At 63.3% G+C, this 55,125-nt stretch carries 52 protein-coding genes, 2 tRNA genes and 2 pseudogenes (1 of these 56 only partly in view); 19 read left to right on the top strand and 37 right to left on the bottom strand.

Annotation, left to right across the window (positions count from 1 at the left end):
- Positions 1-471 carry the 3' end of a potassium transporter Kup gene (locus tag ACQKQA_RS14025; RefSeq protein ID WP_427558240.1) on the top strand. 1,431 nt of this gene lie to the left of the window's left edge, so the window shows 471 of its 1,902 coding nt (coding positions 1,432-1,902); its start codon lies off the left edge, out of view; it ends in the stop codon at positions 469-471.
- A gap of 209 nt (positions 472-680) precedes the next feature.
- Here the strand turns inward: ACQKQA_RS14025 and ACQKQA_RS14020 are convergent, their stop codons facing one another.
- The 4 genes from ACQKQA_RS14020 to ACQKQA_RS14005 all read right to left on the bottom strand — a co-directional run bounded on the left by ACQKQA_RS14020 (position 681) and on the right by ACQKQA_RS14005 (position 5,263).
- Positions 681-1,976 carry a virulence factor family protein gene (locus ACQKQA_RS14020; RefSeq protein ID WP_427558237.1) on the bottom strand — a complete coding sequence of 432 codons (1,296 nt, stop codon included), beginning with the start codon at positions 1,974-1,976 and terminating at the stop codon, positions 681-683.
- Positions 1,976-4,624, bottom strand: a complete 2,649-nt coding sequence (gene mprF, locus ACQKQA_RS14015) for a bifunctional lysylphosphatidylglycerol flippase/synthetase MprF (protein WP_427558234.1) — start codon at positions 4,622-4,624, stop codon at positions 1,976-1,978. The genes ACQKQA_RS14020 and mprF overlap by 1 nt, the downstream gene beginning before the upstream one ends.
- A gap of 277 nt (positions 4,625-4,901) precedes the next feature.
- Positions 4,902-4,978, bottom strand: a tRNA-Met gene (locus ACQKQA_RS14010).
- Between the two features lie 208 nt (positions 4,979-5,186).
- Positions 5,187-5,263, bottom strand: a tRNA-Met gene (locus tag ACQKQA_RS14005).
- Between the two features lie 300 nt (positions 5,264-5,563).
- On the opposite strand from ACQKQA_RS14005, the gene dinB reads away from it, so the two are divergent.
- Complete coding sequence (gene dinB, locus ACQKQA_RS14000) at positions 5,564-6,628, top strand: DNA polymerase IV (protein ID WP_427558230.1); 1,065 nt, start codon at positions 5,564-5,566, stop codon at positions 6,626-6,628.
- Between the two features lie 72 nt (positions 6,629-6,700).
- Here the strand turns inward: dinB and ACQKQA_RS13995 are convergent, their stop codons facing one another.
- The 4 genes from ACQKQA_RS13995 to ACQKQA_RS13980 all read right to left on the bottom strand — a co-directional run bounded on the left by ACQKQA_RS13995 (position 6,701) and on the right by ACQKQA_RS13980 (position 11,490).
- A complete protein-coding gene (locus ACQKQA_RS13995; RefSeq protein ID WP_427558227.1) occupies positions 6,701-7,654 on the bottom strand; it encodes a hypothetical protein in 954 nt (317 codons plus the stop codon).
- A gap of 17 nt (positions 7,655-7,671) precedes the next feature.
- Entirely contained in the window at positions 7,672-9,387 is a 1,716-nt protein-coding gene (locus ACQKQA_RS13990) for a proline--tRNA ligase (protein WP_427558224.1), read from the bottom strand.
- Positions 9,388-9,517: 130 nt separating this feature from the next.
- Positions 9,518-11,092: an AmpG family muropeptide MFS transporter gene (locus ACQKQA_RS13985; protein WP_427558221.1), complete on the bottom strand. Its 1,575-nt coding sequence runs from the start codon at positions 11,090-11,092 to the stop codon at positions 9,518-9,520.
- A 44-nt stretch (positions 11,093-11,136) separates the two neighbouring features.
- Positions 11,137-11,490 carry an MGMT family protein gene (locus tag ACQKQA_RS13980; RefSeq protein ID WP_427558218.1) on the bottom strand — a complete coding sequence of 118 codons (354 nt, stop codon included), beginning with the start codon at positions 11,488-11,490 and terminating at the stop codon, positions 11,137-11,139.
- Between the two features lie 164 nt (positions 11,491-11,654).
- On the opposite strand from ACQKQA_RS13980, the gene ACQKQA_RS13975 reads away from it, so the two are divergent.
- On the top strand, positions 11,655-12,662 hold the full coding sequence (locus ACQKQA_RS13975; protein ID WP_427558215.1) for a DUF481 domain-containing protein: 1,008 nt from the start codon (positions 11,655-11,657) through the stop codon (positions 12,660-12,662).
- 94 nt (positions 12,663-12,756) lie between these two features.
- Here the strand turns inward: ACQKQA_RS13975 and ACQKQA_RS13970 are convergent, their stop codons facing one another.
- Together ACQKQA_RS13970 and ACQKQA_RS13965 are read right to left on the bottom strand one after the other, a co-directional pair.
- Positions 12,757-14,175, bottom strand: a complete 1,419-nt coding sequence (locus ACQKQA_RS13970; RefSeq protein ID WP_427558212.1) for a toxin-antitoxin system YwqK family antitoxin — start codon at positions 14,173-14,175, stop codon at positions 12,757-12,759.
- Between the two features lie 122 nt (positions 14,176-14,297).
- The gene (locus tag ACQKQA_RS13965; RefSeq protein WP_017902777.1) at positions 14,298-14,507 is read right to left on the bottom strand and encodes a cold-shock protein; all 210 of its coding nucleotides are present in this window, start codon (positions 14,505-14,507) and stop codon (positions 14,298-14,300) included.
- Positions 14,508-14,857: 350 nt separating this feature from the next.
- On the opposite strand from ACQKQA_RS13965, the gene dcd reads away from it, so the two are divergent.
- Complete coding sequence (gene dcd / locus ACQKQA_RS13960) at positions 14,858-15,424, top strand: dCTP deaminase (protein ID WP_427558209.1); 567 nt, start codon at positions 14,858-14,860, stop codon at positions 15,422-15,424.
- Between the two features lie 107 nt (positions 15,425-15,531).
- Positions 15,532-15,738, top strand: a complete 207-nt coding sequence (locus ACQKQA_RS13955; RefSeq protein ID WP_427558207.1) for a hypothetical protein — start codon at positions 15,532-15,534, stop codon at positions 15,736-15,738.
- 86 nt (positions 15,739-15,824) lie between these two features.
- Here ACQKQA_RS13955 and ACQKQA_RS13950 read toward each other — a convergent pair whose 3' ends face one another.
- From ACQKQA_RS13950 to ACQKQA_RS13920, 7 genes are all read right to left on the bottom strand, one after another.
- A complete protein-coding gene (locus ACQKQA_RS13950) occupies positions 15,825-16,589 on the bottom strand; it encodes an ABC transporter ATP-binding protein (protein WP_427558204.1) in 765 nt (254 codons plus the stop codon).
- Between the two features lie 11 nt (positions 16,590-16,600).
- A complete protein-coding gene (locus ACQKQA_RS13945; protein ID WP_427558200.1) occupies positions 16,601-17,719 on the bottom strand; it encodes a succinylglutamate desuccinylase/aspartoacylase family protein in 1,119 nt (372 codons plus the stop codon).
- Between the two features lie 20 nt (positions 17,720-17,739).
- Positions 17,740-18,450: an ABC transporter permease gene (locus ACQKQA_RS13940; RefSeq protein WP_427558197.1), complete on the bottom strand. Its 711-nt coding sequence runs from the start codon at positions 18,448-18,450 to the stop codon at positions 17,740-17,742.
- Positions 18,447-19,175 carry an ABC transporter permease gene (locus tag ACQKQA_RS13935; protein WP_427558195.1) on the bottom strand — a complete coding sequence of 243 codons (729 nt, stop codon included), beginning with the start codon at positions 19,173-19,175 and terminating at the stop codon, positions 18,447-18,449. The genes ACQKQA_RS13940 and ACQKQA_RS13935 overlap by 4 nt, the downstream gene beginning before the upstream one ends.
- Before the next feature lie 56 nt (positions 19,176-19,231).
- Complete coding sequence (locus tag ACQKQA_RS13930; protein ID WP_427558193.1) at positions 19,232-20,014, bottom strand: transporter substrate-binding domain-containing protein; 783 nt, start codon at positions 20,012-20,014, stop codon at positions 19,232-19,234.
- A 304-nt stretch (positions 20,015-20,318) separates the two neighbouring features.
- Complete coding sequence (locus ACQKQA_RS13925; protein WP_427558191.1) at positions 20,319-22,742, bottom strand: penicillin acylase family protein; 2,424 nt, start codon at positions 22,740-22,742, stop codon at positions 20,319-20,321.
- A gap of 173 nt (positions 22,743-22,915) precedes the next feature.
- A complete protein-coding gene (locus ACQKQA_RS13920; RefSeq protein ID WP_427558189.1) occupies positions 22,916-23,560 on the bottom strand; it encodes a glutathione binding-like protein in 645 nt (214 codons plus the stop codon).
- Positions 23,561-23,708: 148 nt separating this feature from the next.
- Here ACQKQA_RS13920 and ACQKQA_RS13915 point away from each other — a divergent pair, with 148 nt between their 5' ends.
- A complete protein-coding gene (locus tag ACQKQA_RS13915; RefSeq protein ID WP_427558186.1) occupies positions 23,709-24,269 on the top strand; it encodes a cysteine hydrolase family protein in 561 nt (186 codons plus the stop codon).
- A 105-nt stretch (positions 24,270-24,374) separates the two neighbouring features.
- On the opposite strand, the gene ACQKQA_RS13910 is transcribed toward ACQKQA_RS13915, so the two are convergent.
- The 4 genes from ACQKQA_RS13910 to ACQKQA_RS13895 form a co-directional block, all read right to left on the bottom strand.
- Positions 24,375-24,575 (bottom strand): SEC-C metal-binding domain-containing protein, encoded by a 201-nt coding sequence (locus ACQKQA_RS13910; RefSeq protein WP_301841300.1) that lies wholly within the window; start codon positions 24,573-24,575, stop codon positions 24,375-24,377.
- Positions 24,572-25,066 (bottom strand): LEA type 2 family protein, encoded by a 495-nt coding sequence (locus tag ACQKQA_RS13905; protein ID WP_427558184.1) that lies wholly within the window; start codon positions 25,064-25,066, stop codon positions 24,572-24,574. The genes ACQKQA_RS13910 and ACQKQA_RS13905 overlap by 4 nt, the downstream gene beginning before the upstream one ends.
- 202 nt (positions 25,067-25,268) lie before the next feature.
- On the bottom strand, positions 25,269-25,745 hold the full coding sequence (locus ACQKQA_RS13900; RefSeq protein ID WP_427558181.1) for a YchJ family protein: 477 nt from the start codon (positions 25,743-25,745) through the stop codon (positions 25,269-25,271).
- Between the two features lie 4 nt (positions 25,746-25,749).
- The gene (locus ACQKQA_RS13895; RefSeq protein ID WP_427558178.1) at positions 25,750-26,247 is read right to left on the bottom strand and encodes a DUF6231 family protein; all 498 of its coding nucleotides are present in this window, start codon (positions 26,245-26,247) and stop codon (positions 25,750-25,752) included.
- Positions 26,248-26,442: 195 nt separating this feature from the next.
- On the opposite strand from ACQKQA_RS13895, the gene ACQKQA_RS13890 reads away from it, so the two are divergent.
- From ACQKQA_RS13890 to ACQKQA_RS13880, 3 genes are all read left to right on the top strand, one after another.
- The gene (locus ACQKQA_RS13890; protein WP_427558175.1) at positions 26,443-27,135 is read left to right on the top strand and encodes an OmpA family protein; all 693 of its coding nucleotides are present in this window, start codon (positions 26,443-26,445) and stop codon (positions 27,133-27,135) included.
- 172 nt (positions 27,136-27,307) lie between these two features.
- Entirely contained in the window at positions 27,308-27,586 is a 279-nt protein-coding gene (locus ACQKQA_RS13885) for a DUF1145 domain-containing protein (RefSeq protein WP_427558172.1), read from the top strand.
- On the top strand, positions 27,579-28,337 hold the full coding sequence (locus tag ACQKQA_RS13880) for a collagen-like protein (protein WP_427558169.1): 759 nt from the start codon (positions 27,579-27,581) through the stop codon (positions 28,335-28,337). The genes ACQKQA_RS13885 and ACQKQA_RS13880 overlap by 8 nt, the downstream gene beginning before the upstream one ends.
- 86 nt (positions 28,338-28,423) lie before the next feature.
- On the opposite strand, the gene ACQKQA_RS13875 is transcribed toward ACQKQA_RS13880, so the two are convergent.
- Positions 28,424-28,888, bottom strand: coding sequence for a CopD family protein (locus tag ACQKQA_RS13875; protein ID WP_427558166.1), 465 nt, complete (start codon positions 28,886-28,888; stop codon positions 28,424-28,426).
- Between the two features lie 98 nt (positions 28,889-28,986).
- On the opposite strand from ACQKQA_RS13875, the gene dinG reads away from it, so the two are divergent.
- The 5 genes from dinG to pdxH all read left to right on the top strand — a co-directional run bounded on the left by dinG (position 28,987) and on the right by pdxH (position 36,965).
- On the top strand, positions 28,987-31,131 hold the full coding sequence (gene dinG, locus ACQKQA_RS13870; protein WP_427558163.1) for an ATP-dependent DNA helicase DinG: 2,145 nt from the start codon (positions 28,987-28,989) through the stop codon (positions 31,129-31,131).
- A gap of 93 nt (positions 31,132-31,224) precedes the next feature.
- Positions 31,225-33,636 (top strand): beta-agarase, encoded by a 2,412-nt coding sequence (locus ACQKQA_RS13865; RefSeq protein ID WP_427558161.1) that lies wholly within the window; start codon positions 31,225-31,227, stop codon positions 33,634-33,636.
- A gap of 186 nt (positions 33,637-33,822) precedes the next feature.
- Positions 33,823-34,968, top strand: a complete 1,146-nt coding sequence (locus ACQKQA_RS13860; protein ID WP_427558158.1) for a serine hydrolase domain-containing protein — start codon at positions 33,823-33,825, stop codon at positions 34,966-34,968.
- A 141-nt stretch (positions 34,969-35,109) separates the two neighbouring features.
- Positions 35,110-36,285: an OmpA family protein gene (locus ACQKQA_RS13855; protein WP_427558155.1), complete on the top strand. Its 1,176-nt coding sequence runs from the start codon at positions 35,110-35,112 to the stop codon at positions 36,283-36,285.
- A 32-nt stretch (positions 36,286-36,317) separates the two neighbouring features.
- Positions 36,318-36,965, top strand: a complete 648-nt coding sequence (gene pdxH / locus ACQKQA_RS13850; RefSeq protein WP_427558152.1) for a pyridoxamine 5'-phosphate oxidase — start codon at positions 36,318-36,320, stop codon at positions 36,963-36,965.
- 12 nt (positions 36,966-36,977) lie between these two features.
- On the opposite strand, the gene ACQKQA_RS13845 is transcribed toward pdxH, so the two are convergent.
- The gene (locus ACQKQA_RS13845; protein ID WP_427558149.1) at positions 36,978-37,214 is read right to left on the bottom strand and encodes a hypothetical protein; all 237 of its coding nucleotides are present in this window, start codon (positions 37,212-37,214) and stop codon (positions 36,978-36,980) included.
- A 174-nt stretch (positions 37,215-37,388) separates the two neighbouring features.
- Here ACQKQA_RS13845 and ACQKQA_RS13840 point away from each other — a divergent pair, with 174 nt between their 5' ends.
- Positions 37,389-37,853, top strand: a complete 465-nt coding sequence (locus ACQKQA_RS13840; RefSeq protein ID WP_427558146.1) for a glycine zipper 2TM domain-containing protein — start codon at positions 37,389-37,391, stop codon at positions 37,851-37,853.
- Positions 37,854-37,934: 81 nt separating this feature from the next.
- Here ACQKQA_RS13840 and nhaA read toward each other — a convergent pair whose 3' ends face one another.
- A complete protein-coding gene (gene nhaA, locus ACQKQA_RS13835; RefSeq protein ID WP_427558143.1) occupies positions 37,935-39,122 on the bottom strand; it encodes a Na+/H+ antiporter NhaA in 1,188 nt (395 codons plus the stop codon).
- Positions 39,123-39,447: 325 nt separating this feature from the next.
- Here nhaA and ACQKQA_RS13830 point away from each other — a divergent pair, with 325 nt between their 5' ends.
- The gene (locus ACQKQA_RS13830; protein WP_427558140.1) at positions 39,448-40,542 is read left to right on the top strand and encodes a PLP-dependent cysteine synthase family protein; all 1,095 of its coding nucleotides are present in this window, start codon (positions 39,448-39,450) and stop codon (positions 40,540-40,542) included.
- A gap of 69 nt (positions 40,543-40,611) precedes the next feature.
- Here the strand turns inward: ACQKQA_RS13830 and ACQKQA_RS13825 are convergent, their stop codons facing one another.
- From ACQKQA_RS13825 to ACQKQA_RS13815, 3 genes are all read right to left on the bottom strand, one after another.
- Positions 40,612-42,225 (bottom strand): NAD(P)/FAD-dependent oxidoreductase, encoded by a 1,614-nt coding sequence (locus ACQKQA_RS13825; RefSeq protein ID WP_427558137.1) that lies wholly within the window; start codon positions 42,223-42,225, stop codon positions 40,612-40,614.
- A 110-nt stretch (positions 42,226-42,335) separates the two neighbouring features.
- On the bottom strand, positions 42,336-43,019 hold the full coding sequence (locus ACQKQA_RS13820; RefSeq protein ID WP_427558134.1) for a COG3650 family protein: 684 nt from the start codon (positions 43,017-43,019) through the stop codon (positions 42,336-42,338).
- Between the two features lie 168 nt (positions 43,020-43,187).
- The gene (locus ACQKQA_RS13815; RefSeq protein ID WP_427558131.1) at positions 43,188-43,787 is read right to left on the bottom strand and encodes a short chain dehydrogenase; all 600 of its coding nucleotides are present in this window, start codon (positions 43,785-43,787) and stop codon (positions 43,188-43,190) included.
- Positions 43,788-43,893: 106 nt separating this feature from the next.
- Here ACQKQA_RS13815 and ACQKQA_RS13810 point away from each other — a divergent pair, with 106 nt between their 5' ends.
- Positions 43,894-44,802 carry a LysR family transcriptional regulator gene (locus tag ACQKQA_RS13810; protein WP_427558129.1) on the top strand — a complete coding sequence of 303 codons (909 nt, stop codon included), beginning with the start codon at positions 43,894-43,896 and terminating at the stop codon, positions 44,800-44,802.
- Positions 44,803-44,917: 115 nt separating this feature from the next.
- On the opposite strand, the gene ACQKQA_RS13805 is transcribed toward ACQKQA_RS13810, so the two are convergent.
- From ACQKQA_RS13805 to ACQKQA_RS13765, 9 genes are all read right to left on the bottom strand, one after another.
- Positions 44,918-45,421 (bottom strand): DoxX family protein, encoded by a 504-nt coding sequence (locus ACQKQA_RS13805; RefSeq protein WP_427558126.1) that lies wholly within the window; start codon positions 45,419-45,421, stop codon positions 44,918-44,920.
- 2 nt (positions 45,422-45,423) lie between these two features.
- Positions 45,424-46,194 carry a DNA-binding domain-containing protein gene (locus ACQKQA_RS13800; RefSeq protein WP_427558123.1) on the bottom strand — a complete coding sequence of 257 codons (771 nt, stop codon included), beginning with the start codon at positions 46,192-46,194 and terminating at the stop codon, positions 45,424-45,426.
- Positions 46,191-47,084 (bottom strand): DUF692 domain-containing protein, encoded by an 894-nt coding sequence (locus tag ACQKQA_RS13795; RefSeq protein ID WP_427558121.1) that lies wholly within the window; start codon positions 47,082-47,084, stop codon positions 46,191-46,193. Before ACQKQA_RS13795 ends, ACQKQA_RS13800 begins: the two co-directional genes overlap by 4 nt.
- Positions 47,085-47,106: 22 nt before the next feature.
- Positions 47,107-47,412, bottom strand: coding sequence for a DUF2282 domain-containing protein (locus tag ACQKQA_RS13790; RefSeq protein ID WP_427558118.1), 306 nt, complete (start codon positions 47,410-47,412; stop codon positions 47,107-47,109).
- Positions 47,413-47,694: 282 nt separating this feature from the next.
- Positions 47,695-48,396 (bottom strand): ABC transporter ATP-binding protein, encoded by a 702-nt coding sequence (locus ACQKQA_RS13785; protein ID WP_427558115.1) that lies wholly within the window; start codon positions 48,394-48,396, stop codon positions 47,695-47,697.
- Entirely contained in the window at positions 48,397-49,164 is a 768-nt protein-coding gene (gene livG, locus ACQKQA_RS13780; RefSeq protein WP_427558114.1) for a high-affinity branched-chain amino acid ABC transporter ATP-binding protein LivG, read from the bottom strand.
- On the bottom strand, positions 49,161-50,417 hold the full coding sequence (locus ACQKQA_RS13775; RefSeq protein ID WP_427558111.1) for a high-affinity branched-chain amino acid ABC transporter permease LivM: 1,257 nt from the start codon (positions 50,415-50,417) through the stop codon (positions 49,161-49,163). Before ACQKQA_RS13775 ends, livG begins: the two co-directional genes overlap by 4 nt.
- Positions 50,414-51,337, bottom strand: a complete 924-nt coding sequence (gene livH, locus ACQKQA_RS13770) for a high-affinity branched-chain amino acid ABC transporter permease LivH (protein WP_427558108.1) — start codon at positions 51,335-51,337, stop codon at positions 50,414-50,416. Before livH ends, ACQKQA_RS13775 begins: the two co-directional genes overlap by 4 nt.
- 227 nt (positions 51,338-51,564) lie before the next feature.
- Positions 51,565-52,692, bottom strand: coding sequence for a branched-chain amino acid ABC transporter substrate-binding protein (locus ACQKQA_RS13765; RefSeq protein ID WP_427558106.1), 1,128 nt, complete (start codon positions 52,690-52,692; stop codon positions 51,565-51,567).
- 338 nt (positions 52,693-53,030) lie between these two features.
- Between ACQKQA_RS13765 and ACQKQA_RS13760 the strand changes: the two genes are divergently transcribed.
- Positions 53,031-53,342: a DUF2288 domain-containing protein gene (locus tag ACQKQA_RS13760; protein WP_427558103.1), complete on the top strand. Its 312-nt coding sequence runs from the start codon at positions 53,031-53,033 to the stop codon at positions 53,340-53,342.
- Between the two features lie 302 nt (positions 53,343-53,644).
- On the opposite strand, the pseudogene ACQKQA_RS13755 reads toward ACQKQA_RS13760, so the two are convergent.
- Positions 53,645-55,027: pseudogene (locus tag ACQKQA_RS13755) on the bottom strand (hypothetical protein); the annotation flags it as partial.
- On the opposite strand from ACQKQA_RS13755, the pseudogene ACQKQA_RS13750 reads away from it, so the two are divergent.
- Positions 55,021-55,125 (top strand): annotated as a pseudogene (locus ACQKQA_RS13750) (hypothetical protein); the annotation flags it as partial. The pseudogenes ACQKQA_RS13755 and ACQKQA_RS13750 overlap by 7 nt on opposite strands.

Here is a 55,125-nt window from a genome sequence, read left to right as displayed (position 1 = left end):
GTGCAGCCACCGCATCGGGTGCAGGGCACCGCGGTGTTCCTCACTGCGCGCTCCGACGCCGTACCCCACGCGCTGTTGCACAACCTGCTGCATAACCAGGTGTTGCACGAGCAAGTGGTGCTGCTGACCGTGGTCTATGAAGACATCCCACGGGTACCGACCCAACGCCGCTTCGAGGTGGACTCCTATGGCGAAGGCTTCTTCCGGGTGATCCTGCACTTCGGTTTCACCGACGAGCCGGACGTGCCTGAGGCGCTGAAGCTGTGCCATCTGGACGAGCTGGACTTCAGCCCGATGCGCACTACCTACTTCCTCAGCCGCGAGACGGTCATCTCTTCCAAGATGGTCGGCATGGCCCGTTGGCGCGAGACGCTGTTCGCCTTCATGCTGAAGAACGCCAACGGCAACCTGCGCTTCTTCAAGCTGCCGGTGAACCGGGTGATCGAGTTGGGTACACAGATCGAGATGTAAGCCGCCGCGATAACAGAAGCCCCCGTCACCGACCTGGTGACGGGGGCTTTTTTGTAGTCCCTGTAGGAGCGAGCTTGCTCGCGATAAACGCCAGGGCAGCACGGGGGGGCAGGCAGGCTGCTATCGCGAGCAAGCTCGCTCCTACAAGGGGATATGAAAAAGCCCCCGGTGCCGGTGGGCAGCGGGGGCTTTTGTCTGGGCCATTCAGATCACTCTTCGGCGACCTTGTCCTTGCCCTGGCGTTTCTCGATGACGTTCACCAGGCGCTGGGCCAGGGCCGGGTAGTTCTCGTCGAAGTGGTGGCCGCCCGGCAGCTTCATGGCTTCGCCCACGGCGGTCTTGTCGGTGCAGCCGCTTTCGTCGACTTCTTCCTCGCCGTAGATGCACACCACCTTGGCCGCTGGCAACTTGGCCATTTCCGGGCCGGTGGCGGCTTCCTTGCCGGCGTTGCCCAGCCAGCCTTCGACTTCGATCTCGAAGCTGCCGGTGCGGGCGAAGGCCAGCAGGATAATGGCGTCGATCCGCTGCTGCTCGGCTTCCGGCAGGCGGTTGTAGATGGCGGGCAAGACGTCGGCGCCGAACGAGTAACCGGTGAGCACGAAGCGTTTGGTGCCCCATTTCTGCCGGTAGTGCTGCATCAGTTCGGTCAGGTCAGTGGCGCTCTGTTCCGGGGTCTTGTGCTGCCAGTAGTAGCGCAGGGTGTCGATGCCCACCACCGGGTAGCCGATCTTGGCCATCTCGCCGGCCACGTCGCGGTCCAGGTCGCGCCAGCCGCCGTCGCCGGAGAGGAACAGGGTCACGGTGTCCTTGGCCTGGCCGGCCGGTACTTCGACCACCGGGATGTTCAGGCCGCCGTTGTCCGAACCCACCAGCAGCTTGCGCAGCTCGTTGTTCAGCACTTGCGGCAGGTGAATGTCGTAGTCGCTGATGCTGGTGCTGGCATTCGGGGTGTCGCGCACGAAGCCGGCGCTTTCGTCATCCGGGTTGTCGTTCCAGGCCACCAGCCAGTGGCCGTGGGCCAGGGTCTTGGGCAGCGGGTCGGTGCAGCCCGGCGCCGGGTTGATGGTGAAGCCCACCGACACCGCCTGGGCCTTGTCGTCGTTCTGGGTGGCGATCCAGCGCCAGGCCAGGGCCGCGCCAGGGCCGATGCCGCTGACCAGGGTCGCCGGGCCCTTGAGTTGGCCCAGGGCGTTCTGCAGGGCTTGTTCCTGGGCCTTGCAGTCGTCCTTGGGCAGGATCACCTGAATGATCTGCGCCGCGCCGCCACGGCTCAGGGCCATGAGTTGGGTATCGGTCAGGGCTTCGTCGGCGAGGACGGCCACGGCCACCCGGGCCTTGGCCTGGGTGGCGGGGGTGACGCGGGTCAGGCTCGAACCATCGGCCTGGGCCAGGTGTTCCAGGATCGGCTGGGGCGCCGGACGATTCCAGTACCAGTAGCCGCCTCCCGCTATCAGGGCAACCACCGCCAGGGTGGCTAATACATACCGCCAGGAGCGTTGAATCATCAGCGTTTCACCAATCCAGTCAGGCCGCCCGCAATCAGGGCGGCGGTATCGGCCAGCGCCACTAGCGGATCCAGTCCGGCGGGCACGGCCATGTAACGAGGTTCCCAGTCAGGCTGGAATTTGTCTTTGAAACGGCGCAACCCTTGGAAGTTGTACAGCTGCTCACCCCGACGGAAAACCATCGATCCAAGGCGCTGAGTCAATGGCGCGCCACGCCGGGGTTGTAGACCCGACAACGGCACCATGCCCAGGCTGAAGCGTGCATATCCATGATTTTTATAATGCTGGATCAGGCCGACCATCATGAATTCCATGGTCAGCTTCGGAGCATCCGGGTGGGCGCGCATCAGGTCAAGGCTGGCCAGGTCATGGCTATAGGTCTCGAGCAGGTTGGCGAAGGCCACCGGACGCCCTTCAAAACGGATGATCGCGATACGGAAGTGCTTGAGGTAGTCCTCGCTGAAACGGCCGAGGGAGAAGCCTTTTTCGCGGACATTCTTGCCGGTCAACCAGGCGTCGGAAATGACTTTCAGCTCGTCCATCGGCGCATGCCCGGCCTCGTGGATGTCCAGGCTCAGGCCGTCCCGGGTACCACGGTTCCAGGTGTAGCGCAGGTCTTTCATCTCCTTGCCCTTGGCCTCGAGATCAAAGCGGTTCAGGTCGACCCGGGCTTCTTCGCCGAGCTTGATCGCGGTCAGGCCGATGTCCATGTAGTACGGCAGGTTTTCCGCACGCACCTGGTAGAACACCGGGCGGGCATGGTGCACGTCGCACAGGTCGCGGAACTGCCAGATCATCTCGGCCCGTTGCTGGGTCGGTCCGACCGGGTCGTACAGCGCCACCAGGCTGCGGCCGCGCCGGGCGTACATCAGGAAGGCGTCGTCGTTGGGGTGGAACAGCAGGGCCTTGTCGCCGGTCAGGGACAGGCCGCCGTCGGGCTGGGAAGAGGCCATGAGGATCTTCGCCGCGCGGTCCAGTTCCTCGCTGTTGGGCAGGTGAATCACCGGGCGCGCGGTGCGCAGCAGCCAGGTCAGGGACACCACCACCAGCAGCACCGCGGCCCCCAGCAGTGAGCGCAGGCCCCGCGGGGCGTCGGCGTCGAGGGTGAACTGCCACCACAGTTGATGGCTGTAGGGCACGTCCTGGTAGGCGAACAGCAGCAGCCAGATCGACGCGCCCAGCACGCATACGCTGGCCACCAGGTACAGCGGCGAGAACGGCAGTTCGGTAAGGCGGCTCGGCCGGTAGAAGGAGCGCCGGAAGATCGCCAGCAGGCTGGCGGTCAGGGTCATCAGGCTGGCTTCTTCCCAGTCGAAACCCTTGAGCAGCGAGAGCACGGCGCCGACCAGCAGCAGGATGGTGGTCAGGATCCAGGCCGCGGACAGGCGCCGGCGCAGGCCTTGGGCCAGCAGCAGGCACAGGACGCCGATCAGGCTGGCGCCGAAGTGCGAGGCATCCACCAGGCGATGGGGAATCAGGAAGCCGATGTGCTGCAGGCGGGTGTCGATTTCCGGGGTCGCACCGGAAAACAGCAACACCACGCCGGACAGGAACACCAGTACGGCGAGGATCGGCGCCGCCAGGCCTGAGGCCACCCGCAGCGACTGACGGGTCTGGAACAGGCGCTGAGCCTCGTTGATCAGCAGCAGTACGCAGGCCACCAGCATCGGCAGGATCACGTAGATCAGCCGGTACAGCAGCAACGCGGCGGCCAGTGGGGCGGCGCCGAGTTTGTCGGCGAAGGCCGCCAGCAGAATGGCTTCGAACACCCCGACGCCGCCGGGTACGTGGCTGAGTACACCGGCTGCCAGGGCCAGCAGGTAGACCAGCAGGAAGGCGCCGAAGGGCGGTGCTTCAGGCAGCAGCAGATACAGCACGGTGGCGGCTGCGGCGACGTCCAGGGCGGTGATGACCAGTTGCAGGAGGGTCAGGCTGCGGCCCGGCAGGCGCAGGGTGCGGCGGCCGGCCTTGACCAGCAGGTTGTCCGGCAGTGGCTGCTCGGGCAGGCGACGGCGGTAGATGCCGGTGACCAGTACCGCGCAGAGCAGCAGGACGGCACCGGCGATGCTCGCCAGCAGGCCTTCGGACAGACCTAGGGCGGTGGCGGCCGCGGGCAGGTTGCTCAGGGTTGCCAGGGCTGCGAGAGGGGGCAGGGCGCAACCCAGGGACAGGCTGGCGAACAGCGTCATGTGGGCGACATCGCCGGCTCCCACGCCATGCCGGGCGTAGAGTCGGTAGCGCACCGAGCCGCCGGAGAGCAGCGACAGGCCGATGGCGTTGCCGATGGCAAAAGCGGTGAAGCCCCCCAGGGCCAGGGTGCGCGGCGGCAGGTTCACCCCGGCATAACGACTGGCGGACCATTCGTAGCCGAGCAGGATGACGAAGCCGGCGACCGTTGCGGCCAGGGCGCCGAGCAGGGCTGGTTTCGGTACGTCGAGAATCGAGTCATGCAGGGCGTACAGATCCAGCTCGCTGAGCAGGTGACGACAGGCAATCAGGGCGATACCGAACAGCAGCAGGGTGACGACCATGCCGATGGGCTGGCGGTATTTGCTCAACAGCTCCAGCCAGTGCAGGCGGGTGGCCGCGACCGGTGGGTTCGCTGTAACGGTATCGGTGTCTTGTGAGTCAGACGAGTTGGCGCGCATCAATCACCTCGTGGATTGTGCGCGACAGGATGGGGGTATCCAGCCAAGTTACCAATCCCTGCAGAAAAAAAAGTTTCAAATATTAACGCGTCTCGCCATGGCCCTGCGAGCCCGGGCGCAGAGGGTTTCATGTAGCAGCCTGGGGATGAGCATAGCGGGTTGGAGAGAATGGGGAGACGGCTGACGGTTCGTGGCAGATTGCCAGGTCATTGTTGCGAAAAGATTTTTTCGACAGATACAAAAAAGGCCACTCTTTCGAGTAGCCTTTCTTGATGTTTGGTTGCGGGAGCCGGATTTGAACCGACGACCTTCGGGTTATGAGCCCGACGAGCTACCAGGCTGCTCCATCCCGCGTCTGTGGGGCGGCATTCTACAGGCGAATGCTCGGGTGTCAACTGTTAATGCTCAGATGAGTCAAATAAATGCTGCATAACCTGCAAAGCGGGTTAAGTCTCGGTGGTACAAGGGGTTTTGTTTTTCAGGCGGCCTCGGTTCGGAGGCTGGGGGTAAAACAGGCGCGCACAAAAAAGGCCACTTTTTTCAAGTGGCCTTTTTCGATGTTTGGTTGCGGGAGCCGGATTTGAACCGACGACCTTCGGGTTATGAGCCCGACGAGCTACCAGGCTGCTCCATCCCGCGTCTGATGTGGCGGCATTCTACAGAGAATCGGCGGCTTGTCAACCCCTGGGGTGAGAAAAACTGTTCCTGTTCAAGCGCTTAGCTTGCGAAAGCAGCAGGCGAATCGGCCTTGAGAGCATGCCACACAAGGCTTTCAGCTCTATTGAAGGGCTTTGGCCGATTGAGGAAGTAAATTCAAGGTGCGATTTTTCTGGCGGCCGACAGGAGAAATCAAACTACTGGTGCTATATACAGTTCCCGGTGAGATACTGTCGCCATGTTTCATGTTCGACCTCTTGCCTCCATGAACCCTGTCTTTATATGACGCAGCGCAAAATCATTCACATCGACTGCGATTGCTTCTATGCCGCCATCGAAATGCGCGACGACCCGCAATTGGCCGGCAGGCCCATGGCGGTGGGCGGTTCGGCGGAGCGCCGCGGAGTGATCGCCACCTGTAACTATGAGGCCCGCGCCTTTGGGGTACGCTCGGCCATGTCCTCGCGGCATGCGCTGACGCTGTGCCCCGACCTGCTGATCGTCAAGCCGCGCATGGAGGCCTACCGCGAGGCGTCGAAAGAGATTCATACGATCTTTCGCGACTACACCGACCTGATCGAGCCCTTGTCCCTGGACGAAGCCTACCTGGACGTTTCCGACAGCCCCAGTTTCGCCGGTAGCGCCACGCGCATCGCCCAGGACATTCGCCGGCGGGTGTCCAATCAGCTGCACATCACGGTGTCGGCCGGGGTGGCGCCGAACAAGTTCCTGGCCAAGATCGCCAGCGACTGGAAAAAGCCCAACGGCCTGTTCGTGATCACCCCGGACCAGGTCGAGGATTTCGTGTCGGCCTTGCCGGTCAACAAGCTGCATGGCGTGGGCAAGGTCACGGCCGACAAGTTGGGGCGTCTGGGCATCGTCAACTGCGAGGCACTGCGGGAATGGAGCAAGCTGGCGCTGGTGCGCGAGTTCGGCAGTTTTGGCGAGCGTTTGTGGAACCTGGCCCGGGGTATCGATGAGCGGCCGGTGCAGAACGACAGTCGTCGCCAATCCATCAGCGTGGAAAACACCTACGACGTCGACCTGCCCGATCTGCAGAGCTGCCTGGACAAGCTCCCGGAGCTGATGCAGACCCTGGCCGGCCGGATCGAGCGGATCGACAGCAGTTACCGTCCGGGCAAGCCCTTCGTCAAAGTGAAGTTTCACGATTTCACCCAGACCACCCTCGAGCAGGCGGGAGCCGGGCGGGATCTGGACAGTTACCGGCAGCTCTTGACCCAGGCGTTCAAGCGCGGGGACAGGCCGGTAAGGCTATTGGGGATTGGCGTGCGTCTGCAGGATCTGCGGGGCGGGCATGAACAGCTGGAGTTGTTCGGCCGTTCCTGAGAACAGCATGGCGAGCCAGCTCGCCCCTACAGGTTCTGTGCAGGGGCGAGCTGGCTTGCCATGGCTGCTAAATCAATTGGCGCCCGGATCGGCGACCAGGCGGCCGGCGTTCTTGGTCAGCGACTTGAGAAACTCGCTTTGCAACTCCGGATCGTTGCGGGTCAGCTCGATCAGGCTCTGCTCCAGTTCGCTGGCTTCTTCTTCCAGGCCCAGCTCGGAGAGACGCTTGACCCGGTGCACCCACTGGCTCACTTCGTCGTCTTCGAGGTCGTCGTAGATCAGGTTGTGTGCCTCGAGCAACTTGCTGCGCAGGGTGTTGCTGATTTCCAGCGACGAGTCGGAATGCACGTCGTCCTGAGCATCCGCGACGCTGATCTGCAGCTTGCCGACATGTTTCAGGTCCTGCTCGGAAAACGGGCTGTCCAACAGGTTCAGGCGCAGGATGCCGTTGCGGTCGGTGCTCAGCTCGAAGGTTTCCTTGCCGGCCTTGACTTGTACCGGACGCTCGCTCCAGGGCAGGCTCGAATACTCCACGCGCTTGTCGCGCTGGACTTCATCGATCCCCGCCAGGTTCTGTTGCGCCCGGCCATGGGACTGCACGTTCATGAACGGGTTGAGCCCGGCCACGCCGTAGTTGATCCAGTCCTTGGTGACGCTGTCCGGCAGGTTGCCCAGGGCGAACACGTTGACCACATTGGCGCCGACCCCGGCGACCACCGCTACCGCGCCCAAGGGAATCTCATAGAGCTCCCGCCAGGGTTGATAGGGGGTGTAGCGATCGTAGCGGCGGGTGACTTCGAATTCGGTGACTTCGAAGGTCTTCTGCTCGTGGATGCGTACCCGGCGTTGCGGCAGCTCAAGCACCTTAGGCTCACCGACATCGATCTGCAGGCTGTGGTCGAGCAATTTACGCTCGACACGCTCCTCGTGTTCGCTGCGTTGCGACATCTGGTTGGCGCAGCCGCTGACCAGCAGGGCGCCGCACAAGGCGGCGCCACCGAGGCCTAAGGTGTTTCGCTTGAACATGACTTCTCTATCTGGTTTCAGCGACGGATACGGGCTTGGAGGAAGGACACGACGTCAGCCACTGGCAGCGCTTGCGCCTCGGCTTCGGTACGGCTCTTGTATTCCAGGTTGCCTTCGGCAAGGCCGCGGTCGCTGACCACGATCCGGTGTGGAATGCCGATCAGCTCCATGTCCGCGAACTTGATGCCCGGGCTGGTCTTCTTGTCGCGATCGTCCAGCAGCACTTCGAAGCCGGCGGCGGTGAGTTCCGCGTACAGCTTGTCGGTGGCTTCGCGAACCTGCTCGGTTTCATAGCGCAGCGGCACCAGGGCGATCTGGAACGGCGCCAGGGTGTCGCTCCAGATGATGCCGTTCGCGTCGTTGTTCTGCTCGATGGCGGCTGCTACCACGCGGGACACGCCGATGCCGTAGCAACCCATTTCCAGGGTGACCGGCTTGCCGTTCTCGCCCAGCACTTCGCACTTCATCGCCTTGCTGTACTTGTTGCCCAGCTGGAAGATGTGCCCGACTTCGATGCCGCGCTTGATTTCCAGGGTGCCCTTGCCGTCCGGGCTCGGGTCGCCGCTGACAACGTTACGCAGGTCGGCCACGGTCGGGATCGCCATGTCGCGTTCCCAGTTGAAGCCGAAGTAGTGCTTGTCGTCGACGTTCGCGCCGATACCGAAGTCGCTCATCAGGGCCACCGAGCGGTCGATGATGATCGGCAGCGGCAGGTTCAGCGGGCCCAGGGAGCCAGCGCCGGCGCCGATGGCGTCCCGCAGTTCGGTTTCCGAGGCCATGACCAGCGGGCTGGCGACGCCTGGCTGGTTGGCGGCCTTGATTTCGTTCAGCTCGTGGTCGCCACGGATGATCAGGGCGATCAGCTTGCCGGCTTCTTCGGCGTGCACCACCAGGGTCTTGACGGTCTTTTCGATCGGCAGGTTGTAGCCTTCCACCAGCTGCGCGATGGTTTTTGCGTCAGGGGTGTCGACCAGCCGCAGGGCTTCGCTTGGCGCAGGGCGCGAGGTTTCCCGTGGCACGGCCTCGGCTTTCTCGATGTTCGCGGCGTAGTCGGAACCGTTGCTGAAGACGATGTCGTCTTCGCCGGACTCGGCCAGCACGTGGAACTCATGGGAGCCGGCGCCGCCGATGGAGCCGTTGTCTGCTTCCACCGGACGGAATTTCAGGCCCAGGCGGGTGAACACGTTGCAGTACGCCTGGTGCATGCGGTCGTAGGTGACCTGCAGCGACGCCTGGTCGGCGTGGAAGGAGTAGGCGTCCTTCATGATGAACTCGCGACCGCGCATCAGGCCGAAGCGTGGGCGGATTTCATCGCGGAATTTGGTCTGGATCTGGTACAGGTTGATCGGCAGCTGCTTATAGCTGCTCAGCTCGTTGCGGGCCAGATCGGTGATCACTTCTTCGTGGGTCGGGCCGGCACAGAAATCGCGGCCGTGACGATCCTTGAAGCGCAGCAGTTCAGGGCCGTACTCCTCCCAGCGACCGGATTCCTGCCACAGTTCAGCCGGCTGGGTGCTCGGCATCAACACTTCAAGCGAGCCGGCGGCGTTCATTTCTTCACGAACGATGGCTTCGACCTTGCGCATGACCCGCAGGCCCATCGGGAGCCAGGTGTACAGGCCCGAGGCCAGTTTGCGGATCATGCCGGCGCGCAGCATCAACTGATGGCTGATCACGACCGCATCGGAAGGCGTTTCTTTCTGTGTGGCGAGCAAAAATTGACTGGTACGCATGGTAGGCCGTTGTCGGTTGCTGAAGACTGGAAGTGACGGAGCATTGTACGGGCGAGATCCGCTGGCGTACAGGATTGCGGCCGGGGGGAGGCCGGGGCGCCGGACGAGTGCCGGCGCGCCCAGGGGATTCCTACGGCTCTTCGCCGATGACGGCGGCCGGCGGCGCGGCTTCGGGCGTGGCTTCGGGGGCTGGCGGCTCGGCGCGGCGGCTTTCCTGGAACCAGTGCAGGGCGATCAGGATCAGGGTCGGCACGCCGAGCAGGGCGGTGATCATGAAGAAGTCGTGATAGCCGAACTTCTCCACCATGACCCCCGAATAACCGCCGATCAGGCGCGGCAACAGCAGCATGATCGAGCTGAGCAGGGCGTACTGGGTCGCCGAGAACTTGAGGTTGGTCAGGCTCGACAGGTAGGCGACGAAGGCCGACGTGGCCATGCCCGAGCTGAAGTTGTCCAGGGAGATGGTCACCACCAGCATCTGCAGGTTGGGGCCCATGTCGGCGAGCATCAGGAACAGCAGGTTGGTCGCGGCGGAGGCGGCGCCGCCGATGAACAGGATCGGCAGGATGCCGAAGCGCACGATCAGCAGGCCGCCCATGCCGGCACCGACCAGGGTCATGATCAGGCCGAAAATCTTGCTGACGCTGGCGATCTGGTCCTTGGTGAAGCCCTGGTCGATATAGAACACGTTGGCCATCACCCCCATCACCGTGTCCGACATCCGATAGGTGGCGATCAGGCCCAGCAACAGCAAGGCTTGCCAGCGGTAGCGCAGGATGAAGTCGTTGACCGGCGTCAGCACCGGGGCCAGGCCGCGGCGGCCCATGGCCGACAGACACAGCGACGTGAGGATGATGTAGAGAATGGCGCGCAGGAACGCGCGGTCTTCCAGCAGCAGGTCCAGCAGGCTGACGCCGTTGAACAGCACACTGGCGAAATCGGTGTTGTACAGCTGGGTGAACATGGCCGGCACGGACACCAGCAGCACGATCAGGACGAATACCGACACCAACTGGTGCATGAAGCTGTAGCGCCCGGCCGACAGCTGGGTGCGCAGCGGCACCGGCGGTTCGCGCATGAACAGGGTGGTCAGCAGGGCCGGAACCATCAGTACGCCGAACAGTACGTAGGTGCCGGTCCAGGCCGCATGCTTGTAGCTGAAGCCGGTGGAGCCGAAGCCTTCGGCGAAGAACAGGGCGCCGGCGGTGGCCAACAGGGCGGCGACGCGATAGCCGGACATATAGCTGGCGGCCAGGGCCGCCTGGCGGTTGTCTTCGGCGATTTCCAGGCGGTAGGCGTCCACCGCGATGTCCTGGGTGGCCGAGGCGAAGGCGACGATAACGGCAATGGCGATCAGCCAGGACAGGTGTTTTTGCGGGTCGCAGAAACCCATGCCGATCAGCCCGAGAATCACCAGCGATTGCGACAGGACCAGCCAGGAGCGGCGGCGCCCGAGTTTGCCCAGCAGCGGCAGGCGCCATTGGTCGAGCAAGGGCGACCAGACCCATTTGAAGGCGTAGGCCAGGCCGATCAGGCTGGCGTAGCCGATGGTCTCGCGAGCCACGCCGGCTTCGCGCAACCAGACTGAGAGTGTCGAAAACACCAGCATGTAAGGCAGGCCGGCGGCGAAACCAAGCAGCAACAGCACGAGCGTCGAGGGGCTGGCATAGGCGGCGAGCGCGGCGCGCCAGGTTTTACGGGGCATGGGCTGGAGTCTGCCTCAAGAATTACGGAAACAAAGCGCGCACTCTAACCGCTGTGCTCTACCGGACGCCAGCCATGGCGCCGAATATCCACCCGATTGTTCAGGATCGATACACCTTCCATGCGCAATCGCGCACGCTGCTCGTCGCCCGAAGCACTGCCCGCGGGCAGGCTGATGCGCCCGCCCGCGCCCAGCACGCGGTGCCAGGGCAGGGTGGTGTCAGGGGGCAACTGGCTGAGGGTGCGTCCGACCCAGCGTGCGGCGCGACCCAGGCCGGCCATTTCCGCCAGTTGCCCATAACTGACCACCTTGCCTTCCGGGACTTGGGCGAGGGTCAGGTAGAGCGCCGTGCGTCGGATTTCGGCGGGACTCTGGGTGCTGTCGGGCGGTTCGATCACGTTCGGATTTCCTGCTGCGGGCCTGTAAAGCGTCTGTAGGACAAAGGGCGTATTAACCGGTGAAAAGTTGAACTCACTATAGATAGTCGAGTCAGTCCTACCTGACGCCTTATCTGAGAGGATAATGCCGGTTTTTTTCGCAAACTCGAGTCCTGTATCTGTTTATGTTGTCCAGAATCTTGCTGTGCCTTGTTGTTTTCAGTGCTTCCAGCCCTTTGCTCGCCGACACCGTGTGGTTGAAGAACGGTGACCGTCTGAGTGGCAAGATCAAAGTCTTCGATGGTGGCAAGTTACTGATCCAGACGGACTATGCCGGGGCCATCCCGATCGACTGGAAACAGGTCAAGACCCTGGAAAGCGACCAGGAGTTGCTGGTCAAGCAGGACGCCTACAGCGGCGAAAAGGCCAAATCCCTGCACGCGGCGGAGGACGGCAAGGTCACCCTGGCCAATGGCGAGGCGCCGAGGACCGTGGAGCTGGCGAGCATCCAGCAGATCATGAAGCCCAGGCCGGTGGTCGAGGACCTGGTGTGGAAGGGTAATGTCGACATGGCGCTGGATTATCAGCGGGCGGACAAGGACACCGACGACTATGACATCGACTTCAAGACCTCGGCCCGGCATGGCAAATGGCGACATACGGCGGAGGGCGAGTACAACCGCAAGTTCCAGAACGATGCCGTCACCACCGACAACTGGCGCACCGAGTACGCCCTGGATCGCTTCTTGACCGACCAATGGTTCTGGCAGGGCCGGTTGAACTACAAGCGTGACAAGATCGAGGAGCTGTCGCGCCAGCGGGTGATGGGTACCGGCCCGGGCTACCAGTTCTGGGATGACGAACTGGGCGCGTTTTCCCTGGGATCGCTGTTCAACCGCTCCGACTACGAATACCGGGACGGCGGGACGGACAACTTCTATTCCCTGGCCGTGAAGTGGGACTACAACCGCTACCTGATCGGCAAACGGGTCGAGTTGTTTACCAATGGCGAGGTGGGCAAGCCGCTGTCCGATGTGGCCAATTACGCCCTGGATGCCGAAGTCGGTCTGCGCTACAAGGTCACGGACTGGGCGTCGCTCAATCTCAAGGCCGAACGGGACATCATCAGCGGCACCAGGGACAGCGACCTCGACAAGACTCGCTATACCGCGGGTTTTGGCGTGACTTGGTGACGTTGCGAATCCTGAATGAGCCAGTCCCGTGGTTTGCACCGGCGGGACTGTCTTGGGGGGGGAGCGGTATCAGCAGAGCTGCGTTACGTCCGGCTCAGCTGCAGGCGCCTTGACGGGCGCCTGCCTGGTACTGGCATTCGCTTTGTGGGCTGCCGTCTTCGTTCCAGAAGCGCATCCAGCCGTGTTCCTGGCCATCGAGGTAATCCGTGGATGACTTCATCTGACCGTTTTCGTACCAGGTAACCGCAGAGCCTTGCAGTTTTGCGTCCTTGTAGATCTTGTGGTCCTTGAGTCGGCCATTGTCGTACCACTCCTTGAAATCGCCCTGCTCGCGGTGCTGCTCATCCCATTGCCACTGGAGGGTCTGCACGCCCTGTTCGTTCCACAGGGCATAACTGCGCTGGGTGCCGTGTTCGTCGTTGAATTGCTTCTGTTTTACCTTGCCATTGGGGTGGTACTCGACCTGCCAGCCCACGGGCTGGTTGTCGACGTAATCGACGGTGCCTTCCAGAGTGCCATCAGGGTAGTAGGACGGGCTGGGCCCGACTTTATTACCGGCAACGAACTGTCCGCTGTTTTTCAGTCGACCGTCCGGGTAGTAGCTGGTAATTGGACCGTCCAGCAGATTTGCCCGGTAGTTGATACGGCCGACCAGCTTGCCGTTCTCGTCGTACTCCAGGTATTCGCCGTCGACGCGTTTGTCCTGGTGCCAGTTATAGGATTCGGCGACTTTCCCATTGTCGTGGTAGGTGGTCTGCCAGCCCTCGAGGAGATCGTCCAGATAGTTCGAGCGTTCAACCACGACACCGCTCTCGGAGTAGGTCAGAACCTCTCCCTGACGCTTGCCGTCGACGTCATAGTCAATGCTCTGGCCGACCTGACCGTCCGGATAGTAGGTTTTCGAGGCGTGAACGGCCTTGCCTGAAACGAAGTCCTCGGCGTTGACGAAATAGTCCCGGCGCAGGGTGCCCGATTCGACGTAGAAGACTTTCGCGTGCCAGGCTTTTTGCCGCTTGTCGTAGCTCATCGGCATCGTCAGGTAGTACGAGGCCTGGCCTCGGCCCGTTGGTGCATACCGCTCGTCGAGGTAGAGCTTGCCGTCGACCAGGGATGCCGTCAGATCACTGCATTCCTGAGGGGTACAGGGCCGGACTTTTTCGAAAAAGGCGCGCTTTCCGTCGCACTCCGAAAGGGTCAGCAGCAGCGGGATCTGCTGATCGATCAGTTGCTGGATTTCTCCCAGGGCTCTGGAGAATGATTTTTCGGGGATGCCCGCGGATTCCGGCGTGAGATAGACCTCGTTGCTCCCACAACGATGGGCGTTGGAGAGCTCCAGCAGCACCGCGAGCCGCAGTTGGGGTTGTTGTTGCGAGTCCATGGCAATGTAGCTGGAGCCTCTATCCATGCTGACGATGATCGTCGGATGGTCGGGGCGGGGTGTGGCGTTGAGTGTGAGAGGGAGGGTGAATGTAAGCACCGCTGCGCTCAACAACTTCCAGTGTTTGAACGGCATCCTGCTGTTTCCGTGTAATGGTCCAGGGGGCGAATCATATAGCCAGGGCGCCGTTAGGCAAAAACACCCGGGCACAAAAAAGCCCCGCTTCGAGGGCGGGGCTTTTTACTGTTCAGTACAAGTTAGATAACTTGAACTTCTTCAGCTTGCATGCCTTTCTGACCGCGGGTAGCGATGAAAGAAACCTGCTGGCCTTCTTTCAGGGTTTTGAAACCGTCAGCCTGGATGGCTTTGAAGTGTACGAACAGGTCGTCACCGGATTGTGGAGTGATGAAGCCGAAGCCTTTCTCATCGTTGAACCACTTAACGGTACCGGTTTGGCGATTGGACATGGTGTATCTCCTTGGACAAAGTTAACTGCGACTCGGGAAAAGCCCTGGCCGAGACTGAGTGCAAAGAGCAGGAAAAATTCTGGAGATGGTTGGATCGAAATTCAACATCGTGTAGAGATTCTCAGTGACACAAGCAGCACAGTGGCGCCACCTTAACCCTTTTTCCAGAACCTGCCAATGTTCTTTGCGAAGGATTCGCGCTTTTAGTGACTGGCGGTGTGGCGGATGCTCTCCAGCCCGCCAGTATTGCGGCCTGCAGCGAGAAAAGCGGTCCAGACTTTGAACCCGCAGGCACACCCCGGTAAGATGCCGGACAGTTTTTTCCACCTCGCTATTTCAGGACACCCGCCATGAGCATCAAATCGGACAAGTGGATTCGCCGCATGGCGCAAGAGCACGGCATGATCGAGCCTTTCGTGGAGCGCCAGATGCGCGGCGAAGGCGCGGACCGCCTGATTTCCTTCGGCGTTTCGAGCTACGGCTACGATGTGCGCTGCGCCGATGAGTTCAAGGTGTTCACCAACATCAATTCGGCCACCGTCGATCCGAAAAACTTCGACGCCGGCAGCTTCGTCGACGTCAAGAGCGACGTGTGCATCATTCCGCCCAACTCCTTTGCCCTGGCCCGTACCGTCGAGTACTTCCGCATTCCGCGCAACGTGCTGACCATCTGCCTGGGCAAGAGCACCTATGCCCGTTGCGGCATCATCGTCAACGTCACCCCTCTCGAGCCTGAGTGGGAAGGCCACGTGACCCTGGAGTTCTCCAACACCACCACCTTGCCGGCGAAGATCTACGCCAATGAAGGCGTGGCGCAGATGCTGTTCCTGGAGTCCGACGAAGAGTGCGAAGTCTCCTATAAGGACCGTGGCGGCAAATACCAGGGCCAGCGTGGAGTGACCCTGCCGCGTACCTGAGTTCGCCGTCCGATCAAGTAGCGGGAATTCCTTGGCGGGCAGATACTCTATTCAGAGGACTGCCCCGGTTTGCGCACAGCGGATTGTGCATCGCTCAGGAGTGCCCCATGAAGATCGATCCGCTTGTAAGTGCCGCAATTGCCAGACTTGAGCCCAATCAGGTCGGCCTCCTGGCCTGGTCATTGCTGGCGCACCCTGGCATGGCCGGCGGCATTCCCGGTCAGCCCGACCCAGACTCCCCGCAACCCGCCGAGCCGAGCGAACCCGGCGAGCCGACCCTGCCGGACGAGCCGCCTCCCGGTCCTGTCGCCTGAGTGACGCCACCCGTTGAAAAAAGCCAGCCCGCTTGGGTTCCATCGCGATCCCGGCGGGCTGGCCTTTGTCTATCGTCGGGCAGGGCCTATTTCAGGTTGCCGCTGAGGAACTGCTTCAGGCGCTCGCTCTTCGGATTGCCCAGCACCTCTTCCGGCGCGCCTTCCTCTTCCACCAGGCCTTTGTGCAGGAACAGCACCTGGCTCGACACCTTGCGGGCAAAACTCATCTCGTGGGTGACCATGATCATGGTCCGGCCTTCCTCGGCCAGGCCCTGGATCACCTTGAGCACTTCGCCCACCAGCTCCGGGTCGAGGGCCGAGGTGGGTTCGTCGAACAGCATCACTTCCGGTTCCATGGCCAGGGCCCGGGCAATCGCCACCCGCTGCTGCTGGCCGCCGGAGAGAAAGGCCGGGTACTGGCCGGCCACCCGGGGGGGCAGACCGACCTTGTCCAGGTAGCGCCGGGCGCGCTCCTCGGCCTCGTGCTTGCTGACGCCCAGCACCCGGCGTGGCGCCATGGTGATGTTCTCCAGCACGGTCATGTGGCTCCACAGGTTGAAGTGCTGGAACACCATGGCCAGGCGGGTGCGGATGCGCTGCAGTTCATGGGCGTCGGCCACGTGCATGCCGTGGCGGTCGCTGACCATGCGGACCGGCTGGCCGTCCAGGCTCATGGCGCCGTCGTCCGGGGTTTCCAGGAAGTTGATGCAACGCAGGAAAGTACTTTTGCCCGAGCCGCTGGCGCCGATCAGGCTGATCACGTCGCCGGTTTTCGCCTTGAGCGAAACCCCTTTGAGCACCTCGTTGTCGCCGTAGCATTTATGCAGGCCTTCGATGGTCAGTTTGTACATGGCATGCATCCTCAAGGCGAAAGTAGGTAGCCGCTGCGGTAGGCCTCGTGGCCGGCGACATGGGCGATCACCATGCCGGCCGTGGCCATGCGGCGCAGCGAGCGGGCGTAGAGCAGGCCGGCGCTGCGACAGCGAATGGCGGTGACCCGGTCGTTGATCGGGTCGATGACTTCGGCGATCTGCTGCCCGGCCTCCAGGTATTCCCCCGGCAGGGCGGTGAACACCAGCAGGCCGCCCACGGGTGTGGCCACCGGCTCGACGCCGGCCAGCGGGGTGGCCGGGTAGGGCAGTTCGGGCAGGGCTGGCGCCTCGCCGGCAATGGCACCGAAATGGGTCAGGTAATCCAGCACCGCCTGGCAATCCAGGCTGGCCAGGCCATGGTTGACGTCACCCTGGCCGCGCAGCTCGACGGTGACCGAGAAGCTGCCCTGGGGAATGGCGAACCGTTCGCCGAACCGCTGCTGCAATTGCCACCAGAGCAGGGTGAAGCATTCGTCGAACGACTGGCCACCGGAGTCGGTGGCCAGCAGGCAGGCTTCCGAGCCAATATAGCGGGCCAGGGGCTCGACCTGCGGCCAGGCCTCGGGCGTGGTGTACAGGTGGGCCACGGCTTCGAAATCACAGTGCAGGTCCAGCACCATGTCTGCGTCGCACGCCAGGCGTTGCAAGGTCAGGCGCAGGGATTGCAACTGGGTGCTGGCGGTCTGCTGTGCGAGGGCGTTGCGCAGGCTGGCGCGGATGAGTTCGCGGTTGTGCCGCGGGTCGTCGCTCAGTTGGCCTTCGATAGCGTTGCCGACTTCTTCGGCCACGTCGACGAACCAGCGATTGAAGTTCTGCCCGCTTTCCAGTTCGTAGCGGCCTAGCGGCACGTCCATCAGCACCTGTTCCAGGCCGACCGGGTTGGCCACCGGTACCAGGACGATTTCGCTGTGCAGGCGGCCCTGGGCCTCCAGCTCCGCCAGGCGCGCCTTGAGGTGCCAGGCCACGAGCATGCCCGGCAGTTCGTCGGCGTGCAGCGACGATTGGATGTAGATCTTGCCTTCGGCCCGCTCGGGGCCGAAGTGGAAACTGTGGATCTGGCGCGCGGTTCCCGGCAGTGGGGCGAGCAGATCATGGGTCTGGTGGCGCATGGGTGAGGGTTTGCCTTGTTCTAGTGGGTTGGCCCGAGGAAGGCCAGCCAGCGGCGTTCGGCGAGACGGAACAGGCCGACCAGCGCGAAGGTCACGGTGAGGTAGATCAGTGCAGCGATGCCGAACGACTCGAAGGTCATGAAGGTCGCCGAGTTGGCGTCGCGGGCGACTTTCAGCACATCCGGGATGGTCGCGGTGAAGGCCACGGTGGTGGAGTGCAGCATCAGGATCACTTCGTTGCTGTAGTAAGGCAGCGAGCGGCGCAGGGCCGCGGGCATGATCACGTAGGCGTACAGCTTCCAGCCGCTGAGGCCGTAGGCCTTGGCCGCCTCGACCTCGCCGTGGGCCATGCTGCGGATCGCCCCGGCGAAAATCTCCGTGGTGTAGGCGCAAGTGTTCAGGGCGAAGGCGAGGATGGTGCAGTTCATGGCGTTGCGAAAGAACGCGTCGAGCATGGGCTGGGCGCGCACCGCGGCGATGCTGTAGATGCCGGTGTAGCAGATCAGCAGCTGGATATAGAGCGGCGTGCCGCGGAACAGGTAGGTGTAGAACTGCACCGGCCAGCGGATGTAGAGCCTGGGCGAGACCCGGGCGATGGACAGCGGGATCGACACCATGAAACCGATGAAGATCGAGGCGCTGAGCAGCCACATCGTCATCGCCAGGCCGGTGATGCTGTAGCCGTCGCTATAGAGGAAGGGCCGCCAGTATTCCTGCAGGAGCTCGATCATCGCACGGCCTCCCGCGAGCCCGCGGCATAGTGGCGTTCGAGCCAGCGCAGGACGACGTTGGAGAGGCTGGTGATGACCAGGTAGATCAAGGCCGCCAGCACCAGGAAGTAGAACAGTTGGTAAGTGCTCTTGCCCGCGTCCTGGGCCGCCTTGACCAGGTCGGCCAGGCCGATGATCGACACCAGCGCGGTGGCCTTGAGCATCACCATCCAGTTGTTACCGATGCCGGGCAGGGCAAACCGCATCATCTGCGGAAATATCACGAAGCGAAAACGCTGGCCGCGCTTGAGGCCGTAGGCGGTGGCGGCTTCGACCTGGCCCCGCGGCACGGCGAGGATCGCGCCGCGGAAGGTTTCGGTGAAATACGCCCCGTAAATGAAGCCCAGGGTGATGATCCCGGCGCTGAACGGGTCGATCTCGATGTATTCCCATTCCATGAAGTTGGTGAAGGAGGTCAGCCAGGTTTGCAGGCTGTAGAAGATCAGCAGCATCAGCACCAGGTCCGGTACGCCGCGGATCAGCGTGGTGTAGAGCTGGGCCGGCAGCCGCACCAGGCTCAGCCGGGAGAGTTTGGCGCTGGCGCCGATCAGGCCGAGCAGGACACTGAGTAGCAGCGACAGGACCGAAAGCTTGATGGTCATCCAGGTGCCTTCCAGCAGCAACGGACCGAATCCCTTGAGGCTGAAGGCGGAAAGCCCAAGGGTTTGCAGAAGTTCTTCGAACATAAATCAGAGACCTGTGGCGATAAAAAAGGCGCCCATCGAGGATGGGCGCCAGGTGCTTACTTACCGCTGTAGAGATTCAGGTCGCCAAAGTGTTTTTTCTGAATGGTGGCGTAGGTGCCATCATCGTGTAACGCTTTGATACCTTTATCCAGAAGCGCCTTGAGCTCTTTGTTACCTTTCGAGATACCGACAGCTGTCTTGGCCGGCAGCAGCGGGCTTTCCACCGGCTTGCTCACTTCATAATCGGCGCCCTGTGGTGACTTCAGGAAGCCCAGCTCGGCTTGCAGCATGTCCTGGATCGACGCATCCAGACGTCCGGAGATCAGGTCGGCATAGACCTGGTCCTGGTTGGCGTAGGCCTGGGTTTTCACCCCGGCCTTGTCCAGCACGGCCTTGGCGTAGGCTTCCTGGATGGTGCCTTGCTCGTAGCCGACGGTCTTGCCCTTGAGCGAGGCGGTGTCTTCGCTCAGGCCGGAGCCCTTCTTGAACACGAAGGAGGTCGGGCCGGAGAACAGTTCGCTGGAGAAATCGATCACTTTCTCGCGGGCTGGAGTGACGGTCATGGACGAGATCACGCCATCGAATTTGTTGGCCTTGAGGCCCGGGATCATGCCGTCGAAATCGCTTTCGACCCATTTGCACTTGACCTTCAGCTCGGCGCAGATGGCATTGCCCAGGTCGATGTCGAAGCCGACCAGGCTGCCGTCGGCGGCCTTGGATTCAAAAGGTGCATAGGATGGGTCGACGCCGAAGCGCAGTTCCTTGTATTCCTTGGCCAGCGCGGAACCGGCGGCCATGCAGAGAGCCAGTGCAGAAAGGGTCAGCAGTGCTTTTTTCATTATTAAATCCCTGAAAACCAATATGAGCGCTTGGGGCGCATTAGTACTGTTACTGCAACGCATCAGACCTTATGAAAGTAGCAATTTCTGAACCAGAGTCCCGAACGGGTGTTTTAAAAGGCGGTGCAAGGGGGCTTGGCGGGTAAAGCGCGCCCCAAAACAGGGCGCGCCTGAAGCCTTGCATCAATAGGGAGCGGGATGGTCCTGCCCAAAAGGAGGGCAGTCGTCGGGAAGTGGCGGAGGAGGGAGCGGGAAGTGCGGTGACAGCCCGCCCACCCCTGTGCGAGAGGTGGGCGGGTGGGCGTTACTTGCCTGGCGTCAGGGTCAGGCGGGTCTTGCCGTAGAGACGGTCGAAGTTCTGCGGCTGCAGCGGGAAGTTCAGGTACTGGCCCTTGAGCCAGCCGTCGATGCCATTCAGGTAGTTCGGGCTGGCCGGATTGCCGGATTGGCCGCTGCTGTTCATCACGCTCAGCGGCTCGCTCTGGCTGAAATCAACGATCAGGCGCAGCGCCGGGGCCTGGGTCACGGCGAAGTCCTGGCCCCAGGCGTATGGCGAACTGTTCAGGGTGCTGTGATCGCCACCGGCCGCCAGCGGCCCGCGAACGACCTGGCCGTTGGCGTTCTTCCAGCTATAAGCGTGCAGCTTGCCCCACTGCCAGGATCTGCGGTCGCTGCCGAGCTGGCGTTCACCGGCGCTGATGGCGGCGGCCAGGCTGCGGGCGAGGATCGTCGGTTTGTCTTCCTTCTGCGGGGTACGGCTGTCATCCCAGAACGGGCTGTCTTCCTGGCCCAGCAGGTGGTCGGCCTGGGCCGAGTAGGAGAGCGCACCGTTGGCGACGAAGGCTTTCCAGGCCGGGCCGGATTCCGGGCCCAGCTTGTCAAGGAAGATCAGCCGGGCGCTTTCCTGCAGGAACAGCTCATAGAGCGCCGCGTCGGCCGACGCCGGGCTGAGTTTGCCGTCGAACGCCATCAGGCGGCTGTAGGCCTCGCGGGCCTTGCCGCGGTCCGCTTCGGGCAGGGCCTCGATGGCCTTCTTCAGCGGCTGCGCCATGCCAGGGGCTTCGAACATCTTCTTCAGCTTGGCGGCGAAGGGGGTGTTCTGGTCGTACTGCATGGCGATCATGCTGCGGCTGTCGTGTTTGCCGCTGCCGGCCAGTTCGGCCAGGCGCTCGCCACGTTCCGGGTAGTACCAGGAGTTGGACAGCTGCATGCCGTAACCGTGGGGGATGACCCGCTGGTTGGCGGTACCCAGCCAGCCCTGGGCTGGGTCCTGGTCATAGGGGTGGAGCATCGGATCGGCATAACCGTCCCAGTCGTAGCGGCCGTCCCAGCCCGGCGATGGCAGCAGGCCTTCGCCTTCGCGGCGGTTGGGGAAGCGGCCGGTGACCTGCCAGCCGATATGGCTGGCATCGGCGAACAGCATGTTCAGGCCGATGGCGCGGATCTCGCGGCTGGCGTCGGAGGCTTGCTCCACGTTCTGCGCCCGGGACAGGTCGAAGAAGGCGTCCAGGCTCTTGTCGTCCGCAAGGTTCGGCTGTTGCAGGGCCAGGCCGTAGCCGCCGTTGAGATTGCTGGCGCTGTTGAGCAGGGCGCCGTGGCGGGTTTCATAGACCGCCTCGCGAATCGGCCGCTGGCCTTTGACGAAGTAGGTTTCGTTGCGCACCACGGCCGGCAGCCATTTGCCGTTGGCCTCGTAATACAGTGCGTTGCCCTGGCGCTTGAGTTTTTCCAGGAACAGGTCCTGATTGTCGCCGGCGACCGAGGTCAGGCTCCAGGCGACCTTGCCGTTGAAGCCCTGGACGATCATCGGCAGGCCGGCGATCGAGGCGCCCGCGGCCTGGTATTTGGGGGCGCGGATCTGCACCAGGTTCCACGCCGGCGACTGGCTGTCGGCGGCCAGCAGGCTGCGGCCGCTGCGGCTGCGCTGCGGGGCGATGGCCCAGTGGCTGGCGCCGGTCACGCTCAGCGGGTTGAGCTCGCCCAGTTTGCTGGCGGCGCTGCCGATTTCACCCAGGCCCGGGATGTTCAGGTTGAGGCCCTTGAGCTTGTCGCTTTCGGCCAGGGGCAACGCTTCGTCCGGGTAGCTCGGGGTCAGCCAGGCGAGTTTGTCGGCGCCGACTTTCTGCGCCAGCAGCAGGGCGTTGATTTCTTCCGGTAGGTTGGCCGACTGGCTGAAGTTCAGCAGGCAGAAGATCAGCACCGAATCTTCCGGTTTCCAGTATTCGGGCTTGTAGCCAGTGGCGGCCAGGTCCGGCGGCAGCTTGTCGCGGTAACGGAACAGGTAGGCGTTGACCCCGCGGGCATAGACCTCGAAGAAGCGCTTGATCCGTGGTGAGGAAGCCTTGTACAGCTCGCCGGCAGTGTTTTTCAGGTTGACCGCGCGCATGTAGCGGTCGACGTCCAGCGCGTCGGCACCGGACATTTCCGCCAGCCGGCCCTGGGCCAGCAGGCGCAGGGTCACCATCTGGTTGAGGCGGTCGCCGGCGTGCACGTAACCCAGGGCGAACAGCGCATCGTGGAAGCTGCTGCTTTCAATTAGCGGCATGCCCATGGCATTGCGCCGCACCGAAACGTTCTGGGCCAGGCCCTTGAGCGGCTGTACGCCGGAGGTCGGGGGCAGGCTGTCCTGGGTGTTCCATGACTGGCAACCGGCCAGGCTGAGAACGCCGGCCACTGCCGCGGCAACGCCGAACCGGGGAAGAAAATGTGAGAAGGCTGGCGAGGCCATGGCAAAGCTCCTGCGGGGGGTAGCGTCAATAAAGGCGCTACGTTAGTGAGCAGGCGAGTGCCGCGCAAGCCGGGGCCGAGAGTATTTCTGCGTGGCCGGATAAATAGCCGTCGCCGGCCACCGGGCGGCTGCCCGAAACGGAGCAGCCGCCGATGCTGGCCGGTTGGCCGACCTCAGGATTTCGGCGGGTTGACCTGACCGATGATGGCGTAGGCGCGCGCGGTTGCCGGGCGATCGAGGATGCGGTTGAACCAGCGCTGCAGGTGGGGGAAGTCTTCCAGGTTCTGGCTTTGCCACTGATGGGAAACGATCCATGGATAGATCGCCATGTCGGCGATGCTGTACTCGTTGCCGGCGACGAAATCACGGTCCGCCAGGCGGCGGTCGAGCACGCCGTACAAGCGGGCGGTTTCATCGACGTAGCGTTTGATCGCGTAAGGGATCTTCTCCGGGGCGAACCGGCTGAAGTGATGGTTCTGCCCGGCCATCGGCCCCAGGCCGCCCATTTGCCAGAACAGCCATTGCAGGGCTTCCTGACGGCCACGCAGGTCCTTGGGCAGGAAGCGCCCGGTCTTTTCCGCCAGGTACAGCAGAATGGCCCCGGACTCGAACAGCGACAGCGGGGCCCCGCCGTCGACCGGCTGATGGTCGACGATGGCGGGGATCCGGTTGTTCGGCGCGATCTTCAGGAATTCGGGCTTGAACTGCTCGCCCTGGCCGATGTTGACCGGATGTACGGTGTAGGGCAGGCCGGTTTCTTCGAGGAACAGGGAGATCTTGTGGCCGTTGGGGGTGGTCCAGTAATACAGATCGATCATGGAACGCTCCAGATAAGCGAAAGGACATTCGGTTACGGACAGCAGACAGCGGTATTCGGTTGTCCGGTCTACGTGCGACGGCTTGCCTGTCAGGTGAGGTGATGCTGGAGTGGGCAGAATTCAATGACCAGGCATAGGAAAAGTCAGCATGGAGCTTCAGACGAACGCGGCGTTGATCCTGATCGATCAGCAACAGGGCATCCTGCAACCCAGGCTCGGGCGGCGTAACAATCCCGAAGCCGAGGAGCGCATTGCCGAACTGCTGGCTTACTGGCGCCAGACGGCGCGGCCGCTGATTCATGTGCAGCACTTGTCACGCAGCGAGCAGTCGGTGTTCTGGCCGGGGCAGTCGGGGGTGGAGTTTCAGCAGCGTTTCATGCCACAAGGGGCTGAGGCGGTGATTCAGAAGCAGGTACCGGATGCCTTCTGCGCCACGAGCCAGGAGGCGGACTTACGCAAGGCCGGGATCGGGCAACTGGTGATCGTCGGCGTGGCGACGAACAACTCGGTGGAAGCGACGGCGCGGACCGCCGGTAATCTGGGGTTCGACACCTGGGTGGTGGAGGACGCCTGCTACACCTTCGACAAGCCCGACTTTTTCGGCCGGCCCCACAGCGCCGAAGAGGTGCATGCCATGTCGCTGGGCAACCTGCATGGCGAGTATGCGACGGTGATCGATTCGAGGCAGATCCTGCCACATGACCGGTAGGAGCGAGGCTTGCCCGCGATCCAGACGCCGCGGAGTGCCTGAAACACTGCGCCAGCATTCATCGCGAGCAAACTTCGCTCCTACAAAGGACAGGGCGTTACGGCATCAGGCGCCGTGGCACTTCTTGAATTTCTTGTTGCTGCCGCAGGGGCAAGGGTCGTTGCGGCCGACATCTTTCAAGGCGTTGCGCACCGGCTCCTGGGGGGCGTGGTTGCAATGCGGACCGTGAACATGGCCGTGATCGTGATCGTGGTGGTCATGATCGTGGTTGCAGTCAGGGCCATGGACATGGGGTTGCTGGGTCATCGAGATAGCTCCGGAATTAAATCGGCGGGAATTATCTCGCCTTTGCGCGCCAGGTGCACGTCATGGCCGATGAATAATCCGGTTTCCAGCAGGCCTTCCAGGCGATAGGGAATCGGTTGCTGCGGTTGCTTCAACCATTTCATCACCTGGCGTACCTGTGGCCACAGGTTGGTGCGCACCGGCACCTGGAAGTAGGCGCTGTGCTTGGGGTCGATGGTGAACCAGTGTTCGTATTCGCCCTCGGCCAGCAATACGTCGTCCAGCTGAACCCGGTATTCCAGGGCGCGGACGGTCAGGTCGGCGTCGTTGGGGTTGTCGACGCGAAAGTGCAGGCGCAAGCGCTGCTCCAGCAAGTTCGCCTTGATCACCTCGACCTTGACCAGGTGCACCTGCGGGTCGAGGGTGTCGTCGCCGAACCACGAGGCGCAGCCCGAAAGCGCCAGCGCCATGAGTAGCCCGAATGTCCTTAGTGCGCGCAGCTGAGCGACCATGCCATTACTCCGTTTGAACCCCCAGTCTAGGGTCTGTACGAAAAGTCGGCGAGCGAAGGTCAGGCAAGGCGAAAACAGGCGAGGAAGCGGAGTGTAGGGGCCTACATGAGCATTCCGAGCCTGTTTTCAACGCAGCATGGCCGAGCGCAGCCACTTTTTGTACTGAGCCTAGCAACCGTGGAGGCGAAGCAAGGGCGTGGGCTCAACTGGTGAAATAACTCGCGCAGCACTTCTTGAATTTCTGTCCGCTGGCGCAGGGGCAGGCGTCGTTGCGGCCGGCCTTGAGTTGCACGGTGGGGTCGATGAAATACCAGTGGCCGCTGTTCTGCACGAAGGAGGAACGTTCGCGGTGGCTGTGTTCGCCCTGGCTGTCATGCCAGCGTGCGGTGAAGGTGACGAAGGCGTGTTCCGGCTGGCCGCCGAAGACTTCTGAGCTTTCGACTTCCAGGCCCAGCCAGGTGCTCTGCGCGCTCCAGTCGCCGATGGACTGGCGGTCGAGGCCGGTCTGTTGCGCCGGCAGCGTGGTGGCCACCAGGTAATCCACCAGGCCCAGCACGTAGGCGCTGTAGCGCGAGCGCATCAGGGCCTCGGCGCAGGGCGCGGGGTGGCCGGCGTGGTAGTGGCCGCAGCAGGCATCCAGCAGGTTGCCGCTGCCGCAGGGACAAATAGAGGTGCTCATTGCATTACCACCAGTACTTTCCGAAGTTTTCCGGATTCGCCCAGAACCTGGCGTTGAGCCAGTCGGGCACTTGTTTGTATTCAAGCAGATCGTAGGTGAACAGGGTCAGCACCTGGGCATCGCGCTGGAAACGCTCGCTGGCCTGCAGGGCCAGGGAGAAAAAGTCCGTCTCCTGCCAGCCGCAGGCGTTCAGGTCGGCCAGCACCGCGATACGGCTGGCGTTGAGGTTGCGGATGCCGCCGAGCAGGTTCAGGCCGTCGCGCTTGGGCAGATGCTCCAGGCAGTCGACCGCCAGCGCCAGGTCGAAACGGCGTGCCGCCAGTTCCGCCGGCAAGGGGCCGGGCGCGGCCTGGGCGATGACGGTTTCCGGGTGCGCCTGGCGAAACGCTTCCAGGGCTGGAAAACCGCTGGCGCCGATCAGCAGCAGCTGTCGCGGGGCGTAGCGGTCGAGCAGGGCGGCCAGGGCCTGCTGGGGCGTGCGCGAAGAAATACCTGCGGTCATCGAAGTTCCTCAATCTTTGAGTGGCCAAGACTAGCCTGCCCGGACTCGCGGGCCTAGAGCCGTTTTGTCTGAAATGACAGGCGCTTTCGAACCGGCGCGGCGCAAAGGCCCGACTGTCCTGTGCTGGCGGAGATTTAAAGCCGGGTCTTTACTCCCGGAATCGGTTCTAAGCCGATTCCCTCAGGAGAAAACTAGATGAACATGGTTCGGACAGCATTACCCTTGGTTCTGCTAACCAGTATGTTGACTGGTTGCGCAGGTTTGCAGAAAACCGACTGGCCGGTCTGCGCCGCTGTCGGGGGCGTCGGCGGGGCCGGGTTGGGCGCGATCGAGAGCGGCGCCTGGGCGGGGTACGGCGCCTTGCTGGGCGCCGGTATCGCAGCCGGTTATTGCTGGGTGCATGGCGATGGCGACGCAGATGGCGATGGCGTGCCGGACAGCCGCGACAAGTGCCCTGGCACCCCTAAAGGCGTACAGGTCGATGCCAATGGCTGCCCACCGGAACCGGTGGCCGTGGTCGAGGCCCCGGCGATGGTGAAGGAAGAGACCATCGTCATCCGTGACATTCACTTCCAGTTCGACTCGGCCAAGCTGACCGGCGCCGACAAGGCCAAGCTCGACACCGTCGCCACCCGCCTGAAACAGGAAGCCCCGAGTGCGCAACTGCATGTGACCGGCTACACCGACAGTGTGGGCAAAGACGCCTATAACCAACGCCTCTCGGAAAAACGCGCCCACGCGGTGACCGAGTACCTGATCAGTGCGGGCGTACCACGCAGCAGTTTCGTTTCGGTGGTCGGCGCCGGCGAAAGCCATCCGGTGGCGGATAACAAGACGGCCGATGGCCGTGCGCTGAACCGGCGCACGGAAATCAAGATCAACCGCTGACGGCCTGGCGTGGGCGGCCTGTGCGGTCGCCCACGCGGATCTTTATTCCTGGGTGGCCGGGATGGGCTACCCAGGAGCGTTTATGTGACGGGAGAATTTTCGCCACCCTCTGGCTTATCCCTCGCCTAAGTCGTTACTGTGCGCGCAAAGAAAAACTCGAAAAGGGGGGCATATGAAGGTGTTTTGGGGGCTGGGCAAGGTGCTGGCGCTGTTGTTCTGGTTGCTGGTGCTGGTCAATCTGGTCGATCCGCTGGTCCATCCGATTCATTTACTGGTCAATCTGACGGGCGGCGTGTTGCTGCTGGTCCATCTGCTGGAGTTGCTGCTGTTCAACGGCCGCCTCAAAGGTCGCGCCCACCCTTGGCGGGATCGCCTGCAGATTCTGCTGACCGGTATTTTCCACCTGCAAACCCTCAAGGCGGCCAAGCCCGAGGAGGTCAGCCATGCGTAAGCTCTGTCTGCTCGCGGCGCTGTGCAGCCCGTTGGTCCAGGCCCAGGTGATGACGGTCGAGACCAACTCCCTGATGCGCCTGCCCAATACCACCAGCAGCCTGCAACTGGAACGCCTGGAAGTGGCCGACTACGGCACCTTGCTGGTTCCGGCGAATGTCACCGAGCTCAAGGTCGGCGAGTTGCGCCTGGGGCGCGAAGCGCGGATCGCCATCGTTCCTGGCGAGCAAAGCCTGCAATTGAATGTCCATCATGCCGACCTGGGCGTCGGCAGCCAGATCACCTCCCGCGGGGCTCCCGGAACTTACGAGAAACCGGCCAAACCCGGGCGCAACCTGAATCTGCGCATCACCTCGCTGCAGGCCGGGGAACTGTCGGTGGATGCCCGTGGCGGTACTGGCGCGCCGGGCTATGTCGGTCTCGATGGTGGCAACGGTGAGGAGCCGGGTTGCACCTGGGGCCAGGCCGGGCGGGGCGCCGATGGCGACAACGGCGGCGACGGCCAGCCGGGGGCGGCGGGAGCCCAGGTCCGGGTGGAGTTGCCCCGGGATTATCCGGCGCAGCAGATCAAGGTCTGGGTCGATGGCGGTGCCGGCGGCCTGGCCGGCGCGGGCGGCAAACCCGGAGCCGGGGGCAAATCCAAGGGTTGCTTCGTCTATCGTGCCGATGGCGGCAAGAGCGGTCGTCCTGGCGCCGAAGGCCAGGTTGGGCCGGCTGGCCCTGCGGGGTCGGTGACGGTGCAGCGTCTATAAGCAGGCTTCGAATATGAGGCGCCAGCTCTGACGCCATCGCGGGCAAGTCGGATCGCCGCCCGCGATGCTTTTTAGCGGCGTCCGCCTCAGAACATCGGCCTGGCCGCCGCCACGGCCACCAGTACCAGGCCGATGATCAGATTGATCCCCACCAATTTCCGAATGTTGCCCAGGGTCGCCGCCCCGGCCGGCCAGTCCTCGTCCGCCACCGCCTGGCGCAGCGTCGGCAGTTGCAACGACTGGATCCGGATAAACAGCGCGGTCATCACCACATACAGGCCCATCATCACCTGCACATAGCGCGGCGCGGTCTCGAACCCGCTGAAACGCAGGTGGATCAGGCCGACGCCGCTGATCGGCAGCACCACCACCGCGACCCAGACCCAGACGAAAAACCGCGGAAACACTTCGCTCCACAACTTCAGTCGCGCCGGCCCTTCAAGGGCGGCCACCGCCGCCGGGCGCAGCACCATCCAGGCGAAAAACATGCCGCCGACCCAGACCAGGGCGGCCAGGACATGCAGGGCATAAACAAGGGCAAAGGCGGTCATTCGGGTACTCCGTTCTGCGCAGGATGAATTAGCGGGGTATGATAGCGGCCGATCCGAACCACTGAAAATTTATCCAGCGTTTCTCGCGCCCGAAGAACATGATCAGCAACGAACTCAAAACCACGATCCAGGGCGCCTATTCGCGTTTTCTCGAAGCCAAGAGCCTGAAGCCGCGTTATGGCCAGCGCCTGATGATCGCCGAAGTGGCCAAGGTCCTGGGCGATGTCGATACCGACGACGAGGGCCGGCGCTCTGGCGACCCGGCTGTAGTGGCCGTGGAAGCCGGCACCGGTACTGGCAAGACCGTGGCCTACAGCCTGGCCGCGATTCCTACCGCCAAGGCCGCCGGCAAGCGCCTGGTGATCGCCACCGCCACCGTCGCCCTGCAGGAGCAGATCGTTTACAAGGACCTGCCTGACCTGATGCGCAACAGCGGGCTGAACTTCAGCTTCTCCCTGGCCAAGGGCCGCGGTCGCTACATGTGCCTGTCCAAGCTCGACATGTTGCTGCAGGAAGGCCACGCGCAGACCGCCACCGCCCAGCTGTTCGAGGAAGAAGGCTTCAAGATCGAGGTCGACGAGGCCAGCCAGAAGCTGTTCACCAGCATGATCGAGAAGCTCGCCGGCAATAAATGGGACGGCGACCGTGACAGCTGGCCGACCGCCCTGGAAGACGCCGACTGGGCGCGCCTGACCACCGACCACAGCCAATGCACCAACCGCCATTGCCCGAACTTCGGCCAGTGCGCCTTCTACAAGGCCCGCGAAGGCATGGGCAAGGTCGATGTGATCGTCACTAACCACGACATGGTCCTGGCCGACCTGGCCCTGGGCGGTGGCGCCGTGTTGCCGGACCCGCGCGACACCCTGTATGTGTTCGACGAGGGCCACCACCTGCCGGACAAGGCCATCGGCCACTTCGCCCATTACACCCGCCTGCGTTCCACCGCCGACTGGCTGGAACAGACGGCCAAGAATCTCACCAAACTGCTGGCCCAGCACCCGTTGCCGGGGGACCTGGGCAAGCTGATCGAGCAGGTGCCGGAGCTGGCGCGGGAGATCAAGACCCAGCAGCAGTTCATGTTCACCATGTGCGAGCAGATCGCCGACTTCAAGACCGGCGAAGACATGGAAGGCCGCGAGCGGCCGCGCCATCGGTTCGTTGGCGGGCTGATCCCCGACGCGATGCGGGAAATGGGCATCGAGCTGAAAAAGGGCTTCTCGCGCCTGACCGACCTGTTCACCCGCCTGACCGAGCTGCTCAAGGAAGGCATGGACGGCGAGGTCAACATTGGCATCGCCAGTAACCAGGCCGAGGAGTGGTACCCGCTGTTCGGCAGCCTGCTGTCCCGGGCCTCGGGCAACTGGGAGCTGTGGACCGCCTTCACCACCGAGGACCCGGAAGACAACCCACCGATGGCGCGCTGGCTGACCCTGGCGGAAAGCGGTTCGCTGTTCGACATCGAGGTCAACGCCAGCCCGATCCTTGCCGCGGAGATGCTCCGGCGCAACCTGTGGAACGTGGCGTATGGCGCCCTGGTAACCTCCGCCACCCTGACCGCCCTGGGCACGTTCGACCGCTTCCGGATGCGCGCCGGGCTGCCGAAAAAGGCTGTGACGGCGGTGGTGCCCAGCCCCTTCCATCACGCCGATGCCGGTGTGCTGCGGGTTCCCGACCTGCGCGCCGACCCGCGGGATGCGGCGGCCCATACCGCGGCGATCATCCGCGACCTGCCGGAGCTGGTGGAGGGCTCGCGGGGTTCCCTGGTGCTGTTCTCGTCGCGCAAGCAGATGCAGGACGTGTTCGACGGCCTCGACCGCGACTGGCGCAAGCAGGTGTTCATTCAAGGCAACCTGTCGAAACAGGAAACCCTGAACAAGCACAAGGCGCGGGTCGACGGCGGCGATTCCAGCGTGCTGTTCGGCCTGGCCAGCTTCGCCGAGGGTGTGGACCTGCCCGGCGCCTACTGCGAGCACGTGGTGATCGCCAAGATCCCGTTCTCGGTGCCGGACGACCCAGTGGAGGCGGCGCTGGCCGAGTGGATCGAGGCCCGGGGCGGCAACCCGTTCATGGAGATCTCGGTGCCCGACGCCTCGCTCAAGCTGGTCCAGGCCTGCGGGCGCCTGCTGCGTACCGAGCAGGACCGCGGCACCATCACCTTGCTGGACCGGCGCCTGGTCACCCAGCGTTATGGCAAGGCTATCCTCAATGCCTTGCCGCCGTTCCGCCGCGAGATTTCCTGAGCACGGCCGGCCCGCGGGCCGGCTGCGCTGTCCATTGCATGCCACTGATTGCACACAGGCCGCTGGCCGGCCGTTAAGGAGCACCAGGTCCCTATGATTCGCCGTTCGTTGCCCGCTGTCCTTGCCCTGTTGTTCGCCACGCCGCTGCTTGCGGCGCCGGTGGGCCAACAGACGCTGTTCAACTTTGTCCGGCCCGCCGATGTGGTGCGGGTGGCGACACAGGATGCCAGCCTGCCGCAATCCAACGCGGAGCAGACAGCCGAAGGCGAAGTACTGCGCCGGGTGACGTTCAACCCGGTGGCGCAACCCAGCCTGCGCCTGACCCCGCAGACCGGCGCTTGGGACTGGTCCCAGGCCGGGGTCATGAGCCTGCGCATCCAGAGCGCGATGGACTGGGCCCTGACCTTGTATGTGAAGATCCAGAGCAATGACGGCAAGACCCTGGTCAGTCGGGTCGACTTGCCGGCCGGTCCGGCGCAGACCTTGCTGGTGCCGCTGGTCGCCAGTTCGGCGCTGAGCCAGGGCATGAAGGCCGGCCCGCCGATGCCCATGACCTTCGACGGCCAGCGCGTGCTGCTGGCCAGCAGCGAAGGCGAACTCGACCGCAGCCAGGTGGTGTCGGTGACCTTGTCGATGGACCGGCCGAAAGTCGCCCAGAGCATCCTGCTCGAACGTTTTGGCGTGCAGGACGGCGACGCGGTGGTCAAGGCGGCCTACGGTGGGCTGGTGGATGCCTATGGCCAGTCGACCCGGGCCCGGTGGCCGGAGAAAGTCGCCAGCGACGAACAGCTCAAGGCCGCCGCGGCCAAGGAGCAGCAGCAACTGAAGACCTGGCTGGCCGAGCGCGAGCGCGCCTCCCTGGATACCTACGGCGGCTGGAGCAAGGGGCCGGCCTTCAAGGCCAGCGGCTTCTTCCGCACCGAGAAACGCGACGGCCGCTGGTACCTGGTGACGCCAGAGGGGCATCCGTTCTACTCCCTGGGCGTCAATGCGGTAGCGGCGGAGAACAGCCAGACCTATGTCGCCGGTCGTGAGTGGATGTTCGCCCCATTGCCAAATGCCGGCGAGCCTCTGGCCGGTTATTACGGCGAAGGCGACAACCGTGGCGGCAATGGCGCCGACCGGGGCCGTGCCTACAACGCCGGACGCTGGTACGACTTCTATGGCGCCAACCTGCAGCGTACCTACGGCGTTCCCTGTACGCCGGGCAGCGTGGCGGATGCCGCGAAGGCCGAGGCCCATGAGGCCCCGCCGGAGCCGGGCGCCGAGCCAGCGGCCACTGCGCCTTGCCCCGCCGAGGCCCTGGACCAGAAACGCTGGGCCAGCCATACCCTGGATCGCCTGCAGGCCTGGGGTTTCAACACCATCGGCAATTGGAGTGCGCCGGCCCTGGGCCTCAACGATCGGGTGCCTTACACCCTGCCGCTGTCGATCGTCGGCGACTACGCCAGCATCAGCACCGGCACCGACTGGTGGGGCGGTATGCCCGACCCGTTCGATCCGCGCTTCGCCATGGCCACCGAGCGCGCCGTGGCCATTGCCGCCCGGGATCACCGCGACGATCCGTGGCTGATCGGTTACTTCGCCGACAACGAACTGGCCTGGGCCGGCCCCGGCGACGACCCCAAGGCACGCTACGCCCTGGCCTACGGCACGCTGCGCATGACCACCGACGTGCCGGCCAAGCGCGCATTCCTCAAGCAACTGCGCGACAAGTACCGCAACCAGGAAGGCCTGTCGAAAGCCTGGGGCATCAACCTGACCGCCTGGGAGCTGATGGAAGACCCGGGGTTCGAGCCGCCGTTGCCGAGCCCGGAACATCCGGAGATCGAAGCCGACTTCCAGTACTTCCAGAAGGTCTTTGCCGATACCTACTTCAAGACCATTGCCGATTCGCTGCAGTGGCACGCGCCGAACCACCTGCTGCTGGGCGGGCGTTTCGCCATCAGCACCCCCGAGGCCGTGGCTTCCTGCGCCCAGTACTGCGATGTGTTGAGCTTCAACCTGTACACCCTCAAGCCCCAGGACGGTTACGACTTTGCCCGGCTGAGCGCGCTGGACAAGCCGGTGCTGATCACCGAGTTCAACTTCGGCTCCAGGGATCGCGGCCCGTTCTGGGGCGGGGTGACCGAGCTGGCGAAGGAGGAGGACCGTGGCCCGGCCTATGCCCAGTTCCTCAAACAGGCATTGAGCGAGCCTTCGATTGTCGGCGTGCACTGGTTCCAGTACCTCGATCAACCGGTCACCGGGCGCCTGCTGGACGGCGAAAATGGTCATTTCGGTCTGGTGGGCATCACTGATGTGCCGTTCCAGGGTTTTGTCGACAGTGTGCGCAAAGGCAACCTGCTGGCCCTCGACCAGTTGGCCAAGGACGCCGCAAAGGCCGCGGTGGTTGCGGACAAGGCCGCCGGCCATGGGGCCGATGGCGGCAAGCCAGGCCATGCCGGCAAGGGCGCCGGGCAGGGTGGCGGCCATGCGGGCGGTCATTCGGGGAACGGCCATTGATCGCTGAACCAGGCCTGTAGGGCCTGGTCCCCTGGCGCGGGCCGGCCCGTGTTGCGTTCAGCACCGGCGGTTTTCTGAACAATTCTTCCCGGCGGCGTGTCACCGGACTCGCCTCTGTTCCCAAAACCTTCAAGGGCTGGAACAATGCGCTCCACTTTGTAGAGCAGGGTTGCGGGGGAGTCACGGGTGCAGATTCAGGGTCATTACGAGCTTAAATTCGAGGCGGTGCGCGAAGCGTTCGCGGCCCTCTTCGAGGATCCCCAGGAGCGTGGCGCGGCGCTGTGCATTCAGATCGGCGGGGAAACCGTGGTCGACCTGTGGGCCGGCACCGCCGACAAGGACGGCCACGAGGCCTGGCACAGCGACACCATCGCCAACCTGTTTTCCTGCACCAAGACCTTCACTGCGGTCACAGCCTTGCAACTGGTGGCCGAAGGCAAATTGCAGCTGGACGTGCCAGTGGCCAGGTACTGGCCCGAGTTCGCCGCGGCGGGCAAGGACGCGATCACCCTGCGCCAATTGCTCTGCCACCAGGCCGGGTTGCCGGCCCTGCGTGAGCTGCTGGCGCCGGAGGCCCTGTACGACTGGCAAACCATGGTCGATGCCCTGGCGGCGGAAGCTCCTTGGTGGACGCCTGGCGAAGGCCATGGTTATGCCGCCATCACCTACGGTTGGCTGGTGGGTGAGTTGCTGCGCCGGGCTGACGGGCGTGGTCCGGGGGAATCCATCGTGGCGCGGGTCGCCCGGCCGTTGGGGTTGGACTTCCATGTCGGCCTGGCCGACGAGGAGTTCTATCGCGTGGCGCATATCGCCCGGGGCAAGGGCAACGTCGGCGATGCCGCCGCCCAGCGCTTGCTGCAGGTGACGATGCGCGAACCCACGGCCATGACCACCCGGGCGTTCACCAATCCACCGTCGATCATGACCAGCACCAACAAGCCGGAATGGCGGCGCATGCAACAGCCAGCGGCCAATGGCCATGGCAATGCCCGCAGCCTGGCCGGGTTCTACAGCGGCCTGCTCGATGGCAGCCTGCTGGAAGCGGACCTGCTGCAAGAGCTGACCCGCGAACACAGCGTCGGCATGGACAAGACCCTGTTGACCCAGACCCGTTTCGGCCTGGGCTGCATGCTTGACCAGCCGCAGGTGGCCAACGCGACCTTCGGTCTCGGCGCCCGGGCTTTCGGGCATCCGGGGGCGGGTGGCTCCGTCGGTTTTGCCGATCCTGAGTACGATGTAGCGTTCGGTTTTGTCACCAATACCCTGGGCCCTTATGTCTTGATGGATCCAAGAGCACAGAAATTGGTGAGGGTTTTGTCGGATTGTCTGTAAAAAAGTTGCCGTTCAGAACTTTTTTGCTTAAACCTTATTGAAAAGCTGCAGGCAGGAACCCTGTGGCTTTTATACTTTCCAAGCGTCTGTTTGTACGGTTCGTAGAGACCGTAATATTTGATCTCATTTTGTGGATATCCCATGTCGTCGAACAAGTCCCTAGCCTTGGCTCTTTGCCTCACTGTTACCGGTTGTGCACAAACCCCACAAAATGACGCAGATGGTGGCCACTGGTGGTCTTTCGGTTCCGATAAGGCCGCCACCAAGGAAGCCGCGCAGCCGGTCGAAAAAGCCGTTGCCAGCGAAGCTTCCGCGGCCAAGTCTGCCGCGGCTTCGACCGCCAAGTCCGCGACCGCTCCTGCTGCGGCCAAGGTCGAAGCGGCAGCCGCCAGCGCCTCCGCTGCACCCGCTGCCAAGGCCGAGGAAGCCGGCAAATGGTGGTGGCCGTTCTCTTCCTCGGATGCCGCCAAGGACGCGACCAAGGCGCCAGTAGCCGACGCCAAGGCCAAGGCGGAAGCGGCGACCGCGGCGCCTAAGGTTGCCAAGGCTGACACCGGCAACTGGTGGTGGCCTTTCAACCAGACGCCCAAGGCCCCGACCAAGGCAGACGTGAAAGACATTCCGATGCCGGATCCGAAAATCACCCAGGCCTGGCTGGACGACTACGAGCCGCGCCTGCGTGAAGCGATCAAGGACAGCAGCCTGAAACTGGAACGCCGCGAGAACACCCTGGTGGTGATTGCTGCGGTCGACGGTTCGTTCAACCCGGATCGTCCGGCCATGTTGCTGCCGGTCACCCTGAACCCGTTCACCCGCGTAGCCAAGACCGTGGGTACCGACCCCAAGACTTCCGTGCTGGTACTGGGCCATGCCGACGCCACCGGCGTCGCGGCCGACAACCAGAAGCTGAGCCGCGACCGCGCGCAGTCCGTCGCCGCGATTTTCAGCCTCACCGGCCTGAAGCAGGATCGCCTGATGCTGCGCGGCATGGGTTCGGTGATGCCTCGCGCCGCCAACGACAGCGCCGCGGGTCGCGCGCTGAACCGTCGGGTGGAAATCGTCGTCACCCAGCGCAGCACCATGCTGGCCCTGCTGAGCAAGTACAACCAGCCGACTCCGCCAGCCGCTGAACTGATGGCCGTGCAGGATGTGAAGCCCGCCGCTCCCGCTGCTTCGACGAAGAAAGCCGTTGCCGGGAAAAAAGCCGCTCCAGCGAAAAAGGCCCCAGCCAAGAAGCCTGTAGCCAAGAAAGCCGACGCCAAGAAAACCACCACCGCCAAGGCGTCGACCAAGACATCTGATCAGGCGAAGAAGTGATTCATCAGGCATCGGGCAAAAAGGAAAGTGCAATGACCCAGGGGCTGGCGGACATGCGCCGCGACTACACCCGTGACGGACTGACCGAAGCCCAGGCTCCGGTCGAGCCCTTCACGCTGTTTCATCGCTGGTTTGCGGAGGCGGTGAAAACCGAGCAGCCGCCGGTCGAAGCCAACGCCATGACCTTGGCGACCGTGGACGAAGAAGGGCGGCCCCACTGCCGGATCCTGCTGCTCAAGGGGCTGGACGAGCAGGGCTTCACCTTCTTCACCAACTACGACAGTGCCAAGGGCCAGCAACTGGCCGCTCGGCCTTTTGCCGCCATGACCTTCTTCTGGCCAGCCCTGGAGCGTCAGGTGCGGATCGAGGGCCGGGTGGTCAAGGTTACTTCGCAGGAGTCCGATGCCTACTTCCAGGTACGTCCGCTGGGCAGCCGCCTGGGGGCCTGGGCATCGCCACAGAGCCAGGTGATCGCCGATCGCTCGGAACTGGAAGCCTTGCTCAAGAACACCGAGGAACGCTTCAGCGATACCCAGCCCCATTGCCCCGAACACTGGGGCGGTTATCGCCTGCTGCCCGAGCGCATCGAGTTCTGGCAAGGGCGTGCCAGCCGTTTGCACGATCGCTTGAACTACCGCCTGCAGGGGGCCGACTGGGTGCGCGAGCGCCTGGCTCCCTGAAGCAGCATCAGGTCATTCGCCGGGATAACCGGCCGCGGCGGCTTCCAGCCACTGCGGCAGGTCCCGGCGTTTTACTTTCTGGCGCTGGGCATTGGCCAGCTGTTGCAGCATAAAGGTCTTTTTCTTCTCGTCCGTACCGGCCAGCGACAGCGCCAGGTCCCGGTCCGTCCAGCGCTTGATCCGCGCATACAGCCACCAGTGGAAGTACAGGCCGGCAACGGTGGTCACGACAATGATGAAATAATCCATGGAAAATCCTTGGGTCAGTGGCGCAAGGCGGGAAATAAACGCTACCGTGTGTAGCGTTTCTTATGCCCAGGCAGTCTGTACTGCTGCTGAATGGAACCAATTTTATCCCGGCGATGCCGTGACAGACGTCAAGCTGCGGAGTCTAATGCCCATCTGTCCTTTGGAGTTGATCCTATGCGTAAGTCTGTTTTGCTGGTTGCTTCCTTTTCCACGATGGCCATGTTGCTCACCGGTTGCCAATCCAACCTGACCGGCGACTCGTACTCCCGTGACGAGGCGCGTCGCGTGCAGACCGTTCGCATGGGCACCATCGAATCCCTGCGTCCGGTGAAGATCGAAGGCACCAAGACCCCGATCGGCGGCCTCGCCGGTGCAGCGGTCGGCGGCGTCGGCGGCAGCGCCATCGGCGGCGGCAAAGGCAGCATCGTGGCCGCGGTCGTCGGTGCCGTGGCTGGCGGCCTGATCGGTTCCGCCACCGAGGAAGGCCTGACCCGTACCCAGGGCGTGGAAATCACCGTGCGTGAAGACGACGGCAGCATGCGTGCCTATGTGCAACAGGTTCAGGAAAACGAAGTGTTCCGCGTCGGCGAGCGCGTGCGCATCATGAGCGTCAACGGCACCAGCCGCGTCGCGCACTAAGCGTTAAACCGCCGCAAAACAAAACCCCGGGCAGGCAACTGGTCGGGGTTTTGTGTTTTCAGCCCAGGGCAACGCCGACGGTCAGGCCGGTAGTTGCGGGTTCTTGCGGCTGGCCGCGGCCGTGACGGCGTAGCCGATCAGGGCGGCGAAGAGCGATCCGGTGAGGATGCCCATGCGATCCATGCCGGCGTATTCGCTACTACCAGGCACGAAGGCCAGGGAGCCTACAAAGAGACTCATGGTGAAGCCGATCCCGCACAGAATCGCCACGCCCAGCACTTGGCCCCAGTTGGCGCCGCCGGGGAGGGCGGCCAGGCCCATTTTCACTGCCAGCCAGGTCAGGCCGAACACGCCGATGGTCTTGCCCAGCAGCAGGCCGATGGCGATGCCCATGGGCACGTAGTGGGTGAAGCTTTCCACGGTGATGCCCTGCAGCGACAGGCCCGCGTTGGCGAAGGCGAACAGCGGCAGGATGCCGTAGGCGACCCAGGGGTGCAGCGCATGCTCCAGGCTCAGCAGCGGCGAAGGCTCGGCGTTGCGGGTGCGCAGCGGGATGCAGAACGCCAGGGTGACGCCGGCCAGGGTCGCATGGACACCGCTCTTGAGCACGCAGACCCAGAGAATCAGGCCGACGATCATGTACGGGCCGAGCTTCACCACCCCCAGGCGGTTCATCGCCACGAGCGCCACCAGGCAGGCCGCGGCGAGCAGCAGCGACAGGGTCGACAGGGCGCCGGAGTAGAAGAGCGCGATGACGACGATCGCCCCCAGGTCGTCGATGATCGCCAGCGTCATCAGGAACAGCTTCAGCGACACGGGCACCCGCTTGCCCAACAGGGCCAGCACGCCCAGGGCGAAGGCGATGTCGGTGGCCATGGGGATCGCCCAGCCACCGAGCGCCGGCGGGTTGTCCTTGTTGAGGAACCAGTAGATCAGCGCGGGCACCACCATGCCGCCGATGGCAGCGGCGCCGGGCAGGACGATCTGCGACGGCTTGGACAGGTGGCCTTCGAGGACTTCCCGCTTGACCTCCAGGCCGACCAGCAGGAAGAACATGGCCATCAGGCCGTCATTGATCCATAGCAGCAGGGGCTTGGCGATTTTCAGGGCGCCGATCTGGGCGACCACGGGGGTGTCCAGCAGGCCGCTGTACAGCCACGACAGCGGGGAGTTGTTGATGATCAGGGCAAGCACGGCAGCGGCAATCAATAGCAGACCGCTGGCAGCTTCCAACTGAAAGAAACGCGTGAAAGTGCTACGCAGAGGCAAGGTCGCTCTCCATCAGAAAACTAAAAAGGTGGCACACCCTAACCCGTACTCTTGGTTGTTAAAACAAAAGTTATATTCTTTTTTGTTATATGCAGCAGGGTGGCGGCCTGCTGGAAAAGCCGCCGAGCAGTTGTGTATCCAATTGATTCAAAACTGTACCTGTGAGGGCCCGCGGATGTTTCCTAACATGTCCGGCCCCGACCCGGGTCGGCGGGGCTTGCGGCCCTGTCAAAGCTGCTAGTTTTCCTGGTACCTGGGTCCCCTGTGCCAGGTGCATTTCATCTTTCCGCGTCCTGTGTGGCGTTCGAGCCAACGAGAAAAGACCATGAGCGACAACCGTCAGTGGGCCCGCGAGGCCATCCGGATCATCGAAGCCGACTTCCAGCGCAGCGCCGACACCCACCTGATTCCCTTGCCCCTGCCAGGCCTGCCGGGCATCGAGCTGTACTTCAAGGACGAGTCCAGCCACCCCACCGGCAGCCTCAAGCATCGCCTGGCGCGTTCGTTGTTCCTCTATGCGTTGTGTAACGGCTGGCTCAAGCCCGGGGCGCCGGTGATCGAGGCGTCCAGTGGTTCGACGGCGATTTCCGAGGCTTATTTCGCCCGCCTGCTGGGCTTGCCGTTCATTGCGGTGATGCCCGCCACCACCTCCCAGGAAAAGATCGCCCAGATCGCCTTCTATGGCGGCAAGAGTCACCTAGTGCAGGACCCGACACAGATCTACGCCGAGTCGGAGCGCCTGGCCCGGGAGAGCGGCGGCCATTTCATGGACCAGTTCACCTACGCCGAGCGCGCCACCGACTGGCGGGCGAACAACAACATCGCCGAGTCGATCTTCCAGCAGCTGCGCTTCGAGCGTTACCCGGAGCCCAAATGGCTGATTTCCAGCCCGGGCACCGGCGGCACCACCGCCACCCTGGGGCGTTATGTGCGCTATCGCCAGCACTGCACCCGGGTGCTCTGCGCCGATGCCGAGCGTTCGGTGTTCTTCGACTACTACCAGAGCGGCGACGCCAGCCTGCGCCTGGATTGCGGTTCGCGCATCGAAGGGATCGGCCGGCCGCGGGTCGAGGCGTCGTTCCTGCCCACAGTGATCGATGCCATGGTCAAGGTGCCGGACGCCCTGTCGCTGGCGGCCATGCATTACCTGGCGCAGCGTCTGGGACGGCGGGTGGGTGGTTCCAGCGGGACCAACCTGATCGGCGCGCTGATGGCGGCGCAGCAGATGAAACAGGCGGGGGAGAGCGGTTCGATCGTGGCCATCCTGTGTGACGGCGGCGAGCGTTATGCAACTACCTATTACGATCAGGACTGGCTGAGTGCCCAGGGGTATGAGTTGACGGCCTTGATCGAGACGGTGGCAGCGAGTGTCGAGCGCGGCGAAGCGCTGCCGGCCAGCGTCTTGCGCGCTGGGATCTGAGCCCGCAAGCCCGCTCCCAGTTGGAGCGAGCGTGTGCGAGATGAGGCCTCCTCGAAAAGGAGGCCTTTTTTACGCCTCGATGCCGAGGATATTGCGGGCTACTGCTTCGGCGATGCGAATCCCGTCGACCCCGGCCGACAGGATGCCGCCGGCATAACCGGCGCCTTCACCGGCCGGGTACAGGCCTTTCACATTCAGGCTCTGCATCGACTCGTCGCGGGTCATGCGCAGCGGCGACGAGGTGCGGGTCTCGATCCCGGTCAGTACCGCGTCGTGCAGGGAATACCCCTTGATCTGCCGCTCGAAGGCCGGCAGCGCTTCGCGGATCGCCTCGATGGCGAAGTCCGGCAGCGCCAGGGCCAGGTCGCCCAGGGTGACGCCCGGCTTGTAGGATGGCTCGACGCTGCCCAGGGCGGTAGACGGCTTGCCGGCGATAAAGTCGCCCACCAGCTGCGCCGGGGCTTCGTAGTTGCTGCCGCCGAGGACGAAGGCGTGGGACTCCAGGCGCTCCTGCAGTTCGATACCGGCCAGCGGGCCGCCCGGGTAATCCACTTCCGGGGTGATGCCGACCACGATGCCGGAGTTGGCGTTGCGCTCGTTACGCGAGTACTGGCTCATGCCGTTGGTGACCACCCGGTTCGGCTCGGAGGTCGCCGCCACCACGGTGCCGCCCGGGCACATGCAGAAGCTGTAGACCGAACGGCCGTTCTTCGCGTGGTGTACCAGCTTGTAGTCGGCCGCGCCGAGTTTCGGGTGGCCGGCGTACTTGCCCAGGCGGGCGCTGTCGATCAGCGATTGCGGGTGTTCGATACGGAAGCCCACGGAGAACGGCTTGGCTTCCATGTACACGCCACGGCCGTGGAGCATGCGGAAGGTGTCGCGGGCGCTGTGGCCGAGGGCCAGGACCACGTGTTTCGAGTGCAGCTGTTCGCCGCTGTTGAGTTCCACGCCGGTAAGCTGGCCGTCTTCGATCAGCACGTCGGTCACCCGTTGCTCGAAGCGCACTTCACCGCCCAGCTCGATGATCTGCTGGCGCATGTTCTCGACCACGCCGGTCAGGCGGAAGGTACCGATGTGCGGCTTGCTGACGTAGAGGATCTCTTCCGGCGCGCCGGCCTTGACGAACTCTTGCAGGACCTTGCGGCCGTGGTGCTTCGGGTCCTTGATCTGGCTGTACAGCTTGCCGTCGGAGAAGGTCCCCGCGCCGCCTTCGCCGAACTGCACGTTGGATTCCGGGTTGAGCACGCTTTTGCGCCACAGGCCCCAGGTGTCCTTGGTGCGCTGGCGCACTTCCTTGCCGCGTTCGAGGATGATCGGCTTGAAGCCCATCTGCGCCAGCACCAGGCCGGCGAAAATCCCGCAGGGGCCGAAGCCGACCACGATCGGGCGCTGCTCCAGGGCGGCGGGCGCCTGGCCGACGAACTTATAGCTGACATCCGGCGCCGGGTTGACGTTACGGTCGTCGGCGAACTTGTGCAGTAGCTTGGCCTCGTCGCGAACGTTCAGGTCGAGGGTGTAGATGAAGTACAGCTCGGACGATTTCTTGCGCGCGTCGTAGCTGCGCTTGAACAGGGTGAAGTCGAGCAGGTCATCGCTGGCGATACCCAGGCGCTGCAGGATGGCAGGGCGCAGGTCTTCATCGGGATGGTCGAGCGGCAGCTTGAGTTCGGTGATTCGTAACATGACAGGGTCCGGTTCGCGGGACGCACCAATGCGTCAGGGCGGTTTTACAAACCGGCGATTATAAGCCGCAAAGCCCGGACCCCGTGAGGTTAAAACGGTCGTCCGTCGCCTCAGTCGCTACGCGAGCCACCGAAGTAGGCGCAACCGCGCTGGACCTGGCCATCGACCCGCAGTTCGGCGCTCAGGTGCTGCACGCTGCCGGTCTGGCTGTCCACGCAGCGCTGCGGGGCGACCCAGAGTTCGACGTGGCGGTTGTTGGCTTCGCTGCTGAGGTTGAAGCGGCCGTCGCCCAGTTGTTCTTCCAGGTAGGGCAGCGCCAGCGCCGGCTGGCCGGCGCGTTCGATGCGCATGCCCTTGGCGCTGACGTCGACCTTCCAGTCCGGGGCCTTGCCGTTGGCCCGCAGGATCAGGCGCGGGAAGTCGGGATCGTTGCAGGCATTGCTCGAGCGCTCGACCCGATACAGCTGGCTCAGCGCTACTTCGCTGTCGGCGCCGCCGGCCTTGCTCGGGGAGAAGTGCCCGCGCAGGTCGGCGAACAGCGTGCCTTGTTGTTCCGCCAGCGTGGCGGCTTCCTGCAGGATGCTGGTGCCGCCGTTGTCCTTGACCACGTAACGCTGTTCGCCGACGCAGGGTTGGAACAGCAGCTGGCCGTTGGCGGCGGTCAGCGTGCCCTGCATGCGGGTCTGGCCGGCCTGGGACGAGGCCCCGGACTGGCCGTCGAACATCGACAGCATCTGGCAACCGGCAAACAGGGGGAGCAGGGCAATACAAACAAGGGAACGGGCGGCACGCATCGTCGGGTCTCCAATCAAGTGCCGCCACGTTACGCAGCCCGGCCCTTCATCACAACCCCGGATCCAATCGCGCTTGCGCAGGAGCCAGGCTTGCCGGCGATCCGGGTGCCACGGTGTGCCTGGCGAACCGCCATCGCGAGCAAGCTTCGCTCCTACACAAGCACGGGGTCAGCCGACGATGTAGGTCTGGCCGGTCTGCAGGCCTTCCACGCTCTTGGCGTAGGCCAGCGCCACGTCGGCGCCGGGGACCGGTTTGTAGCCGCGGAAATACGGGGCGTAACTGTCCATGGCTTCCACGAGCACGGTGGGGCTCACCGAGTTCACGCGCAGGCCGCGGGGCAGTTCGATGGCCGCGGCGCGGACAAAGCTGTCGATGGCGCCGTTGACCAGGGCCGCCGAGGCGCCGCTGCGGATCGGGTCGCGGCTGAGGATGCCGGAGGTGAAGGTGAACGACGCGCCGTCGTTGGCGAACTCGCGGCCGATCAGCAGCAGGTTGACCTGGCCCATCAGCTTGTCCTGCAGGCCCAGGGCGAAGTGCTGTTCGTCCATCTCGCCCAGCGGCGCGAAAATGACATTGCCCGCGGCGCAGACCAGCGCATCGAACTGGCCGGTTTTCTCGAACAGGGCGCGGATCGAGGCGCTGTCGCTGATATCCACCTGATACTCGCCGCTGGTGCGGCCGATGCGGATGATCTCGTGGCGTTGCGACAGTTCCTGGTCTACGGCCGAGCCTACGATGCCGTTGGCGCCGATCAGAAGGATTTTCATGCTGCGGTTCCTCGTGTGGGGTGAGTGAGGTTGCAGTCTAGTGCTGGTTTTTCCTGTTGATTAGCGCGCTAATGGGCAACCTTTGGTTTTCAAATGGAAACAATCCATGAGCGAGATGGATGACCTGGCGGCTTTCGCCGTGCTGATCGAGGCCGGCAGTTTCACTCTGGCCGCCCAGCAATTGGGCTGCAGCAAGGGGCAATTGTCCAAGCGCATCAGCGCATTGGAGGCGCAGTTCTCGGTCCTGTTGTTGCAACGCACCACACGCCGGCTGAGCCTGACCGCGGCGGGGGCTGCCTTGTTACCCCAGGCCCAGGCGCTGCTGGCCCAGGTGGAGCGGGCGCGCCAGGCGCTGGCGCGGCTCAAGGACGAGATGGCCGGGCCGGTGCGGCTGACGGTGCCGGTGTCCCTGGGGGAGACCTTTTTCGAGGGGCTGTTGCTGGCGTTTTCCCAGCAATACCCCGAAGTGCAGATCGAGCTGGAGCTGAACAACAACTACCGCGACCTGATACGGGACGGTTTCGACCTGGGGATCCGTTCGGAAGTGGCCAATGACCAACGGCTGGTGGCCAGGCCGCTGCTGGCCTGGCACGAGGTGACCTGCGCCAGTCCGGTTTACCTGGAGCAGCATGGCGAGCCGCTGGCGCCTAGGGATCTGGCCGAGCATCGCTGCCTGCTCAACAGCCATTACAGCGGCCGCGAGGAATGGCTGTATCACCAGCAGCACGAATTGTCGCGGGTGCGGGTTTCCGGGGTGTTCGCCAGCAATCACTACAGCCTGCTGAAAAAGGCCGCGCTGCTGGGGGCCGGGATCGCCCGGCTGCCGTCCTACCTGTTGCAGGAGGAATTGGCCGAAGGGCGTCTGCGCTGGCTGTTGCGCGACTACCAGACCCGCAGCATGCCGATGTACCTGGTGCACCCCTATCAGGGCGGGCTGCCCCGGCGCACCCAGGTCCTGGCCGACTACCTGATCGACTGGTTCAGGCGCAGCGGCGAAGCGCTGGACCGCCTGTAACCGCAGAACCTGTAGGAGCGAAGCTTGTTCGCGATGAACGATAACGCGGTGCTCCAGACAGTCCGCGGCGTGGCGATCGCGAGCAAGCTTCGCTCCTACGGAAGACGGGTGAGGATCAGCGGTAGCGGCGGGCGATCAGTTGGTCGATGGACAGGGCGCCGGGGCCGCGGGCCATCAGGTACAGCAGGACCGCCGCCCAGGTGCCGTGGGTCGGGTAGGCATCGGGGTAGACGAAGAGCTGGATGGTCAGGGTCATGCCCAGCAGCGCCAGGGCCGAGAAGCGCGTGGCGAAACCGATCAGCAGCAGGACCGGGAAAAAATGCTCGGCGAAGGCTGCCAGGTGCGCGGCCAGTTCCGGGGAGAGCAGCGGCAGCGGGTACTCGCTCTGGAACAAGGGAATGGTCGAGTCGGCCAGGTGTGGCGCGCCGAGTTCGAAAGTCCCGGAGAACAGGTCGATGGCCAGGCCCTCGACCTTGGTCTGGCCGGATTTCCAGAACACCGCGGCGATGGAGAAGCGCGCGATGAAGGCGATCAGGCTATGGGGAATGCCCCCCAGCAGCTGGATAAGTCGGTTGACTGGGCGGGCGAGCGGGTTGTGGTGCGGGCAGTGGGTGTCCATGTTCAGTTCTCGGAATGTGGAAGCAGGGCAGTGATAGCGCCGCAACGGATCAACAGCGCCAGGCTCTGGATCGGATCGAATCCCTGGCCGAGCGCCAGGGCCCCGGTCGCGGCGGCTCGTAGCGGCTGTGAATGTCGCAGGCAGTGGATGAAGTGGGCGGCCCCGGCGTCGATGGCGAACACCTCGACCTCCAGGCGATTACGCAGTACCAGGGCGTTTTGCGGTCGATGCAGGTCGATACTCGACAAGTCGCCATCGCCCTGGTGGGCGGCCCATAGCGCGACCACCGGATAAGCCGAATCCAGGGTGTCGAGCGAGGGGTGCAGTTGCAGGCGCAATTGCCCCAGGGTCGCGGGCGCGGCCATGGCCGCGACGATCTGCGCCGTTTGTACCGGGCTCGCGTCGGCCGCGTGATAGGCGCTGACCCGCAGGCGTTCCAGGCGCGCGACATCCGCCAGGTAAGGCAGGCTGGCGGCGGGGGCGAAGCCGGCGATAAAGTCGGCGAAGTCATGGCCATAGTCATTGAGCAGGGCGCTGCGGGGCGGGAACGCCCTGACGTAGAGCGCGGCCATGGCTCGAAAGAACTCTTCGCCGACCAATTGCGCCACCACCGGATAAGCCTCGGCCAGGGCATTGACCAGCGAACTTTGCACGTTGTTGCGGTACACCGCGAAGCGGCTCGCCGGATCGGCACCGTTGGCGCAGTACAGGTCCGCGGGGCAGGGCTGGTCGGGGTCGAGCAGGGCGTTGGCGAAGGCTGTCTGGGGACTCATGCCGGTCTCCTCGCGTATTGCAGCAGTTCGTCGGCCTGGCGCGCCTCGGCCTGCAGCACGGCAAACGTCGGCACCTGGTTGTCGCGCTCGATCAGGGTCGCGGTCGGTCCGATGCGTTCCAGCAGCCGCAGGTACAGCGCCCACACGGCGTTGTCGATCGGCGCGCCGTGATCGTCGATCAGCAGCCGGTCGCCCAGGTCGTCGCTGTCCTCGGCAAAGCCGGCCAGGTGGATCTCGCCCACCGCCTGCAGCGGCAGGGCATCGACATAAGCCAGCGGATCGCGGCGGTGGTTGATGCACGACACGTAGACGTTGTTCACGTCCAGCAACAGGCCGCAGCCGGTGCGGCGTATCGCCTCGCGGATGAATTCGGCCTCGTCCATGCTGGAGCGGCGAGACTCCAGGTAGGTCGCCGGGTTCTCCAGCAGCATGGGCCGGCGCAGGTGCTCCTGTACCTGGTCGATGTGCGCACAGACCCGGTCCAGGGTCGGCCGGTCATAGGCCAGGGGCAGCAAGTCATTGAGAAACACCGGGCCGTGGCTGGACCAGGCCAGGTGTTCGGAAAAGGATTGGGGTTGATAGCGTTCGATCAGTGTGGCCAGGCGTTTCAGGTGCGCCAGGTCCAATGGACCTTCGGCGCCAATCGACAGGCCGACGCCGTGCAGCGACAGCGGGTATTGTTCGCGGATCAACCCCAGGTAGTGGTGGAACGGCCCGCCCGCGACCATGTAGTTTTCTGCATGGACTTCGAAGAAACCGATGTCGGGCTGTTCCCTCAGGACCTCGCGAAAGTGCTCGGTCTTGAGGCCCAGCCCGGCGCGGCGCGGCAGGCTGGAGGCGGTCGCCTGAGCGGCGGGACGCAGTGGCGGTTGCAGGGCAATGTTCATCATCGACACTCAGGCGGACGGCGGATTACGACTTGGCTTTGTAGGCTTCGAGTTGACCGAAGCCGGTCGGCGAGGTGCTGCTGGCGGTCTTCTCGCAAGTGCCTTTAGGCACCAGTTTCCAGGAGTTGGCCTGGTGGTCGACCTTGGAGGTACCGGCACAGGTGGTGCCCGCACCGGCGGCGCAGTCGTTCTTGCCCTTCATGGCGACGCCAAAGCATTTCTCCATGTCGCCGGCGGCCTGGGCGGTGGCCGGCAGGGCGGCGATGCTCAGGGCCGAGCCGAAAGCCAGGGCCAGGGCAGCGGCGGACAGGGTGCGAGTGGTAGCGGTCATGGTGTTTCTCCAGAAAAGGTAGTGGGAAGGCAGGCATGTGTGCCTGCTTACCCCTCTAGAGAAAGGTCGCGAGGATTCGTTACAACGAGCGCTAAAAAATATTCAGGGGGGGGACCGTGGCGCCTGTATCGCCGGCACGCCTGGCTCCTACAAAAGCACGGCGCACACGGACCTGTAGGAGCGAGGCTTGCCCGCGACAGGCTCTGGCGGCGCCCCGAGTGCTCCGGTTTGGCAAGGCAAAAAAAAACGGCCCCGAAGGGCCGTTCTGTTTTGCAGCAGGGCTCAGCCGCCCAGATAGGCTTCGCGCACCTTGGGGTCGGTCAGCAGGGCTTCGCCGGTGCCTTGCATCACCACCCGGCCGTTTTCCAGGACATAGGCCCGGTCGGCGATCTTCAGCGCCTGGTTGGCGTTCTGCTCCACCAGGAACACCGTCACGCCGTCGCGGCGCAGTTGTTCGATGATGTCGAAGATCTGCTGGATGATGATCGGCGCCAGGCCCAGGGACGGCTCGTCGAGCAGCAACAGCTTGGGCTTGCTCATCAGCGCCCGGCCGATGGCGAGCATCTGCTGTTCGCCGCCGGACATGGTGCCGCCGCGCTGGTTGAAGCGCTCCTTGAGGCGCGGGAACAGGCCCAGGACCTTGTCCATCTGCTCCTGGTAATCGCCCTTGTCGGTGAAGAAACCGCCCATGGAGAGGTTTTCTTCCACGGTCAGCCGGGCGAATACCCGACGGCCTTCCGGGACCACGGCGATGCTTTTGCGCATGATCCGCGCGGAGTCCTGGCCGACCAGTTCTTCGCCCATGTAGCGAATGCTGCCGCTATGGGCTTGCGGCGAACCGCAGAGGGTCATCAGCAGGGTGGACTTGCCGGCGCCGTTGGCCCCGATCAGGGTGACGATCTCGCCCTGGCGGACTTCGACGTTGACGCTGTGCAGCGCCTGGATCTTGCCGTAGAAGGTGGAAACGTTTTCGAACTGCAGCATTTACGCTTCCCCCAGGTAGGCTTTGATCACTTCCGGGTTATCCCGGATCTGTTGCGGCGTGCCGTTGGCCAGGGGCGTGCCCTGGTTGATCACGAAAATGTGGTCGGAGATGCTCATGACCAGTTTCATGTCGTGTTCGATCAGCAGCACGGTCACGTCATGCTCTTCGCGCAGGGTGCCGATCAGCGCCTTGAGGTCGTCGGTTTCCCGCGGGTTGAGGCCGGCGGCCGGTTCGTCGAGCATGAGGATCCGCGGACGGGTCATCATGCAGCGGGCGATTTCCAGGCGGCGTTGCTGACCATAGGCCAGGGTGCCGGCCGGACGGTTGGCGAACTCCTTGAGGTTGACTTTGTCGAGCCAGAACTCGGCGTACTCCATGGCCTCGCGCTCGCTCTTGCGGAACGACGGAGTCTTGAACAGGCCGGCCAGGAAGTTGGTGTTCAGGTGACGGTGCTGGGCGATCAGCAGGTTCTCGACCGCGGTCATTTCCTTGAACAACCGCACGTTCTGGAAGGTCCGCACCACGCCTTTACCGGCGATCTTGTGGCCGGGCAGGCCCTGGATCGCTTCGCCGTTGAGCTGGATGCTGCCGGCGGTGGGCTGGTAGAACCCGGTCAGGCAGTTGAACACGGTGGTCTTGCCGGCGCCGTTAGGGCCGATCATCGACACCACCTGTTTCTCTTTCACGCTCAGGGCGACGTTATTGACCGCCAGCAGGCCGCCGAAGCGCATGCTCAGGCCATCGACTTTGAGGATTTCTCTGCTCATTTGCGCAGCTCCATGTGAGGACGTTGCATGGGCAGCAGGCCTTGTGGACGCCAGATCATCATCAGCACCATCAGGGCGCCGAACATCAACATGCGGTATTCGCTGAAGTCGCGCATCAGCTCGGGCAGCAGGATCATCACGATCGCCGCGAGGACCACGCCCAGCTGCGAACCCATGCCGCCCAGGACCACGATGGCGAGGATGGTGGCCGACTCGATGAAGGTGAACGACTCCGGTGTCACCAGGCCCTGGCGCGCGGCGAAGAAGCTGCCGGCGAAACCGGCGAAGCAGGCGCCCAGGGTGAAGGCCGACAGCTTGATCACGGTCGGGTTCAGGCCCAGGGCACGGCAGGCGATCTCGTCTTCGCGCAAGGCTTCCCAGGCCCGGCCGATCGGCATGCGCAGCAGACGGTTGATCACGAACAGGGCGAACAGCGCCAGCAACAAGGCCACCAGATAGAGGAAAACCACCTTGCTGACTGGGTTGTAGGTCAGGCCGAAGAACTCGTGGAAGGTCTGCATGCCTTCGGCGGCCGTCCTGTCGAAGCTCAGGCCGAACAGCGTCGGTTTGGGGATGTTGCTGATGCCGTTCGGGCCGCCGGTGAGGCCTGTCAGGTTACGCAGGAACAGACGGATGATTTCCCCGAAGCCCAGGGTCACGATCGCCAGATAGTCGCCGCGCAGGCGCAGTACCGGGAAGCCCAGCAGGAAGCCGAACGTCGCCGCCATCAGGCCGGCGATCGGCAGGCAGATCCAGAAGCTCAGGCCGTAGTAGTGCGACAGCAGCGCATAGCTGTAGGCGCCCACCGCGTAGAAACCGACATAGCCCAGGTCCAGCAGACCCGCCAGGCCGACCACGATGTTCAGGCCCAGGCCGAGCAGCACATAGATCAGGATCAGCGTGGCGATATCCACCGCGCCGCGGGAGCCGAAGAACGGCCATACCAGGGCGACGACGATCAGGCCCATGATGACCCAGCGCTGGGTGCTGGGCAGGGTCAGGAAGTGGCTTGCGCTGGCCGGGATCAACTTGCCTTTGGGCATGGAACCCATGACGGCCGTGTATTGGCGGTCGAACAGCACGCGCAGGAACATCAGCACCGAGCACGCGGCGATGATGATCAGCGTGGAGGTAGTGGCCCCCTGCACTTCGAGGTTGATGCCGGCGATGGACAGTTTCAGGCCGAGGACGGGGTACGCCACAGCCCAAACCAGCAGGGCGCTGAAAAACGCCTGTTTAAGATTCCTAGTCATACTTTCTCAACCTCCGGACGGCCCAGCAGGCCGGTTGGCCGGAACAACAACACCAGGACCAGGAGGCCGAAAGCCACCACGTCCTTGTACTGGTCACCAAAGATATCGGCGCCGAATGCCTCGGCCACCCCCAGCACCAGGCCACCGAGCATGGCGCCCGGAATGCTGCCGATGCCGCCCAGAACCGCCGCGGTAAAGGCCTTGAGGCCCACCAGGAATCCGGCGTTCGGGTTGATCACGCCGTACTGCATGCTCAGCAGCACAGCCGCCACGGCCGCCAGGGCGGCACCGATGACGAAGGTCAGGGCGATGATGTTGTTGGTGTTGATGCCCAGCAGGTTGGCCATCTTGATGTCTTCGGCACAGGCCCGGCAGGCACGTCCCAGGCGGGAGCGCGAGATGAACAGGGTGAGGCCGAGCATCACGACCAGGGTCACCACGAACACCAGGATCTGCATGTAGGAGACCAGCACTTCCTGTGCGCCGCCCGGACCGAAGCTGAAGCTGCCCGGAATCAGGTTGGGGATCGATTTGTCCTTGGAGTCCTGCGAGAGCAGCACGGTGTTTTGCAGGAAGATCGACATGCCGATGGCCGAGATCAGCGGGATCAGGCGGTTACTGCCCCGCAGGGGGCGGTAGGCGATCCGTTCGATACTGTAGCCGTAGGCACTGGTGACAACGATGGTCGCCAGGAAGGCGGCGGTCATCAACAGCGGCAGAGAATGGATACCCAGCATGGCCAGTCCGGCAAGGACGATGAAGGCCACGTAGGAACCGATCATGTAGACCTCGCCATGGGCGAAGTTAATCATTCCAATGATGCCGTAAACCATTGTGTAGCCAATGGCTATCAAGGCATAGGTGCTGCCAATGGTCAGGCCATTAACCAGCTGTTGGAAGAAGTGATAGATCTCAGGCATTACAACGCTCCTAAAAACCTGATACGCATTTCACTGGTGGAGTCATGTTCCGGCTCGGTGCGGTGGTCTTTGGCCACTTGGACACGAGCGTTTGCCAGCGAACCGCTGGTGACGGTTTTAAGATTTTCAGGTGAACCTGCTCCCGGATCGCGGGGGCCAGGCCCATAAACCTCGTAAAACAAAGCCCACTGCTTGCACAGTGGGCTTCATGGTTTTTCAGACCGGGCTTACTGAGGGGAAACTTCGGTTTTAGGTTTGCCGAAGTGCCACTGGTAGACCACGAACTTGAAGTTCTTCAGGTCGCCCTTCTCGTCGAACGACAGGTCGCCGGTCGGCGTCTTGAAGGTGCCTTTGTGGATGGCTTCGGCCACCTTGGCGGTGTCTTCGCTCTTCGCGGCCTTGATGCCTTCGGCGATCACTTCGACTGCGGAGTAGGCCGGGAACACGAACGGGCCGCTCGGGTCCTGCTTCTTGGCGGTGAACGCGTCAACCAGCGCCTTGTTGGCCGGGTCCTGGTCGAAGGACTTCGGCAAGGTCACCAGCAGGCCTTCGGAAGCGTCCTGGGCGATCTGCGAGATGGAGTCGTTGCCGACGCCTTCCGGCCCCATGTACTTGGCGTTCAGGCCTTTTTCCTTGGATTGGCGCAGGATCAGGCCCAGTTCCGGGTGATAGCCGCCGTAGTAGACGAAGTCGACGTTGGCTTGCTTGAGTTTCTGGATGATCGAGGAGAAGTCCTTGTCGCCGGCGTTGAGGCCTTCGAACACGGCAACCTTGACGCCTTTGCCTTCGAGGGTTTTCTTCACCGCGGTGGCGATGCCTTCGCCGTATTGTTGCTTGTCGTGCAGCACGGCAACGATTTTCGGCTTCACGTGGTCGGCGATGTAGTTGCCGGCGGCAGGGCCCTGGGCGCTGTCCAGGCCGATGGTACGGAATACCATCTTGTAGCCGCGGGTGGTGATGTCCGGGCTGGTGGCGGCTGGGGTGATCATGATCACGCCTTCGTCTTCATAGATATCGGACGCTGGCTGAGTGGAGCTGGAGCAGAGGTGACCGACCACGAACTTGACGCCGTCGTTGACCACTTTGTTGGCGACGGCCACGGCTTGTTTAGGGTCGCACGCGTCGTCGTATTCCTTGGCTTCGAGCATCTTGCCGTCGACACCGCCCTTGGCATTGATCTGCTCGATGGCCATTTTGGCGCCGGTGAACTGCATGTCGCCGTACTGGGTCACAGGGCCGGTCTTGGGGCCGGCGATGCCGATCTTGATGGTGTCAGCTGCGAACGAATGGCTGGCGGCTCCGGCCAGAACCATAGCGGCAAACAGTTTGGAAATCTGCTTAGTAGCCTTATTCATAGTGCTCCACTCTTACTGTTGTAATTTTTATAGTCCTGGCGCCGTAGCAGCAGAACCGGGTCAGATATCTCTTGGATACCCCCGGAAATGCCCCCGGCAACTGTACCGGTACAGTGTAGAGCGGCGATTGTCAGCCTGGGAAGCTGGCGCCAGGGGGCAAAATCAGGCGGTGTCGCTTTATTGAAAGAAAAAGACAGAATTGCGGCGGGGGTTTGATCGTACTTCGCGAGCAATCCTTGGCTCTCCTGCGCTTCTCTATCGTTGACTCAATTGCAACCGGGTTTGTCTGCCAGAGCACCGACGTTATCATTGCGCGGTTTTCTTTTCGGGACAGGCCCATGACTCAAGAACCTAGCACCCTCTATGCCAAGCTGCTTGGTGAAACCGCATCTATTACCTGGAAGGAGTTGGAGCCGTTCTTCGCCAAGGGTGCCCTATTGTGGGTCGACGCCGGCCTGGATTTGATCGAAGCGGCCGAGGCAATGGCTGATAACCAGGCCGGAAAAGTCTCTGCCTGGCTGGCCGCGGAGAAGGTGGGCAAGCTGTCTGCGACGCGGGCGCAGGATCTGGTGGAACGTGATCCGTTGCTCTGGGCGGTGGTGGTTTCGCCGTGGATTCTGGTCCAGGAAAGGGCACGCCACGAGGCCTGAGCACCAAAAGGGTGCCTGGTTTTTCCGGGCCAAAGTGTGTAGCCGAGTAACCGCGAAAAGGCTAATGGCAAGGTGCCGTAGAGAAAGGCCCCAGGTTGACGGTGACGTAAGCGGAATGGGAACAGTTGCCAAGGCAGCCTGAGGGCTGCCTGATTGTTTCCGGGGGGATTGCATCATTCCCCCTGTAGGAGCGCAGCTTGCGCGCGATAGCGGTATCACTGTCAGGTGATGTCGACTGGCAGGACGCCATCGCGAGCAATCGAGCGTCGACCGGCTGCTCCTACAGGGTGGGGAGGCGTCAGTCAGTAGGCCGTCTTGCCGGTGTGGTTGTTCAGCGAGATGACCTTGGTCTTGCCGATGCGGTGACGGTAGATCTCGCGCAGGTACTTGATGGCCTTCTTCACGCAATCCCGGGACAGGCGGATGTCGTTGATCGAGACGAACTTGTCTTTGTCGTTGATCAGCTCGCGGTACTTCTTCTCGTACATCGGCTTGATCGCGTACCAGTTGGTGTCGAGGATCTTCGCCGGGTTCTCGAACTCGTTGAGCAGGTCGTCGATACGGTTTTCATCGAACTGTTCGCTGATGATGAAATCCAGGATCGAGTTGTCCAGGGTCTCGTCGAAGCGATACGGGTTGCGGGCGAAGCAACGCTTGATGAAGGCCACGATCAGGGTCAGGAAGTCGTCCGACAGGCACGGGCTCTTGGCGATCAGGGTCGTCAGCGAGAGGTTGGCCGAGGCGCCGATCACCAACGCGTAACGCTTGAGGGTGGTGTTGGGGAACAGGCTGTTGAGGTGGGTCTTGAGCCGGTTCAGGTCCATGTACGACAGCTTGTAGTCCTTGGGCAAGGATACGATCGACACCACCGACGAGCAGTTCTTGAAGAAGTGCAGGTCGTGCAGGGCCGCCGCGTCGTAGCCGGACGCCTTGTATTGCTCCAGCGCCGCGCGATAACGCTTGGACTCGATCGGCAGCAGGCTGATGCCCTCGATGGCCTGGGTCACCTTGTTGAAGTGCGGCAGGTCGATGGAGCGGAAGAACAGGTCGTCGATGTTCAGGCGCTGCGGCTCTTTCTCGAACACCTTGAACTTGTCGCCGGTCGGCACCGGGGTTTCCTGGACCACGGACTCGGCATAGGCGATCGCCACCGGGCCGGCCAGGCTCATGAACAGGTCGTTGGCATCCAGGCGGATGGTTTCGCCGATGTCGATGCCGGCGCGCCGGAAGTAGTTCTGGTCGTAGTCGGTGGTCACCGCCTGGGCGGTCAGGATGTTGAAGATCTGCTGGGAGATGTACTGGTTGGCGTGCTTCTCCATGGCGTTGACATCGATGTTCTGGATGTTGCCGTCATCGTTCTCTTCGGCATAGCGCATGATGTCGTTGGAGATCAGCATCATCGCGTTCCACGGGCGGATGCGCCCCATCACGCTGGCTTCGCTGCTGTCTTCGTTATCGAAGTTGTAGGAGAAGTCCCATTCTTCCGACAGGTATTTGCACAGCAGGCGTCCGGCGTTGATGTGCAAGGCCTCGGACATTTCGCTGCGGTGGTCGGAGATATTCGGCAGTACGCAGATGCCGCTGGTGAAGATCGGCTCGAAGACGAAGGAGTGGCCGCTCTTGCTGTCGTGCTCGTCGATCGGCTTGGTGTCGAACGTCTTGTTCATGTACGAGTACTGCTGGGCCCGAACTCAACCAGCTGGTGCCATTCAAATACGACTGGGCCTGGCAGAAGTACCTGGACGGCTGCGCCAACCACTGGATGCCGCAAGAGGTCAACATG

This window comes from Pseudomonas sp. NPDC089530, from assembly GCF_050280705.1.
GTDB lineage: Bacteria > Pseudomonadota > Gammaproteobacteria > Pseudomonadales > Pseudomonadaceae > Aquipseudomonas.
Note: the sequence above shows the minus strand (reverse complement) of the source record. Positions and strands in the feature narration are given on the sequence as shown.

Excerpts from the sequence above, each read along its gene's own strand:
- ACQKQA_RS13905 (WP_427558184.1), bottom strand. The coding sequence starts at position 25,066 with ATGGTCGCTCAGCTGCGCGCACTAAGGACATTCGGGCTACTCATGGCG.
- ACQKQA_RS13920 (WP_427558189.1), bottom strand. The coding sequence starts at position 23,560 with ATGATCGATCTGTATTACTGGACCACCCCCAACGGCCACAAGATCTCC.
- ACQKQA_RS13785 (WP_427558115.1), bottom strand. The coding sequence starts at position 48,396 with ATGCTGCAGTTCGAAAACGTTTCCACCTTCTACGGCAAGATCCAGGCG.
- ACQKQA_RS13845 (WP_427558149.1), bottom strand. The coding sequence starts at position 37,214 with ATGGATTATTTCATCATTGTCGTGACCACCGTTGCCGGCCTGTACTTC.
- dinB (WP_427558230.1), top strand. The coding sequence starts at position 5,564 with ATGACGCAGCGCAAAATCATTCACATCGACTGCGATTGCTTCTATGCC.
- ACQKQA_RS13775 (WP_427558111.1), bottom strand. The coding sequence starts at position 50,417 with ATGACTAGGAATCTTAAACAGGCGTTTTTCAGCGCCCTGCTGGTTTGG.
- livH (WP_427558108.1), bottom strand. The coding sequence starts at position 51,337 with ATGCCTGAGATCTATCACTTCTTCCAACAGCTGGTTAATGGCCTGACC.
- ACQKQA_RS13910 (WP_301841300.1), bottom strand. The coding sequence starts at position 24,575 with ATGACCCAGCAACCCCATGTCCATGGCCCTGACTGCAACCACGATCAT.
- ACQKQA_RS13760 (WP_427558103.1), top strand. The coding sequence starts at position 53,031 with ATGACTCAAGAACCTAGCACCCTCTATGCCAAGCTGCTTGGTGAAACC.
- ACQKQA_RS13840 (WP_427558146.1), top strand. The coding sequence starts at position 37,389 with ATGCGTAAGTCTGTTTTGCTGGTTGCTTCCTTTTCCACGATGGCCATG.
- ACQKQA_RS13895 (WP_427558178.1), bottom strand. The coding sequence starts at position 26,247 with ATGACCGCAGGTATTTCTTCGCGCACGCCCCAGCAGGCCCTGGCCGCC.
- ACQKQA_RS13815 (WP_427558131.1), bottom strand. The coding sequence starts at position 43,787 with ATGAAAATCCTTCTGATCGGCGCCAACGGCATCGTAGGCTCGGCCGTA.
- ACQKQA_RS13810 (WP_427558129.1), top strand. The coding sequence starts at position 43,894 with ATGAGCGAGATGGATGACCTGGCGGCTTTCGCCGTGCTGATCGAGGCC.
- ACQKQA_RS13955 (WP_427558207.1), top strand. The coding sequence starts at position 15,532 with ATGAAGATCGATCCGCTTGTAAGTGCCGCAATTGCCAGACTTGAGCCC.
- mprF (WP_427558234.1), bottom strand. The coding sequence starts at position 4,624 with ATGCGCGCCAACTCGTCTGACTCACAAGACACCGATACCGTTACAGCG.
- ACQKQA_RS13970 (WP_427558212.1), bottom strand. The coding sequence starts at position 14,175 with ATGCCGTTCAAACACTGGAAGTTGTTGAGCGCAGCGGTGCTTACATTC.
- ACQKQA_RS13965 (WP_017902777.1), bottom strand. The coding sequence starts at position 14,507 with ATGTCCAATCGCCAAACCGGTACCGTTAAGTGGTTCAACGATGAGAAA.
- ACQKQA_RS13790 (WP_427558118.1), bottom strand. The coding sequence starts at position 47,412 with ATGACCGCTACCACTCGCACCCTGTCCGCCGCTGCCCTGGCCCTGGCT.
- ACQKQA_RS13995 (WP_427558227.1), bottom strand. The coding sequence starts at position 7,654 with ATGTTCAAGCGAAACACCTTAGGCCTCGGTGGCGCCGCCTTGTGCGGC.
- ACQKQA_RS13795 (WP_427558121.1), bottom strand. The coding sequence starts at position 47,084 with ATGATGAACATTGCCCTGCAACCGCCACTGCGTCCCGCCGCTCAGGCG.
- ACQKQA_RS13975 (WP_427558215.1), top strand. The coding sequence starts at position 11,655 with ATGTTGTCCAGAATCTTGCTGTGCCTTGTTGTTTTCAGTGCTTCCAGC.
- ACQKQA_RS13865 (WP_427558161.1), top strand. The coding sequence starts at position 31,225 with ATGATTCGCCGTTCGTTGCCCGCTGTCCTTGCCCTGTTGTTCGCCACG.
- ACQKQA_RS13805 (WP_427558126.1), bottom strand. The coding sequence starts at position 45,421 with ATGGACACCCACTGCCCGCACCACAACCCGCTCGCCCGCCCAGTCAAC.
- ACQKQA_RS13820 (WP_427558134.1), bottom strand. The coding sequence starts at position 43,019 with ATGCGTGCCGCCCGTTCCCTTGTTTGTATTGCCCTGCTCCCCCTGTTT.
- ACQKQA_RS13885 (WP_427558172.1), top strand. The coding sequence starts at position 27,308 with ATGAAGGTGTTTTGGGGGCTGGGCAAGGTGCTGGCGCTGTTGTTCTGG.
- ACQKQA_RS13765 (WP_427558106.1), bottom strand. The coding sequence starts at position 52,692 with ATGAATAAGGCTACTAAGCAGATTTCCAAACTGTTTGCCGCTATGGTT.
- ACQKQA_RS13945 (WP_427558200.1), bottom strand. The coding sequence starts at position 17,719 with ATGCGCCACCAGACCCATGATCTGCTCGCCCCACTGCCGGGAACCGCG.
- ACQKQA_RS13825 (WP_427558137.1), bottom strand. The coding sequence starts at position 42,225 with ATGTTACGAATCACCGAACTCAAGCTGCCGCTCGACCATCCCGATGAA.
- ACQKQA_RS13875 (WP_427558166.1), bottom strand. The coding sequence starts at position 28,888 with ATGACCGCCTTTGCCCTTGTTTATGCCCTGCATGTCCTGGCCGCCCTG.
- ACQKQA_RS13940 (WP_427558197.1), bottom strand. The coding sequence starts at position 18,450 with ATGATCGAGCTCCTGCAGGAATACTGGCGGCCCTTCCTCTATAGCGAC.
- dinG (WP_427558163.1), top strand. The coding sequence starts at position 28,987 with ATGATCAGCAACGAACTCAAAACCACGATCCAGGGCGCCTATTCGCGT.
- ACQKQA_RS13950 (WP_427558204.1), bottom strand. The coding sequence starts at position 16,589 with ATGTACAAACTGACCATCGAAGGCCTGCATAAATGCTACGGCGACAAC.
- ACQKQA_RS13925 (WP_427558191.1), bottom strand. The coding sequence starts at position 22,742 with ATGGCCTCGCCAGCCTTCTCACATTTTCTTCCCCGGTTCGGCGTTGCC.
- ACQKQA_RS13930 (WP_427558193.1), bottom strand. The coding sequence starts at position 20,014 with ATGAAAAAAGCACTGCTGACCCTTTCTGCACTGGCTCTCTGCATGGCC.
- ACQKQA_RS13880 (WP_427558169.1), top strand. The coding sequence starts at position 27,579 with ATGCGTAAGCTCTGTCTGCTCGCGGCGCTGTGCAGCCCGTTGGTCCAG.
- ACQKQA_RS13985 (WP_427558221.1), bottom strand. The coding sequence starts at position 11,092 with ATGCCCCGTAAAACCTGGCGCGCCGCGCTCGCCGCCTATGCCAGCCCC.
- ACQKQA_RS13935 (WP_427558195.1), bottom strand. The coding sequence starts at position 19,175 with ATGTTCGAAGAACTTCTGCAAACCCTTGGGCTTTCCGCCTTCAGCCTC.
- dcd (WP_427558209.1), top strand. The coding sequence starts at position 14,858 with ATGAGCATCAAATCGGACAAGTGGATTCGCCGCATGGCGCAAGAGCAC.
- ACQKQA_RS13855 (WP_427558155.1), top strand. The coding sequence starts at position 35,110 with ATGTCGTCGAACAAGTCCCTAGCCTTGGCTCTTTGCCTCACTGTTACC.
- ACQKQA_RS14020 (WP_427558237.1), bottom strand. The coding sequence starts at position 1,976 with ATGATTCAACGCTCCTGGCGGTATGTATTAGCCACCCTGGCGGTGGTT.
- livG (WP_427558114.1), bottom strand. The coding sequence starts at position 49,164 with ATGAGCAGAGAAATCCTCAAAGTCGATGGCCTGAGCATGCGCTTCGGC.
- ACQKQA_RS13900 (WP_427558181.1), bottom strand. The coding sequence starts at position 25,745 with ATGAGCACCTCTATTTGTCCCTGCGGCAGCGGCAACCTGCTGGATGCC.
- ACQKQA_RS13800 (WP_427558123.1), bottom strand. The coding sequence starts at position 46,194 with ATGAGTCCCCAGACAGCCTTCGCCAACGCCCTGCTCGACCCCGACCAG.
- ACQKQA_RS13830 (WP_427558140.1), top strand. The coding sequence starts at position 39,448 with ATGAGCGACAACCGTCAGTGGGCCCGCGAGGCCATCCGGATCATCGAA.
- pdxH (WP_427558152.1), top strand. The coding sequence starts at position 36,318 with ATGACCCAGGGGCTGGCGGACATGCGCCGCGACTACACCCGTGACGGA.
- ACQKQA_RS13990 (WP_427558224.1), bottom strand. The coding sequence starts at position 9,387 with ATGCGTACCAGTCAATTTTTGCTCGCCACACAGAAAGAAACGCCTTCC.
- ACQKQA_RS13890 (WP_427558175.1), top strand. The coding sequence starts at position 26,443 with ATGAACATGGTTCGGACAGCATTACCCTTGGTTCTGCTAACCAGTATG.
- ACQKQA_RS13915 (WP_427558186.1), top strand. The coding sequence starts at position 23,709 with ATGGAGCTTCAGACGAACGCGGCGTTGATCCTGATCGATCAGCAACAG.